The organism is Algoriphagus aestuariicola (assembly GCF_017254835.1).
Classification (GTDB): Bacteria; Bacteroidota; Bacteroidia; order Cytophagales; family Cyclobacteriaceae; genus Algoriphagus; species Algoriphagus aestuariicola.
Genome location: NZ_JAFKCW010000001.1, coordinates 864,675 through 920,807 on the forward strand (window position 1 = coordinate 864,675; position 56,133 = coordinate 920,807).

Sequence of the window (56,133 nt, forward strand, 5' to 3'; positions counted from 1 at the left end):
CTACCTTATACCGAAGAACTTACCCTTGATGGGATCAAACATTATCTGATTTCCTTCAATGACAAAGTAGCAAATCCGGTGTCGTTCGGACTTTCTTCGGCAAATACTGACCGACTTAGCAGGGAAGAAATCCTAACGATAATTAATAATCCTCCCATTGAGGAAAAATAATCTCTCATGGGCACAATCCAGCACGCACTCATTATGGCCGCCGGCCGCGGAACAAGAATGTTTCCGCTGACCCAGGTAATCCCCAAACCAATGGCCCCACTTTGGGGATCCACACTCATTGCCCATGGAATCGAAAAATTGTTGCCGCATATTCCTAATCTTCATATCACAGTAGGATACAAAGGGGCCGAACTCGCCAAGCACGTAATCGAACTTGGAGTGCATTCCGTCTTCAACACCGAGGGAAAAGGTAACGCTTGGTGGATTTTCAATACCTTGATGAACAGACTGGATGAACCCGTACTCGTTTTGACTTCAGACAATGTCACAGACCTGAATATTGACATGATATTTGCCGAATATGTGCGACTAGGATCACCAGCCTGCATGGTTGTGCCGGTGGAGCCGATTGAAGGATTGGTTGGCGATTTCATCCATCAGCACCACAATATGGTCGAAAAATTGGATCGCAATGATCCAGCGCCCACCTACTGTTCTGGAATACAGGTGATCAATCCCTCCAAAGTAAACCAGATTGTTGATGCAGTTGAAGATTTTGGGGACCTTTGGTTTCAGTTGATTGGCCAAAAACAACTGTTTAGTTCCTCTGTTCTGCCTGACAAGTGGTTTACCGTCGACACGCTAGAGCAACTTTCGAAGATGAACGATTCGAAAGTTTAGTTACACCAAACTTTGTCGCTTCTAAAAAGAAAAGGCCTCCGGAATCCGGAGGCCTTTTGGTTTTTGGCTCTCGCCTGATTTAAAACTTAACACTAGTCAAAGTTGGGTGAAAAAAAGTGGCAAAAAAATACCCTGTACAGGGTATTTTTTAGTGTTTTCCCTGAATAAGGGACGGTTTTTTTGAAATTTTTGTGAAAAAAATCCGTTTCGGAGCAGGACTTCTGCAAAAAAATCAATTTTGAATACTGTCCGTATCAGCAGTTCGCAGCCATCCTAAATTCGTTGCAAAGACAATAGTGTAAACGGACTTCCACAAAATGTGTCCGCACTAGTCAAATGGTCTCGGGCCCGCTACTTGTTGGAAATTTCGCCAATGGCCATTTTTGCGGCTTTTTTGTTCAATCTGGACGGTAAATGCGACTTCTTTTTGGGATTATTAACCTGCTCAAAAAATAACGCTTCCGTTTAGGAATAGCGTTTGCTTTAAAGTGCATAGTTTTTATTTACTTTGCACGCAAATTAAATCGCCCCAATTCGGCAATCTTTAGTCCAATTCTTAAAAAACTAATTTATTAAAAAGATGAAACAATCCTTGTTCGCTTTTTCACTCAGAAAAACCCTGTTCCTGGCACTGCTTGCCATGTTGGCAATGGGTGCTTGTAAAAGCAAAAAGAAAGCCGTACAGCCCACTCCAACACCAGCTCCGGTAGAGGAAGTAGTACAGCCTGCCCCTGCACCAGCCCCTTCAAGATCTGCCGAAGAAGTGGCTGCCGAAAAGCTTGAAAATTACTTCAATGCAGTAGCTGCTGCGGGAAACACCAATTCAGCAAACCAGTCTATTCAGGAAACGCTGGCGATGTTCTCCAACCAGGAGACTCCGGTCCTTATCGTAATCCACGAGGAAAACGGTATCAAAGACTACGATGAGCCGACTACCATCAAGAAATATCTTGATTACCTGAAGGATACCAAGAAAAACCTCAATTATATCTCCGACATCAGAATGGACGCCAGCGGCAAAGTATCTGAATTGGAGCTGAGAAGAAAGTAAAAAACCACCCGAAAATCTGATTTGACATGAAAAATAAATTTATTCTCTTCTTGGGCTTGTTCCTTTCCGCTTCAGTAGCGGTCATGGCTCAGGACAATATCAGCCCAGCTAGAAAGCAGGCAATTGACTCCTTGGCTTTGGAAAAAGTGAAGGATCTCTCCAAGTATATCTCCATCATCGGAAGCAAGGAGACACAATTCTCGGAAGCCAACCGCGTTATGGATAGGGCTGAGGAGCTTTTCGCGCCAGGAGCTGAGATGGGTGTATCATCCATCAATACCCAGGAAATCGCATATTACAAGGTAAGAAGATACTTTGAGCGACTGATGGCTCTCAACTACGACCGCGTCAACATCACTTGGTACGATATCCAATACATTTCCGATCTGGAAAGACAGCCTGATGGCCGCTATGTTGGTGTGATCACCGTCTATCAGAGATTTGAAGGTACTTCCATCGAAACCGGCATGAACTATAAAGACACTACCAAAAAAGATATCACGATCTACGTAGAGAAAAAACAAACTCAAATAGCTGGTCGTACCATCGAATTTTGGGACGTCATGCTTGGTGACGTGAGAGTGACTGAAACCTCCGCATGAGAAAAATCTTTCTGATTATTGCATTTATTACTGCAATCATATCCAATGTTCCGGGGCAAGGCATAGGCAGCCCCGGAACTATTAAAGACGATGGCAGATTTACAGCTTCCACGAAGCAACTCAACCAATTTTTTAGACGATTCAACGGCGAGGAATCTGTGGACGGAACGGTCCGCTATTACCCGGGAGATTCCCTCTACAGAAATATCCCCCTACGCAAGGGCTTTCTGAACATCCTGTTTGACAACCAGACTTCTTCTTTATCCCCTGATCTGAAGAATCAGTTCATCCAAACCACGCTCTCAGAAGTATATCCCCACTACCTGAATTTCCACAGAGAGGGCTGGTACGCAGAGGTAGAGACTATTTTTGTTTTCAAAGGGAAAAGGGAAAAGGCCACTTTGATCATGAAGATCCAATCCGAGGGATTGGGATACGAGTGGGTAATAGACCAGGTCATCTTTGAACCGTTCAAAAACCTCTTTAATAAACCCGTGGGGGAACAAAAGGATTTTCTCCATCCCCTAAGTCATGAACTCGGATTCATGAACCTCAGGCGTGCGTTTCAAGATTCCAATTTGCCCGAATCTTTTACCGCCAATTCCTACAAGCCGGATTATCTGGCAATCTTCTTGTATGAGATGAAGCAAAATAATCTTCGATTTGAAACCGTCTCGGGATTGAAGTTTCACTTCTTCCAGATTCAAGGCTGGTATTTCGAGGTCAATCAATTTAACCGTCCCGGCTTCAATACCGGTTGGCTTATCTCCAATTTGGTAAGACTCGGCCCGGGAGACAAGGAGACCATTCTCAAGTACATTTATGATCAGGAGTAGACATTTACTTTTCTCAGCACTTTACTTTCTGCTTCACCTTTCGCTCAGCGCCCAGACCATCAAGGGCTATAGTAAGGAGCAGGTGGAAGAATTTTCGGCTAAGGTGGAAGACCAAGTGAGGTTTTTGGAATACCTGCTCAATACGGTCGGCAGTGCTGAAACCTCCGCAAGGGATAAAGACATCATCATTCGCGAGAGCTACCTCAAGATCTTCCGTGATGAAAAGGTGCAGGTGGAGGATGACCTTTTGCTTGACCGCAAAGTGGTGACCAACAAAGACGTTACCGCCTACATCAAGGACATCGAGTTCTTCTATAAAAACGTCGAGTTCAAGTTTAAGATCCGGGACGTAAAAGCATCCCAGAAGGAAAATGGTGAAGTTTACTTTTTGGCATCATTGGATAGAACTATCACAGCAACTTCGGTTTCAGGCGAGAAAATCACGAATACAAAGCCGAGGTTCGTAGAAGTCAATCTACAGGACAAGTCCCAAGAACTGAAAATAGTCAGTGTCTATACCACCAAAGTGAGTAGGGATGAGGAACTGACGGCATGGTGGGAGGGACTTGATTCCCCATGGAAAAATTATTTCCGAGGCAGGTTTGAACTGGCACCGGAGGATTCTATTTCCTTGGACTGGCTATATCGCTTTGTGAGCGTCGACTCTCTGAACATATCGGGGCGACGGGAAATATTCGGCCTCCAGGCCCTCTCCGAACTCCGTGACCTAAAGGTGGTAGACATCTCCAACACTGCGATCACAGATTTGGGGCCGATTTCCAACGTGACTTTCCTCGAAAGCCTTAATCTGACCAATACCCCTACTTCGGACATCCAATTTATCAAATACTCCGACCGGCTGAAGCACCTGGATATCTCAAATACCGGAATTGAGGACATTTCCCAGCTTCTCAATCTCAAAAGTCTAGTTTCGTTGAAGGCTGAGAATACCCCAATCATGAGCTTTGCCGTTCTCAACGAGTTTAAGAATTTGATCGTGCTTGATCTGGGAAGCTCGGGTTTCAATAATCTGGAAAATATCAAAGATCTCAACATGCTGGAAAGTCTAGACTTGAGTGACAACTACATGATCAACTTTTCGGCGCTTTCAGGACTTGTTTCCCTGAAGAGTTTAGATCTTTCCAATACAAATGTTCAGGATGTAAGCTCGTTGGAGGGGCTTAGCAATTTGGAATCGCTGGATATCTCAGGCAGTCAGGTGGCAGATATTTCCCCACTCGAATCCCTTCCAAACCTGAAGAAAATTTCAGCCGATGAAACCCAGCTCACAGCTGAGGCTGCGGATAGTTTTGTTAGGAAAAAGCCCAGCGTGCTGCTTATACACCATGTCAAGGATTTGGAAAGCTGGTGGGCGGCGCTTTCCCCAGAGTGGAAAGCAGCGTTGAAAAAGAACAATCCCAGAATCACAAGTGATGACCCTGGCATCGAGACTTTGACGCAGACGGTGACTATGCCAGAGCTGAATCTGGACGGTGACAGCATTTCAGATCTAGTTCCGATAACGAGATTTGTAAATCTTGCCAGTCTCGACTTCTCAAACAATCCAGTGGCAGATCTCTTTCCTTTGAGTGAGGTCAAAACCCTTACTAAGCTTACTGGAAAAAACACCCAAGTGGCGGACCTCTCGGCACTCCGGGAGAACAAAGTTCTCGAGTACATCGATCTTGAAAATAGCCCTGTAGCAAGCATCACGGATATCGTTGCGTTGCCGAAGCTAGTCTATCTGAATGTCAACGGAGGCGACGTTTCCGTAGAGGAAGTACCTGGGATATTGGCCCAGATGCCAGACCTCAACCTTGTGTATCGTACCGATGAGCTCAGCGCTTGGTGGGATGGACTAGATCCGATTTGGAAAGATGTGTTCCGCGAAAAGTTTTCCTTGGGAGAAAGCCCAGAAACTGAACAACTTCATCGTTTGGCCAGCCAACCGGAACTGAAGTTTGAGCGATTGAGTATTCCTGATCTGAAAGCGCTTAGCGTATTTGACAATTTGAGGAGCCTAGAGGTCTTTGATACGCCAATCTCTTCAGTGGCACCGCTGAGCGGATTGAATTTATTGACCAAGCTTAGGCTTTCCCAAGTCGCCGTAACCGATTTTCTGCCTATATCAGGACTGTCTTTGCTTCAGGAGCTGGACCTTTCCAATACCGGGATAGAAGATTTGTCGCCAATTAGCAACCTTCGTGAACTGAAAAAGCTGAATATCTCCGGTACAAACCTGAAAACATTAAAAGGACTTGAGCCGCTTATAGCACTAGAAGAGCTGGATGTAGCCAGCACAAACCTGAGGTCTCTAAAGCCTCTGGATGGCATTACCAGTCTTAGAAAGCTTTCCTGTTTCAATACCAACCTCAGTTCAAGGGCAGTGGATTCCTTCAAATCTTCACATCCCGATTGCGAGGTACGCTACTATTGAGGACGCAACCACTAGTTAGCTCGTAAAATCAAAAAAAACTTGTTTACAAACGGGCCACGTGTCTCAACTATACGGGGTGCTAAAGAAAAAAAGTGTTACCCGGCTAGGCTGGGTAACACTTTTCGTACTAACCGGATCTTATCCGGTACATGCGGCTAGGCTTTATCAAAAAACAGGAAACCACCTGCACGCCTTCAAAAAATCACCACTACCATTTGTGGCCTGACAAAATAAAAGGGGAAAAAAAGTGCTGAAAAAAATCCCTTTGCTATTTTCCATAAAAAATGATGAGAAAAGTTGCTTAATCACCCTGATCAAAAATACATCCTCTGCTTTTTTTATAAATACCCTGTATTGGGTATTTTTTGTTTTTTGCCCCTTAAGTTTTCCACAGATTAGTACATTTTCAATACGGGTTTTGATTTATCTAATTTGACTTTCGCTAGTAATACCTGTTAGTTTAGTAACTTTCTCGTCATTCTTGATGGTATTCCTTCTTTGTTTTATCGGAGCGACCTATCAGGGCAATTTTCGTTTGCGAGACAAACTTTTAGAGCAGAATCTCCTTAATTTCGGGCATGGTCAAACTCCTTGTAGGCTCTTCTTTGGTGGGTATTCTACTGGTTTTATTGGGAGTAAATAGAGGCTTTGACCTCTCAGACGAGGGATTGTACGTGCTGCTCGCTGACCCTGTCCAGGACAATGTTGCCGGTGTTTTTAATTACGACCTGTTTTTTAAGCTCTTTTATAAAATATTTGGTCACGCATTTTCCCTTTTCGAACTCAGGCTAATACGTTTGCTCAGCTATTTCGCGGGTGCTTGGGCATTGGCGGAATTTTGGAAGTATCTCAAGGCTGAGTCGCGGCTCCGTCCTGAGATTTTCTTTTTGGCTTTACTGGGCTTGCTGGCCGGATATGCGTTTCTGCCTCCTACACTTTCCTACAATTCCCTAACGGTAGTCCTTGTATGCTTCTGGCTTAGGTCGGTCTCCCAACGTGTGCAGGGTTACGATACCAATCTCTGTTTGGGGTTGATTGTTGCGCTGTTCATTTACGTTAAAGTTTCCTTTGCGCTGCTGATAGGTCCAATGACGTTTGTGTTTGTGTGGAAAAAAGGGACCTTTCGAGATATGCTGATAGCGTTTGTGCCATTGGTTCTGACGGAGTTGATTTTTCTTGCCGTTTTGGGAGAAAATGCCTCTTTGCGTCTGACTGAGGGAATCCCCCAAAATAGTTTGAGGCCGGGTTATCAATTTGGCCAAATGCTGAAAAGTATCGCAGTCGGGGCCTTGTGGATGCTGATTTCGGCAGTCCTATTTTACTTTGTAGGATATTTGAAGAAGGCTGAAAGAGATCACAATAAGATGCTCTCGGTTCTTGCAGTTTTGACCATTTCGGGGATAGTTTATATTACCCATATCACGGAGGAGTGGAATCATACCTTGATGGTTTTCACGGCCGGGTTTCTTGGTTTTTGTTTTGGGGCATCCAAACGTCCACCAGAAATCAACATCAGTTGGATTTTACTCTTGCTTATTTTGCCTTTCATTATTCATTTCGGAAGCAATGTATATTGGCTCAGAATAGGCATCCATTATTGGATTTTTTGGGTTTTGGCGTTTTTACTTTGCTTTGAAAACTTGAAAAGAGAAACCTCAATTTTAGTCTCAGGGCTCTCGCTGTTATTGGTCTTTAATGGACTTTGGTGGCATCCTTTTGGACAGGAAAGGCCTTTGTGGACTGCAAAATATCCATGGAGTCTGAAGGGTAAGGGGACCGTACAACTTGACGGCGAGCTGATAGAATCACTCAGCAAGCTGGAACAGGCTCTAGAGATGGACACTTCCAAATCCATTTTGGCAATCTATCGTAATCCGGGAATCGTGTGGCTGATCGGGAGGCAAGTTCCCCGATCTCCTGGGATTTGGGATAAGCGGCAGTTGGAAGATGGAGTCATGGACAAGCCTGAAAAGATAATCTTTAACGATGTTCAAACCCTGCCCGCTGCCTGGAAATTTCGATACAGAATGGATCTGGGAGTTTTTCAAGGGGACAGCCTTAGCTTATTATGGGATTGATCCAAGAAAAGTTTTTTGTACAATTTTGGGGGCTTTTGGGAGGATTGGCAGCTTTGCTGATCTGGTATTTGCCATGGAGATTTCAGGTCAATGACGATGAGGTGATGATGTGGTTGGTTTCAGGCGCATATACCGGCTCCCCTGAATCCTATGCTGTGTTCCTTCACCCGCTGCTAAGCTGGGGCTTTTCCTTGCTATACAAATTTGCTCCGGGTGTTCTTTGGTATCCACTAGTTTGGTTCACTCTCACCTATTTAAGTTTTTTGGTTTCTGTGACTCAGGTTAAAAAAAAACTGGGAGCGACCCTGTCTGCGCAAATTTGGGCACTCTTTCTATTTGCGTTATACGCGCACTTCCTTTTTTTTCTCCAATTTTCAATAGTTTCTGGCTTTGCGGTTTTCTCAGGTTTGATTGCCCGATTTGGAAATCCAGCGGAACAAAATGATCGGTATTCAAGACTCCATCGAACCGATCTGCTAATATTGTTTGGTTTTCTCGTCCGTCCAGAGGTACTTTTCCTTTTTCTGGCGGGGGCAACATGTATCAATGTGCTGGTGTTCAAACACACCTTCTTGTACAAAAGAAGTGCCGTGCCACTACTTCTTGGCTGCATAGGTTACGGCATATCCATTCTGTGGATTGCTAACGCGGATCTGTCGAACTTCGAGCAACTTAACCGACAGAGATCCGGAGTATTTGATCATCCAACCTTACAGTTGAATAAGGAAGCTTTTAGGGCCAGGAATCCCGAGCTCTATTTCTTCTCACATGGCATGATTGATTTTGGGAGTGACGCGAAGCTTGTCGAAAAGCTACCCATTTGGAAAAAGGAACTGGACAACATGAGATGGGATTGGATAAGCCCCGACGCTGTGGTAAAAAGCTTTTGGACCTACGTCCAGCACGAGCATTTTCTATTGGCACTCATGGCGGTTTTTTTTGCATTTTCTCTCCTAGTCGATTGGAGTAAATCCGTTCGGATCGCTGCTGTGCTGGCTTTTGGGATGTTGGCGCTGAGCCCCTTTTTCCTGATTAAAGTTCAGATTTATGCCTTGGTGTTTTGATCTTTATGATGATAGTGTTTTGTTTTTTTTCAAATCGATTTCACCGACTCGGTGCCGATTTTTTGTTCATTTCGGTTCTTGTCGTTGGAATCGCATTTCACTTTTATGCTTTTTTTCACAGTGCGGGAAATTGGGTTCCCGTGGAGAACTTAAAGTCTATGCTGGACAGACTCAGACAGGATGGGTACGATGAAGTGTTCGTCGTCGGTCCAAGCAATCTGTATTCGGACTTGTTGTTTGAGCCTGCCCCTGGTTTTAAGGTGCTGGGTTGGCCGACACTTTTGGAAAAGTGTAAGGGGGTGCCACCTAGTTTAGGCAGGGCTTACCTGGTTGACTCGGCTACCTATAACTACAACAAAGCTTACTTTAATAATGAAGAATTGTTAGGGTATCAGTCTGGGCTTTACCTTTTGGTGTCGAAGCAATGAGGGGAAAGTTTTTGCAATCTTGGACGCTAGCCTACGATCTGGTAGTCGTCTGCTTGTATTTTTTCACATTGGCTTACATGATCAAGTACTTTGATGTCCAATCCTTTGATATCAAGGTTCATAATTTTTTGCTTCAGGACTATTTGAAGGAGGGGGCGTTTCCGGCACCTCCTGGATACTATGCCATCCTTTATGTTGTGGATCTGATATTCAGATACAAGTATCCCTTTGTGTTCAGCGCATTATTGGTATTGACCTTTTTCTTTTGGCTCAAATTCAGCATCACCTTTCGATGGCTGTCGAAGCAATTGCATATTAGTACTTTTCAGGTCGGGCTTCTTTCGGCCAGTCTGCTGTTTATCAGTCCAATTTTTATCCCCGCTATAGACGGTTCATTTTGGTACTTGGGGAAATTCACCCCGACCATTTGGCACAATTCCACTTTGATTGCAGTGTTTCCTTTTTGCCTTCTGCTTTTTTTTGAAACGCTCAGGTGGCAAATAGGTGGCTTCAATAAGGCGCTCTATAGCATTTTTTTTCTCGGACTGGTGATTATTCTGATCAAGCCCAGTTTTATGTTTTGCTACATTCCAGCGCTTCCGCTGTACTCATGGAGCCAAAGCCTCCGATTTGACAGGCGATTTTGGACTTCTTGTGGCTTCTCCATGTCCTTTTTGGCAATGCTTTTTTTGGAAAAGGCCTGGATCTACGATTTGGATCCGATGATCAAGATCATGTACACACCCGAGGAAAGATCGACTGTAGTTTTGGATCCGTTGGTGGTTCATCTGCATTTTTCCAAAGAACCCATTTTTGATTTGTTGTGCAGCTTTCCGAGTACTTTGGTCTTTATGCTCTTCTGGGGGCGGGTCGGACTTAAGGACAAGCCCTTCGTCTTTTCATTCTTGCTTTTGGTTTTTTCCCTGATGGTCTATCTGCTTCTTGCTGAGACTGGCTTCAGGAAATTCCACGGGAATTTCTATTGGCAAATCCCCATAGCGATGTTTTTGCATTACCTGTGTATGGTTGTTGTGGTAGTTAACCAATTTGTTAAGGAAAAAAAAGTCGGCATCCGACCCTTCTTGGTTTTTTCGCTTGTCTACCTCATACAAGTCGCCATGGGAATCGCCTACTGGCATAGAATATTTGATGGACATGCCCTTAATTGACCCGGAGAGATTAGACGGTGGCTGGGGGATTCGATATTGAGCTCGTAGTAGGGGAGGATATACCGAATAGACTTGCCTTTTTCATTTTGCACCGGTAGTTCATAGAGTGCCAGCTTATCCAGTGTTTCGTGGTCAATATAGACGAGCGCGGCGTTGGTTTTCAACAATTCTTGCCTAAGATCGACCGGGACAGAGGCTACATTTGGTTGGTTTCTGAGCCTGATATGGGTTTTTACGACCGGAAAAATCAGGATAAATGCAAGTATATTCAGAAATGCGAGGCCGTAGGAAAACTTCCGGAATTTTTCCTCATGAAGCATACTCAGCATGAGAAATAAGGCCATTGGGGTAAGGATCCTTAACTCCACCCAGCCATAATTTTTATATAGTATGAGATTAAAGCCGAGCAAAACAACAGAGACGGTGACCCCATATCTTACCAGAGGACTGCTCCTGAAATAAGACAGTGCAAAAAGAAGAAGTATTGCAAATAGCGCTTTTTGAATAGAATAATACCATCCTTCCGAGTAGTACAGTGAAAAGTAAACATTACGCTTTAGGTTAAAAAACAAGTGCTCCATTGCTGTCCCTGCAGCGCCGTCTTTTGCCAAGCGAAGAGCTTCGGAAAAGGCATTGCTAACCTGCTCGTGAAGGAAATGCTGGTGGAAAAAGGCAAGGAGTATCGCAGAGACCACAAACAACAACTTTAGGTAGCCGTTCAATGGACCGGGTATAACCAACATGCCAAACATGGCCAAAAACCAAGTACTTCTCAGGAAACCCAAAATTAAAATGGAGGTCAGCAGAAGTAGGTAATCCGGCTTTGAAAGGGTATCAAGGTATTTTTTGGTACAAGTATAGAGCAGTATCCCCCCCGCCAGGTGGATTAATTCCGGCATAAAGGTGAATGAATAAAATAGGGTCACCGGGCTTCCTAGAACAAATATCAACTGAAGATTGACCGTTGATTTCGCTTTCTTTTCCGATAAGAACATTACCAGAATTGCAAGCGAAAACACCAGACCGTTGATCAAGGGAATTATTGGTCTATGCCAGCCGACCAATTTGGCGGGCAGTCCGTAGAGTAGGGGATATGCTGGGCCATGGGCATCTGCGCCGAGTAACTTTGCCCCCGCACCTGTATAGGTAAAACTCGCATTTAGACTGCTGTTCTCTGCAAAACTCTTTGAGTTCTGAAAGTAAAAAAATTCGTCTCCGTAGTAGGGAGAAAAGCCGCGATCCGCCAGTAAAAAACAATAAATATATATCCCAACAATAACCACCAGATTTGTGGCCACTATCCAGCCTAGTACTTTTGCGCCATTCGTTTTTTCCACTTTTTGCTTATTGTTTGGCCGGCTTTTGCGTGTTCAGACTGCTGTAAAGATTAAGAATAAAATTACGCATTCCTAAAGTCAATGCGCTTCCCTATTGGGTCAAGCCAATTTGCCTTCGCTAATGTACATCGTCAAAAAAAAGCACCTATGCCCCCGTCTGACAAGACTATCGATAATTCGTCCATATTTTGGAGAAAAAGTCAATTCCCTTATTTTTGATTTACCGAGTAATTTTTTTACTCATTTGCCTAGGTTCCATCTGTAACTGAAAGGGCGAAGCTGTTTTTAGGCTGAACTACCGATCAAGAATTAATGATGTAACGTAGGCCCGACCATTCCCTATTTGTTCCTATTCTGCTAGACTCCCTCGTCACATCCAAGACCCGCGTTAAGCTGCTTTTAAAGTTTTTCGCCCATGCCAATTCAGGTTATCTGCGCTCACTCGCCAAGGAATTTGACGAGTCGACCAATTCTGTCAGGGTAGAACTTAATCGCTTGACTGATGCCGGTTTGTTGTTGGCTGAAGATGAGGGGAAAACTAAGGTTTACCGAGCGAATAATTCCCATCCCTTCTTTTCGGAAATCAAAGGCATGGTGACCAAATTCCTCGGCTTGGACGAATTGATGGAGAAAATCGTGAAGCGAATGGGGAATGTGGAGAAGGCTATTATTGTGGGGGACTATGCGCATGGAGTGGACTCAGGGACTATTGATCTCATTTTAGTGGGGCGGGACTTGGACTTGGTGTACCTTGACTTTATTGTAAACAAGACTTTTGAAAAAATAAACCGGAAAATCCGGGTTCGGGTGCTGGAAGAAAGTCCTGAAAATTTAGCCGGTATCTTGGTATACGGAAAGTAAATTTTGTTTCTCTCCCAGATACCTGGCCGTATGGCTTGACTTCCAGATACTCAATTGCTGACATTTGAATTCTAAAGATTGTTGAACACGGACCAACCAACCCATTACAAAGTCATTGAAGCCAGCTCTGGATGGAAGATGGTGGACTTCAAGGAGATTTGGAAATACAAGGATCTACTTTATTTCTTGACTCTCAGAGGGATCAAAGCAAGGTATGCCCAGTCTGTATTGGGAGTAGCCTGGGCGATCATACAGCCACTTTTCACGACGTTGGTTTTTACCTTAGTTTTTGGGGGCTTGGCCAAGGTAGATTCTGATGGAATGCCGTATATTCTGTTTTCCTATTTGGCACTGTGGCCTTGGAACTACTTTTCCGGTACACTCACAGAGTCCGCAAACTCCCTTATCCAGAATGCCAACATGATCACCAAAGTGTACTTTCCCAGGATGGTACTCCCGCTCTCAGCCATCCTGTCGAAGCTTCTGGATTTCACGATCGCCTTTGTCGTTGTATTGGGAATGCTATTATACTTCAAGCAAATTCCCGGCTGGGGAGTAGTCTTTTTGCCTCTTTTGATTATCCAGCTTTTGCTATGCAGTCTTGGGATAGGCATGTTTCTATCTGCACTGGCAGTGAAATACAGGGATGTCAAACATGCACTATCCTTTGTCGTGCAGTTATTGCTTTATTCAGCTCCCGTGGTTTACAGTACAAGTGCGGTTCCCGAACAGTACCAGAAATTCTACATAATTAATCCCATGGTTGGAGTGATTGAAGGTTTTCGGGCGGCCTTTCTTGATCGTCCGATGCCTTGGGACTGGATTTGGCCGGGAAGTATCGCGGCAACGATCTTCTTTGTCTTCGGTATGTTCTACTTTCGCAGAATGGAGCGAATTTTCGCAGATGTCGCATAGCCGGGGATAACATATGCCAGCAATCTGAAATAATTGACAAGCAAGCTTCAATGCGCTTCTGTATGTATCCGCTGATAGCGCAAAATTCAAACAACCTACCTATTATTTGTAAATGACGCTTTCCATCGTATCTCCAGTATATCGGGCCGAAAATATCCTCGACGAATTGGTAGGCCGAATTAAGGCGTCCGTCTCCGCCGTTGACTACGAGATTATCTTGATCGATGACTATAGTCCGGATAAATCCTGGGAGAAAATAGAAAAGCTGTCAGCACAGCATCCCGAGATTAAAGGAATTAAGCTTTCCCGCAACTTTGGTCAACATTATGCAATTACCGCGGGGCTGGATGCAGCGATGGGCGATTGGGTGGTGGTGATGGACTGCGATCTGCAGGATAGGCCGGAGGAGATTCCAGCCTTGCTTGCCAAAGCGCGTGAGGGTTTTGATGTGGTGCTTGCCAGAAGAGCTGATAGACAAGACGGTTTCGTTAAAAGGCTTTCTTCCAAACTGTTCTATCGTACTTTGGCGTGGCTTACTGGCTCTCACCAGGATGAGAGCATCGCCAATTTCGGGGTATATAGCAAAGCCGTGATCAAAGAAATATCCGGCATGCGCGAGAGCATTCGATACTTCCCAACTATGGTTCGTTGGGTGGGATTTCGACAAACCGCCATTGACGTTATTCATGCTGCAAATGATGGGAGACAAAGCAGCTACAACTTCAAAAGATTGTTCAATCTGGCATTGGATATTATGTTGGCCTACAGCGATAAGCCAATCCGCCTCACCATCAAACTGGGTTTGGGTGTAGCCCTTTTTGGATTTCTTTTTGCCGCATACACTCTATTTCGATACTTGCAGGGTGATATCATTGTGGCAGGATACGCTTCCCTGATCATTTCACTCTGGGTTCTCACCGGCTTTTTGCTGGTTACCTTGGGGATGGTCGGACTCTATGTCGGCAAGACCTTCGAAGGGGTAAAAAAACGACCGATCTATATCGTGGAGAAAAGAGTGGGAGGTGAAGAATAGATCGTGCTTCAGCGCACAGTCAATAAAATCCGGCGTGAAAGGATATTCCAAATTCCTTGGCATAGATGACACTCCGTCTTGCATTTATTCAATACTGTAGTCAGAAAATTTAAGGCTCCTAGGTCGCAGGAGGTCTTGTATTTACTATGAAAACTATTTTTAATCTGCCTTGATACATCCACTTAACTTCGACTCCTTGCTTTTCGGTTACCCTGTGGGAAAGATTAATGTTGACCAATCTTGGGACGAACAGGGTTTTTTAGAGGAGGCCAAGACCTTTCAGTTGGTTTATATCTTTTCCCAATCCGAGCTGAAATACAGTTCCGAAACTGTCCGTCTGGTTGATATTAAGGCAACCTTCTTCAAGCGGCTAGACCAGTCGGCGGATGGATGTTCTAGTCTGGAAAGACCCAATGGTGAATTGGACCAAAGACTTGTGAAACTCGCATTCGAAAGTGGGGCTTATTCGAGGTTCAAAGTAGATGAGCGCTTGGACAATGAAGAGTTCGAAAAGCTCTATCGCCTTTGGATACAAAAAGCTTGGGAAAATCGTGAAATTCTGTCTCTTCCAGAAAAGGAGGGTATGGTGACAGTGTCGATTGATGGGGATTCAGGAAAAATTGGGCTGCTAGCTGTACATCCCGATAGTCGAGGCAAAGGCTGGGGTAAAAAGCTTGTCAAAGCAGCCGAAATGCAGGCTAAAAGGGAAGGTGCCCAAGGGCTCTACATTCCCACTCAACTAGACAATCTTCCAGCCTGCCATCTTTACCAATCCACTGGATACACCCTTTCTCAAAAGGAATATATTTACCATTATTGGAGGAATTGAGTTTTTGGGATATGCCTATATCTGTTGCCAATAGGTTGTCTGAGCTTTCGTTAATCACTACTACGATTATAATTTTTACATATCCCAAACTACTCTTTTAGCGATGATTATAGCTGGCGCAGGCGGACATGCCAAGGAAGTCTTGGATATCTTGGTCTCGACAAGTCCTGGCATCACTATGTCTTTTTTGGATGAGAACAAGAGTGAAAGGTTCTTTTGCCAAAACTATCCGATCATTCAAAATGAAGAGGAAATTCTGGCAGCCCTTCAAGAAGACCCTCGCTTTGTCCTGGGTACCGGCAAGCCCGAGACTCGAAAAGCATTTTATGACAAACTGACCCGCCTAGGAGGAGAGCTTTTTAGCCTTAGGGGAATGGGGCTTGTCCTCAGCCCCAGCTCCGATTGTCTGGAAGCCGACATTTTCAGCCTCTGTTTTGTCGGACCCAACACCCATATCGGTAGAGGCTGTTTGGTCAATACTGGAGCCCAAATCCACCACGAGGTAGAGATTGGTGACTTTGCCGAAATCAGTCCAGCCGCCGTGATACTCGGTAAGGCTAAGATAGGGTTCTCTTGTATCATAGGATCCAATGCCACTATCCTTCCCAAAGTCAATATTGGAAGCCGCGCAATCATTGGGGCAGGGGCTGTTGTCACCAAGGACATTCCCGAGGGAGCCACTGTCGTAGGAGTACCAGGCAGAGTGATTAAGTTGGCGAATAGGTGATTGCCATATCCGTCCCATCCCCGTTCCGTCTTTTTCGAAAGTGGCCATGGCCTCAAAGATTAATTAAATATTTAGTTTTTAGGTAAGTTTTTTTGACTCCTGCTTATTTTTTCCTGCCTAAAATTCTTCGATAATCTAAGTAGCAGGTAGTAGCCCCTTTGGACAATCAAACTCCTTCGCCAAACAGGCGTTTGCCTGAACGTACCTCTCCCCAAACAATAGTGTTTCATTTCCTGTGGAGCTGATTTTAGCCTCCTTTACAGAAATCTCGTTTTTCTGTTTTGAGTTATCTTGTACTGGAAAGTATCCGTTTGTCGATTTTTAGTGATTTTTTCTCCTACCGAGAAGAGATCACCTTTCAAAAATGCAGTCCAATAAATACCTTTTCTGGACAGTGGCCTATTTTTTTCTAAGACTCTTGAAATCTACAAATGATCAGTGTAGCCTTGGACGATTAAAACATAGGAGTTTTTAGCAGCAATTGTGAATAGATGCGCTATCGTAAAGTTGCAATGCCATTTTTTTGTGAAAATAGTCTTCCTACTCCGAAAACCCGTTTTCAAGAGTTAATTTGGAATATGAGGCCAGTAGCTTGACTGCGTAAACATAAATAGGATGAAACTATTGATAAAAGATCTCTTTGCATATAACCATCAGGTCAACCAAACACTTGAGGAAAGATTTAGGTCCTATGACTACAAGCTAGACTTGGAGACTATGCGACTAGCTAGCCATATGTTGAACGCGCACCAGATTTGGGTAGACAGGGTCGAGGGCAGAAGTTCATTGAAAAGTCCCTGGGAGGATTTCCCCCTAGATGCCTTCGGTTCGAGAAACCACGAACTCCATGTTTTGACGGAGAACTTGCTTGAATCCAAGGATCTGCAGGGTACTGTCCGGTTCAAGACCTTCGCAGGAGTGGAATTTGAAAAGAAGATTGCGGACATCCTCGTTCACGTCGTCAACCATTCCACCTATCATCGAGGACAGATTGCCTTTCTGATGCGCAAAGGCGGTCTCGAGCCTGTTTCGACTGATTATATCAATTGGGCCAAATGAGCAAAACCTGCCCTGAGCATGATGTTGAAGACGTGTGCAACTTTGGAACTTTCTGAAAAACATGAACTCCGAGATACCTAGACAAACATTAGGGCCAAGTATTAGACTGACCGGATTAGCCAACACTTATCGGAGTTAATTGAACTCTAGATCGCCAATTTTTTTCAGGTGTTCGTTTGCTGCCAAGCCGTTGGGATTGCAGCCAGGCTGCCCTTCAGGAACGTCCATTCCTAGGTTTTTATAGTACGAGGCCCAAAAGGAGTCCGTTTGGCCTGTTTTGGGATCTTTGAAAGTCATCGGCTCCAAGCTAAACAGGGCAGCATCCCGAAATGCCCGCTCTACAAAATCCGAGCAGTATAGCGAGGAGTCATTAAGCACATAGCTCCAGTTATAAGGTTTGCCCAGCATCGTTTCGGCCCGGTCGATTGCGGTGGGAATTGAAGCCTGGGCGTCGTCAGAAAGCCTATAGACAACCATCCGCTTGTTTTTTTCTCCTGCTCGGCTAAGCACGCTATCAAGTACCTCGCGTATAGATCCGTCTGCAGGACTGGCGTGGAGGATATAGATAGTGGAGTCGGAAATCTCGAGGAGGCCAACGTGGTCAAAGGAGACCTCCTCCTGCCGTTGGGTTACCCGGTTAATAGCTCCCGAAAGCTGGTCAGTTTTGGCGCCGAAAAATAGCAGATCGCCCGTCTGCAGTTCCAGCTGTCTATAGAATGCCCTTTCCTGTGCATTTGTCGATAGAGAAAAGAAAAAGGCCAGAATGAATAGAATGGCGGCGTTGGATAACAGATTCTTCATTAGGCCAAAGATACTAAGGGAACGCAAGTGTTTTTTGAAGCGATACTCTCGTTGGGGTTGAAGGGCGTTGGATTGCTTAATAAAGAACCTTTTCATTAGTCTGAGAAGAGTATCTTATCCTGTACGCGTATGTCAGCCAAGCTGAAGGCGAATCGGGAAAAGAGAGGCAAGTTCTTCATATTGATCACCATCTTCTTTTGACAATCCTGCAAAATAAACTCGACAAAAGCTGTGGTGAGGTCACCTTTTAAACTTTGGCTTTAGCCCTGGACTCCTATCCCATGTTAAGAAAAAGCATTGCCTCAGTCCATGTTCTTCTTTTCCACTACCCAGCCAGCTGATTTCGCAAGTGCTGGGGGATTGCCTGTAAAAAGCTTTCCAGCTTCCTCATCTCCCTTGAGTTGCCACATGTACCAGTTGAGTGCTACCCTTGCAAATTCGCCTCCATGTGGCTGTCCATAGGTGCCACCGTGACCCACGTCCAGGTTACCGACAAATACGGGGACATGATTGATACGCCTAAAATCGTCCATCCCATTTCCATAGGCGATGTCGGATTCTCCACCCAGCAGGTAGAGGGTCGGGACTTTGATTTTTTGCAGATGTTCCTTGCTTACTTGGGGCATTCCGGGCATACCAGCTCCGGGATTTCCCAAGACCCCACTGTTGAATACCCCAACCGTTGTGATCCTGGGGTCTCCCGCGACTTCGATGGTCTGCAGTCCCCCGCAGGACATGCCGCTCACGGCAATGTGTTTGGTGTCTATTTTTTGGTAATAGGGGCTGTTTGGATCTGCATTTTGAGCAATAGCCCAGTCTATGGCGTCCAGCAGCTTTTGGGACTTCGAGCGAACGTCGGTTTGTTTGGGCATGGTGCCAATGGCAACGACGAGAAATCCATGGGAAGCTATTTCATTCAGGAAGTTAACATGCTCCCAGGGAGAGTCGAAGCAGGCTCCATTGCCCCAGGCAATTACTGGTAGCTTATTTTCTCCGCCAAAAGGATCAAGGTCTTGAGGTTTAAATATCGTGTGAGTCGGAAGACTGCTCTCTGAGCTCATCACAGCTGGGTATTTGCCCATACCGCCATTTTCTATGATTTCCGAAATGGGGCTTTCCTGAAAGGCAAGATGCTCCGAAAAGAAAGGCAGCGCTTTGGTTTCTATGCGTTCCGCGATGCGGTTGAGATGGTCGCCCTCGTAGCTTTCGTAGAGATGTGCAATCTGGTAGGAGTCCAAAACTTCATGCAGCTTTTTGGTAGCCTCGCTGATGCCCCGATCCTGGGTGCCCGCATCCATACCAATCGCCTTGAGTCTTTTTATATTGGGGATGTATTGATCTATGGTAGTTAGTGTTCGGTTGGCGATGATCTTGTTGATGGCTTCCTGTCTCGGACTACCGTCCTTCGCGGGCAGATCCAGATAAAAAGGCGGATTTTGGGGGTTTGGCGCAAAAGCTGCGGAAGTGGCGAGCGCAGCAATCTCGAAAAAAGAAGCCCCCTGCAACTGTTCCGGGGTGAAAGCCTCAAGTTTGGAGACCATCTCGGGATTGGTAGCCGCTCCTCCTTCCATGCAGCAAGGGCTCAGGGCATAGATGGCCGCATAGACATCAGGATATTTCATGCCCAGGCGAAGTGTGCCATAGCCGCCCATGGAGTGCCCGGCCAACCCCCGGCTTGCCTTGTTAGGTAGGGTACGGTAGTTGGAGTCGATGTGGCGAATCAGCTCTTGGGTGATGAAGGTCTCCCAGTCACCTATGGTAGCCGAGCTTGCGTACATGCTTCCCTTAAACCTGTTGAAAGCATTGGGCATTACCACGATCATTTCTTTGGAAAGGCCCGCGGCGAGAGATTGCTCGATCACCGTCTGGAGGTTGATCCAGTGGTCTTCCCAGCCAAACCACTGGGAATCCGAGTCTGTAAAGCCGTGGAGTATGTAGAGCACAGGGTAGTGCCGCTCAGGGTTGGATTGGTAGGAGGGAGGCAGATAGACGGTTACGTCGCGGTCGGCTGGGTCCCCGCTGAGATTGCCCTCTAATGCTTTGCTGTGTACTTTGATCCGCTCTTTGCTTCCTGTTTGTGCATATGCCAGAGTCAATCCAAAACAGATTAGTAAGGTGAGTAGAAAAATTCTTTTCATAGGTCAATGGGTTTAGGTCATTTCTAAAAATAGTCCTTATCCAGAAGCCATCCAATCGTCTCTTCTTTCTTTTTACCCACTAAACTTTTTATTTTGTGTTCCCAGGGTTGAGGAAAAGGTGTGAAGTCATTTGAGCCAAGATTTCGGTCAAGCAGGAAGAACTCCGCAATGACTCCCGACCAGATCTAGACCCATACCGGTAACCAATACTCGTTTCGTTTAGCTCTTTTTAGGTTCTGTCTTGAACAAATTGGAGTGCCCCTTCGCAATCAGCCTTGTCTGGCTTGCATTCCAGATTTCGCATTCTGCGTTGACAAACTGCCTTCCTTTTTTCAAAATCCTGGTCTTGGCAACTATGGTTTCTCCTAGGGTAGCCGTGGAAAAATAGTCTATCACGTTATTGATCGTGGCGTAGAAGTAGGGTTCGTCATAGGTGAAAAGCGTGGCCCCTAACACGTCGTCTATTATCGCCGCCGTGACTCCTCCATGCAGATTCCCAACGGGATTTAGCCATTCCTCGCGGATTTGGTATTCAAATTCCAAGGAGCCCCTCTCTGCTCTTTTTACCGAAGGTTTCAGCCAGTGCATAAAAGGCGAGGGCGATGCAGAGAATTCCTTCCCTATCTGGGCTTTTATCGATTCTAATGCACTCATTTTTTCGGTATTAGAAGATGGACCAGTTTTTCTACTACCGGGGAGATCAGCAGGATTGCGGGAATCACAATAATGTAGGCGACGGCCCAAGATTGCAACCAGGCGTCGATGTAGCTGAGGGGCCATCCTAGGTTAAGGGAGACCAAGACGAAGGAGATAATCCCCGTCGTGACGATGCCCATCAGCAGGGCAAAGGCGATTTTCTGTTTCATTGCATTCTGGTTTTCGTATAGGTTTGAAAGGTGGCTTCAGGTTCTGACACCTTGCATCAGTTGGAGCGCTTCTTTAGGCGAGGACAAATAGAGACGATACAGGTCTTCGGTATTTCCTACCCGGATTTCATAGTCGTCATTTGCCAAGGCATTCACAAATTGCTCGGCGACCACCGTCGGAGAGATTCCGTTTTTTCCCCCTATCGGTGCGGACAATTCCGTATCCACGAGCGGTGGCATCAGTTCGAAGACCTTCACCCGGCTATCCTGTTCCAAGGCCATGCGTAGAGACTGGGTGTAGGAGTGAAGCGCAGCTTTGCTTGCCGAATAGGTGGCCAATTTTCCCGGCACAAAAGCCACGATGGAAGAAACGTTTACAATTGCGGCGCTTTCCTGTTTTTTGAGCAGAGGCAAAAGTCTCTCGTTCAATCGGATCACCGACAGGTAATTGGTCAACATTTCTTTCCGGGCGATTTCTGACGCATTGGTGTTTTCCTCAGTCAGGTCGTGGAGAAAGGCTCGGCCCGCGTTGTTGACGACTAGGTTGAGCGTGGGGAATTCCACCATGATTTCCGCTACCAAGAGGTCCATGTCATCCGGGTCAGCTATATCCGAAACGATCGGATGGACGTTTTTCAGCTTTGCGGAAGCCTGCAGGAGCCGTTCTTGGTTTCTCCCGGTGATGATGACGGTGTTTCCCTTTTCGGACAGCAATTTCGCCAGCGCAAAGCCTATTCCTGCACTTCCTCCTGTAATCAAGACGGTGTTGTTTGTAGTGTTCATATGTTAGTTGTTTGAGTATTAAAATACCGATCGGTATATTATGGATTAAAATTTTTTCTACTTGGTCAATTCTTCGTCGATAATTTTCAGCACCCTGTCCAAAGCCTGGTTGAGATGTGCTGGATTTTCGAATGTTTTGGACAAAAGGATCCCGCCTTCGATCAGCATGATAAAAAGGGAGGCATAGGTTGCGCCGTTTGCGTTTTCCCTGAATTCCCCTTCCGTTTTGCCTTGCTCGATGAGGCGTTCGACTCGGTCGCTAAGTCTGGTAAATGAATGCCGTACCGTCGACTTCATAAAGGGCAGCGCATCATCCATTTCTGTCGCGGTGTTGAGCAGGGGACAACCACCTCTTTCAAGCATCGAGGCCCAGTTATTCCGATAAAACTCCGTGAATGCGGTCAATTTGCCGTAGAAGCTGCTTTCCAGGCTCATCGCGGTTTCCATTTTTTTGGCCAACAGGCCGGAATTGTGTTTGAAAACTTCGATGGCTACCTCTTCTTTGTTTTTGAAGTTCCCGTAGATGCTGCCTTTGGTCAGACCCGTAGCCTTGGTCATATCCGATAGGGAGGTACCAGAGTAGCCATTCTTGTTAAACAGCGTTGCCGTGCTTTCTATGATAAACTGCCGCGTCTGGTCTGCCTTGGACATTTTCTTTAAGATTTGGTATGGGAGGATGGTCGCAAAGATAGAACTTTTATACCAAACGGTATATTATTGTTTGGGTTTCAGTTTGTGATAAAAAAATGGCGTTGTAGTGTTTTTACGATCGATGGTTTGGTCGCAAGTCTCGCTGCGTTTATTCGGAGGCTGGAAGAATGCCCACAGAAAATCACCCACGCAAGTACTTTTTTTATCCCAACTGATTTTCCTTTCTTGGGAGACGCTTGGAAAAGCTGCCCGGCTCAGCCTGATGCAGCATGTGCACTGAAATCAAATCGAATATCATATCAAATGGGACTGTTTAACAAAATACTGGGAAACGCGAGCGAGGTATCCGTCGAGAAGTTGAGGGAAAAGTATGGTAGATTGCTCTGCGAAGGAGAACAGATCGAACTCGGATTTCAGCTGATTCGGGACACTTTTATGTTTACCGACAAGCGGCTGATCCTGATCGATGTACAAGGGATCACGGGTAGCAAAGCCGAGTACAAGTCCATGCCTTATAAAAGCATCTCCAGGTTTTCTCTGGAAACGGCGGGAACTTTTGACCTGGATGCTGAACTGAAAATCTGGATTTCTAGTGAAAGTCTTCCCTCCATCAGCAAGAAATTCAACAAAAGCATAGATGTGTATGAGGTCCAGCGATACCTAGCAGGCAAGGTGCTTTGAATTTAAAACAAGGGATTCCCACGCTGGAGACCCGGCACCAATACAAATCTGGTTTTCCAGAGGAAGGCTGAAACAATCCAAATTTATCTCGGGAAAAAAAATCTCGCCTCTGCAGGTGGAGAACTCCCGGAAGAGAAAAATCAATGCAGCATAAATTCTATTCAAAATCCCAAAAACAACAAAGCCGTATTCAATTGTTGATTGGGTTGGCAGCGTTTTTAGTCGTTCTATTTCTTTTTATGCTTTCTTGGCTCACCGGCTACTATTTCTTGGTGGTTCTGGTGCTTCCAATCGTCTTGTCCCTTATAGCTCCCTTTTTCGACACACCATCCCTTGTCAAAAGCGGAAGCCTCAGCTATCACTCTCTGCTTTTTCTATCCGAGAAACCCACAGATAATACAATAAAAATACATGGAGGCACACTGCTTGACTATGTATTCGTCATCAATCGTAAGCTGAATGGCAGGCAGCGAAGGGATTTCATCGTCCAGCAATACTTGGAAGGCCTTTTGAACCTGATGGAAGAAAATGAAAACAAATGGCCTAAAGGCGTCAAAATTAAGGGAACCAGCTACATCATCAACGAGAGAACTGCCCAAAGAATTGGTTTCAGGCCAGTCAAAACTGACTATCTCCAAAAACTGCTTTTGACGCTTAATTATTTCAATGTCTTGACAAGCTATTCGATAGCAAACGCCAAGCTGTCATTTCCAAAACTGGGTGGCACGAGATCCTTTGAAGCAAATTTGGAAGAGCTTCTGGAGCGGAGAGAACTTATCAAAGACTTAAATGGAAAGTTAAAAGGCAGGATTGAGAAGAGCCAAGTGGCAGCATTGGTGAATTAAGAACTGAGCGTTAATAGGGTATTGCCAAACGACATGTAAACCAGCGCAAAGGCTGCTGATTAGAAAAAATATAAGCGCTTGTTGCTCACGGACGACCCGTGCATTCCCTTGAGCAATCAAGATCATTCTTGAACGGATTGGGAATTGCTGGAGAAATAATCCCAACCAAAGGACCTACGGAGGATGGGATTGCCATCTTTTTGGACAGTGGTGAAGCGTTCGTAGGAGATTTGCTCCAAGAGCATGAAGCGAGTGAACTGGATGACGAAAAAGCAAAAGACGACTGGGAAAACCTGAGAAGAATGGGCGTAAGCAAAGTTTTTCCCAGCCACTTTAGTCCCAACGAACTGGAAAGAAAGAAGACATACCCAAAGTCTATTTGAAAAGGATATCAATAACTTCCTACTCAAATTTGCAACCTTTCAATATTTCGGTATTCCAATTCTTATAAATCCCCGATCCTTTCTCCTATCTTAAGCCCATGGATTTGGGAAATATCATTTACATCGTCGCGGTAGTGGCCTACTTCATCTATCAGGCGACAAAAAAAAAGCGGGATCAAGAGCTGCCTGATTCCGCGGGGCCTAAACCCGAGACTCCCAAAAAGGGCATGTCGTTCGAGGAACTGCTCAAGGAAATCAGAGACGCGCAAAATCCCATTCCCAGCCCAAAAAGTCCAAAACCCACCAGTGCTTCTCCTATTCCCGTGCCAGTGGAAATTCCCAGGGCAAAGCCTATCGTGCGAAAGCCGACAAGATTGGAGGAAGACGACGAGGAAGCTAGATACTATGAGGGAGCCTACCGATCGAGCCAAGCCAATCCCTATCAGTCTTTTCGTGAGACTACCCCTGCTGAAACAGCCCCCGCTGTGAAATTCGACTATGCTAGCCTAGAGACGAAAAAGATAAATCCTTACGCTGAACTCCTCAAAAATCCCAAAACGCTGAAACAGGCGGTAGTCGTAAGCGAGATTTTGAAGCCCAAGTATTTTTAGCCAAGAGATTTTTCCGTGATATCATCCAAGAGCGAGAGATAATTCGTTTATGTCTTAAAGAACGAAAAAACATCGCTATGGAAAACTCTACTCAGATTGTCAGTGGACGGCTATCCAAATCCCGTAGGGATTTTTTGGAAGAGGCTGGCTTGGGATTGGTCTACGGAACATTGGGACTGACTTTTTTCACTTCCTGCTCCAGCACTGAAGATGCGGATCCCGTCCCTAAAACTCCCAGTGGCAATACCGGAAACGCTGGTGCAGGTACGGGAATCACCATTTCCGGAAATACTGTGACCATAGATTTGACGATTCAAACAGGTCTGGCTGCCTCAGGGGGCTGGTTACTGATCGTCAATGCAAAGGTCTTGGTCGCTAATGTAGGCGGAAGCTATACCGCCCTCACTTCGGTGTGCACCCATCAGGGATGCAGCGACAGCTGGACTTTCTCTAGTGGTCGATATACCTGCAACTGCCATGGCTCGGTATTCAATTCCTCCGGTGCGGTCCTGAGCGGTCCGGCAACCCAGAATCTTGACCAATACAGCGCGAGCGTCTCCGGCAATACTCTTACCATAGTCCGATGAAGCCTAAGTTTTTGATCTGCTTCGGACTTTTGCTGTGCCTTTGCGCCGGCAAGTCCCAGGCGCAGGAGGAAGTCGAAAAGGAGGCAACCTCGGCTGAGACGGTAACGATTTTCCATGCGCCCCGCCATATCAATCTGCTGACTGTGGAGCCCTTACTCAAAAAGACCATGCACTTTGCGCTCATGCATACCTTCGGCACCTTGGATGGAGGAATAGAAAACCTCTTCGGCCTCGACAACGGTGCCAACATCCTTATCGGTTTCGAATATGGTTTGGGTGATCGCGTCTCCATTGGACTCACACGGACAAGCCAGGATAAGGTCTATCAACTCTTTGGCCGTTATCATTTGCTCCAACAAAAATCAGATGAAAGCATTCCGCTTTCCCTCAGCTTCGCCGGTGGTGCAGGTGTGATCTCGGGCGACTATTCCTATTTGCCTACTGAGGAGCAACCGGAGTTTTCGGATCGAATGGTGTATTCCGGACAGGTGATGATCGCCAGGAAGTTTGGTGAGAAGATCAGTCTCGCACTTACCCCCATGTTTTCTTATTTCACCAATCCGCTTGAGATCTATCAGATAGAAGGCACGCAAAACTTCTATCTTGCCCTTGGCATGAGCGGTGCTTGGCACGTAACAGAAAGCTCCTCCCTGACCCTTCAGTGGATTCCTAATCTCAACTCAGATATCAAAAACAACTTTGGGATTGGATGGGACATCAAAGCTGGACAGCACGTGTTTCAGATGTACTTTGTGACTTCTTCTTCACTCAATGAACCCTATCTCTTGGCGGGCTTCAATGGCGTTCCTGGAGAGGAGTTCCGCTTGGGATTCAATGTGAATCGCCTCTTCTTCTTGGGCAAGGACTGGTGAAGCTTTGGGGCACCCAACTTACTTCATCCGAAAAGACCGAATCCAAACCCTTTGCTGTTGCGATTCTTCCTGCATTTTGCAATTTTCTTTGAGGAAAAGTTCCAGTCTATCCACGTCCTCCTGCTCTTTGGGATAGGCGTGCAGATAATAATCATAGAGCAACACTCGGAAGCGGCCAGGTAGATGGGGCTTCAAGGAGTCCAACTTCTCGATCGGAAGCAGGAGATTCTGCGCCTTGTAACCAATTGGCAAGAGTACCTCCCGGCTGAAATGGACAAAGTTGTTGGTGAGGATAGGGCTTTGGTCATCTGGATTTTCAGCTTCGCTTTTTAGCGTTTCCAAAAACTCGGAATAGCCCTTGAGCTGATGCTGGTAATAAACCGAAAACAAGGCCGGGACAAGTAGTATTATGGCAACAGCCCATTCTTTCATCTTTAGTTTTTTCCATTCTACAACTGGGATAAACAAAGCTTGAAATCCAGCCATCTTCCAATCCTGCTGGAACAAACTGATCAGCACTCCTAAAGTAATGAGGGCAACCATCGTTTTTCTAACGCGGGAATTTTCCTCCCATTCCCCCCATCCCTCACTTATCAAAAGTGATAAGATTGGCACCAGTACGATCAAATGCCGTGGATTGAGGTAGAGGGGATTGTAAAACTGGGAATTGGTGCTCATCAGCCAAAAGCAGGTCACTAGACCCAGTGCGGCCAAGCCAAATTCTAGGCTGGGAGAACTGGGATTTTTGCGAAGTTTGGCGAAGGCAGGAAGGGCAAAAACTAGCCAAAGCCAATAGGAACGCTCTACAAAAGTGATGATGGGAGAGATGGTCAGACGCTTGAGCATCACCCAAACAGTCTTGTCTGCGTAGGTGTATTCGGAGACATAGTGCCCGCCCTGTATGGAATGAAAGCGGTAGAGCGGGTCGCCAAACTTCGCCCAAAAGTAAGTCAGATAGGCTGTTCCGAAGAGGAAACCGATTTGAAGCAGGAATATGTAGAAGCGACGCGCGGTTTTCCGCTTTTTCCAATCCCAGAGAAAAAGCAGGATGGGGAGTGGCGCCAAAAAGACAATGGTCTCCTTGGTGAGAAAGCCAAAGAACAATCCCACCATTACCCCCAAGGCGGATAGGCGGGGGCTCTTGTGCCGATATACCGCGGAAAAGATGACTAGGCTTGACCAGAAAACAAGCAGGGAATCAGGATAAACCTTGGTCAAAAAATGGATAAAATAAACCTGCGTGCAGGACCAGGTAACCAATATCCAGGGATTGGCTTTTTGGGGCAAAACCTTCAGCAACATCGCCAAAGTCCCGAGATAGCTCAAGAGGGAAACGAGTGAAATCCTATGCGGTTCAAAACCCAAAAGCGCCCCCATCAATCCACTGGGCACATAGGCTCCCCATCGGCTGGAAAAGTGGTAGGAGCCTGTCTCCATTGAGCCTTCCCAAAACTTTTTCCCAGCAAGTAGGTAATACACATCGTCAGAAAAGGTGATGCCGTCGAAGGAGAAAAGCCAATAGCAAGAAAGGAACAACAGGCTAATAAGAAATGGGGTTTTTCTGGATTGGCATTGGGCTAATTCGATCATGGGCATGATGTAAAAATAGATGATTCTGCGCCATGGCAAGCGCATGTTTTCTGACAATATGCGTCATCGGGTGGGTGGTGAGAGAATCTTATCCCTATTTTTGGACGGGAATCGTCACATCGCCATGAGCAAGTCAGGACAAATCGAACAGCAAAAAATCCTTCGCGTCTTCAAATTGATCAACCTCCTGCAGGGCAATATCGGGAAGCCCGTGCACCGTCTTGCGGAATTGCTGGAGACGGACGAGCGTACCATCTATCGCTATTTCAAACTGCTGGAGGCTTTGGGTTTTGAAGTGGTCAAGGAGTTTAGCAAATACAAGATCAAGCAGCGCCCGGGACAGGATAGCGCTTTGTCCTACAGTACCTTTTCTCCGGAGGAGAGCAACTGGCTAAAGTCCCTGATCGAAAGCCAAGGCAAAGCCAACCTTTTGAGAGATGCCGTACTCCAGAAACTCCAGCTTCGATCAGAGGTCAAGCAGGGTACTGAGCAGTTGTTTAAGGCGCATTTGGGAAGGTTGGTGGATCAGATCGGGCAGGGGATTTCAGAAAAAAAGCAAATCTGGCTGAAGGACTACTACTCGCTCAGCAGCGAGACGGTGTCGGATCGATTAGTCGAGCCGGTGGGATTCTCAAGTGACTACGAAAACATCCATGCTTTTGAACTCGAGAGCAAAAGCATGAAAGTCTTCAAAGTGGAGCGGATAGGAGAGGTAGTCCCTGCTATGGAAGCTTGGAAACATGAAACCAAACACGAACTTCCAGGTGAAGCTATCTTTGGATTTACGGGGAAAAACAGATTCTCCGTAAAGCTGAAACTCAGCAAGCGAGCTTATCAATTGATGCTGGAAGAACACCCAAATGCTTTGCCCTTCATGTTTATCAAAAACCGCAACCAATATTATTTCCAGGGGGAAATTCCCCAGCTTCCCGGCTTGGCAAGATTTATTCTCGGATTGCCGGGAGAGATCAAAGTGGAAGAAGGCGAGGAACTGAAGGCCTATTTGAAAGAACAGCTTGCGAAGGGAATGTTTTGAGAGACGAAAGGCTGGATCCAAGTAAATTGAACAGAGCCAAGCATGGAGAACGTTCACATCTCCATACTTGGCTCTTCTGTCTAGCGACTAAAATCGCTATTGATGCTCGTCTCGCAATAGATCGTTGACGGTTTTCACGGGATTGAAAGTGATCAATGGCACCTCTACAAACAAGGTGTTCCAGCCCGCCATCGCACCGTTCCACAGGCCCGGCAGCTCAAGGGCTTTGAGATCACGCCCGCTCTTGGACTTTTCTGTGATGAAACCCGTCTGCATATCCCGGTACTTCATCAGGTCAAAGGAGTTCCCCGTATAGTCCTTGGTACCGCATACCAAGTCCACCGGGTTGAAGTGCGTGGAGCCTTGAAAGTGCTTTTTTGACTCAGGGTCACCAAGGTCGATTTGGGCTGTTTCCAAAATTTGCAGGGATTGGGATCCATCAGCTTCCTGTATCCAAAAAGGCCCGCCTCCTGGTTCTCCGGTGTTTTTCACCATTCCGCAAACCCGAATAGGGCGGTTGAGTTTGGCTTTCAGGAAATTGGCCTTTTCGTTGGATGAATAAGTCTGAAAGTCGGCGGGGAGTTTCCCTCCCAAATCACCCGTAAAAACTCTTTCGGCCATTTCCGCATACGCGTCTCTATATTCGCTTTCCATCCCCCTCAGGGCCTGAAATACCTTTTCCTGCACTTCCAAGAGGAGCCCGGCTATGGCCATTTTATAGACTTTAGTAGTGCCCTTGATTCGGTCGGGCACCACATTGTCGATGTTTTTGATGAAGATCAGGTCCGCTTCGATGTCGTTGAGATTGTCCAAGAGCGCGCCGTGTCCAGCCGGTCTGAAGAGCAGACTGCCGTCCTCTTCCTCGAATGGCGTGTTGTCCATATTCACCGCAATGGTATCGGTGGATTTTTTCTGTTGGGAATAGGTGACTTCAAAATCAACCCCGCTAGCCGCTTTTAGCCCGGGCAATACTGAAGCGATTTCCGCCTTGAACTTTTCCTCGTGCTCTGGAGACACCGTGAAATGTATCCTCACCTTGTTGTTTTTGCCTACCGCGTATTGCAGTCCTTCCACCAAATGTTCCTGCGCTGGGGTCCGGTTTTCGGTGTCGTACCTGTGGAATCTGAGCAAGCCTTTCGGCAAGTTGCCGTAGCCCAATCCATCTTCGCCCAAAAGCGCTGAGACGATTTTTTTGGAATCCCCCTCATCTAAGCTTGCTTGAATACTGCTTCCTTGTGCTTTCAAAGCTGCGTCAAGGTCTGAGTAAAACGCAAACTTGTCGATGTTGGCGATGAATTTTTGGGTGAAAGCACTTTTTGAGAGATCGCCATCGCCATCCAAAAAGCTGAAGAGATCCTTGAACATCCGCGAGGCAGCTCCCGATGCCGGTACAAATTTTACCACATCAAGCTGGGCTGCTCTCTTGGGATAAGTTTGGGTGAAATGGGCCAATTCGTCTTCGGAAAGTACCCGTATGCCATCTCCCGGTGTGGCTGGAGCGGTAATTTTCAGAAATGGAAAGCCATTCTTAAAGTTCTCAATTTGTTGGGCGACAGTCCCAGGGGTCATTCCCTGGGACTGAATCTTTTCTTCTAGGCCTGCATCCATGGTCGTTCGGGTTATAAAAGTTGTTTTTGAAAGATAGCAGGTGATCGCCCTTTGCTCAAACCGCATTGAAGGTTTTTTGATAAAACGGCCGATTAATTTTATTCCTTAGGCTGCAATCTGACTCAGATTGCCTTATCGGACGTGCTCGAAAGCCGGAATCGAATCTGCTCGGCGGGTTTTTTTTGGGATATAGACCATTGGCTCTCCTCGTCAAGAAGCAAAATCCTCGGGTAGCCGCCAGTCACTTGGGCATCCCTGAGTAGCACAAGTAGCTTTCCTCCGGAAGTCAGTTGGACCATCCCCGGGAAAATGGGGTTGGTAGCAATCTCCGGGACTTGGTTTGGAAGTAATTCCAACAGCTGAATCCCCATCCGATTGCCGAAGTTGGAGACCGTAAACGACTCGCTTACGATTTTTTCCCGGGTTTGAAGGTCAAGCAGACAAAAATCGGGGCCAGGATAGGCCGTCAAAATCTCCTTGGCATACCAATCAGGCGACCATCTTGCTGCCGCATTGTGTCCAGTCACCGGAGTCGGATTGGGAATGTAGCTCAATTCTGCACCAGTAGATAGTTGAGAGATCTCAGTCAGGCCTTTGTAAAAACTTTTGGATCCTAGTACTGACTGCGATTGAAATCCCCTGCTGATGCCGAGATAGATTCTTGCCCCAAGGTGAAAAGTGCCGATTTCCAAGATGTCTCCCGATCGGATTGAGATTATACCGGTCCTTTGGATTTCTCGGCCTTTTAATTTCATGTGGGCTATTGCCCCGGCAAGGGCAATTTGGGTCGGGGAATTGAAACGGATGGCAAATCCGGGTTGGGAGATCTCCAAAACGGCATCGTTTTCGTCATTTTGTAGCAGGTGATTAACCCAGCGAAACGACCTTTGGTCCATTGCTCCAGAACTGGGGACTCCAAATTGTGCGAATCCCATCCTTCCCATGTCTTGAATGGAGCTTCCAGGTCCGGTTTTGAGCAAGATTGCCTTTGCGGATTGGCCATTCATAGGACTTTGGGAGGAATGGGGTTTTGCAATAATCTTTCCATTTCCTCCATTCCAATTGGCTCAAATCTGACTAGGTCACCGGGCTTTGCCCATACAGGTGGGCTCTTCATTGGATCGAATAGGGGCAGCGGACATCTTCCAATCAGGTGCCAGCCCCCTGGACTTTCTGTGGGATAGATTCCGGTCTGGGAACCGCCGATGGCCACCGATCCTTCCTCGACCTTTCGATCAGGTATTGCTTTGCGCGGAGTATGAAGTCGTTCGGATAGGCCATTGAGGTACATGAAGCCGGGGAGAAAACCGAAGAAATGCAGTCGATAAGTGGCCGAAGAATGAAGCTCGATCAGCTGGTTGGCGGTCATACGGTGAATGAGCGCCAAAGAGCCCAGATCTCGACCAAACGCCGGATCGTAGCAGACGGGCAGCATCCAAACGCTTGAGGGAAGCTCGTGTTTTTTTACCTGTAACCGGTGAATGCTATTTTGGAATTGTGTCTGATTTTCAGTGCTTTTCCAGTATATACTTAAAGCTGTAAATCCCTGTCTGATCTCCAAAAATTGCTCGGCAAATTCGACATTCAGTAGATCCATCCATGCCAATTGCTCAGCTAAGAGTGCATCTGTGGGGACTTTATCCCACTGCAACTCCCCGAGGTATGGACTAATAAGGGTATAGCTTGGCTTCATGTCCAGTATCGTTGTCGAACCTGTGGCAAGAAACCCAAAATTCCGGGATTGTCCCCGTGGAAACATATCGTATCGGCGTGAATTGGGAGTGTCTGGCCCGATACGGTTCTTAGTAGCCCATTTGAAAACACAGCATCCAAGTGCGATACCACTTGCTCTAAATGCGTTAAAAGCGAATTCTCAGCTTTTCGGCTGAGTAGCCTGTAGTCATCTTGGTATGCCCTATCACCAAAGATCTCAAGTCTGATCGGGTGATTTTTTGCAAGCGCAGCCTTTTCCAGTTGGGAAAAAGGAGGGACAAGCAGGGGGACATTAGCGTAGTTCCTTTCCAAGAATTCCAGCAGCAATTCCGCCAAGTCGGCGTTTTCCGCCGCATCATTGTACAAGGCTCCGTGAAACTTGATGTGGTCGACGGATAGATTTGCGGCTTGAGCCATGTCGCTAAACAATCCAATCTGGTCCGATAGGCTCGCCACCAAATCCTTTGGGGAGATGTCCAGGGATTTCCTTCCGAAATTTGCCCGGTCAGGATAGGAGGGATGAGCTCCCGCACTCTTCCCATGGGTCTGGATCAGGTCCAAGGTAGTTTGGATAGAACTTCGATCGCCGAAGTGCCCACCGCAGGCCACGCTGCCTAGATCAATCATTGGGATGATTAGCGCTTCATCCGGAATTCCTTCGCCCAGATCACAATTGATTTTATAGCGGCTTCTTTGACTCATCCTGAAAAAGTGCTCCGTGTGCGATAGATTTGTTACGTATTGTTAAAAATAGTCGACTGGGGCCAATTTTCCCCTTCTGGGGTTGACCTGATTTTAGGCGTTTTTTATTTTGGGGCATTGTTCACTTAAATCTGAAATATAATGGGAAAAGGAGACATCAAGTCCAAAAAAGGCAAGGTTCACCGAGGGACGTTTGGAGCTAACCGACCAAAGAAAAAGCAGAACAAGGCGGCAAGAAAAGAAAAGTTGAAGCTTCAAAAAACCTGACCAAATAGAAGAGGACCGAATTTCGGTCCTCTGTTCATTTATTGGCGTGGGAGTATTTCTACCACTGTGCCCGCTAGTGGATCGACTACCACCCGGATGTCTCCCAAAGACGCATCGGTACTTTGGAAGACCACCAAATAATATCCATCAACCCATGCTTCCACCTCGGCCTGTCTCCAATCGCTGATGACGGTTGCTTTTTCAGCACTGGAAAGGGCATTGTAGGCGATTTCGCGATAGACGTCCAAGGGATCTCCTTCTTCCGAATTCGAGCATGCGGCAGCCAAAAACAAAAGAGTCAAAAGAAGGAGGGTATGTATTTTTTGCATGGTTGTTTTGGTTTGAAAAGGTAACGTCTGTCGAAGGATTTTTGCTACCCAAAGGGACTTCAAATCTGGTAGTTTTTCATTTAATATCAAGTCTTTTCTCCCGTCTCCTTACGCATTGGCGTCAAAATTCATCGAAAATTTTATCCTCTAGAAGTTAAATACATGGAAAGTTATGCATGAGATGTTATTACATAAAAATCAGACATACAATATGTAATGGCTATAGATTGTTGTAGTGTTTAATCCAGATGTTCAATTGTTTGAAGTCCAACTTTCCTTTGGCCAACTTGAGGTGGTGTAGGATTGCCAGTGATTTTCTCATCCTGGAATCCGGGTTTTTGACCGTAGTCACGATGTAGATAAGGCTACGTTGTTTGCCGGGAGTCAGCTTTCGAAAGAAACCATTGCCTTCTTCGTCCTGATCGAGGAGTACCGCGAGCTCTTCGGGCACCTCATGGCCAAATTCGCTGTGGTCCCGCTCAATCCGAACAGCAAAGGATTTTTCATGGTCGAGATTGAGCTTTGTCCTCAATTCTTGGTTGACCAAAAGATACCAATAGTCTTTTGACTTCATCAAGGCCATGTGATAAGGTCCTGAGTTTTTGATCCAGACAAGCACACGCCGGTGTTTTTCGTCCATCATCTGGGAAGCATTCTCGTCGGATACAGGAATGTGATAGCTCCAGTGGTTGAAGTCAAACCTCTCTAGTCTACCCGGGAATTCGAGCTGATTCATCCGATCAAGATAGAGAAGCTGCTATTTTCAATCAAGACCAAGCACCAGCGCTTAAGTGCAGTTGGTCGGCTTTTCAAACAAAAACAGAGAAATGCCCTGGTAGACAGATCTCTCAGGCAACGCATTTTGAGTTTTGTTTTGGAAAGGGGCCTTTTTAATGTGGAAAGATTCCCCATTGTTGGCCAAAGAAGTCTCGGCAAGGTTATCCTGTATTTCGGACGGGAATGCCCAAAATTGGACATGTTGGGCCTTTTTTGACATTTTTGCGCGGTAGGCATGGCGATTGGGTAAAAGTTGTTGAATCGGTTTTTTTCGGTCTTTGGTGAATTTTCGGGTCATGTGTTTTAGGCGGAAGATTTATTGAAAATTCTAAAACCTAAAATCTTTTGATCCGTGGACAAGAAACAGGGTGAAGTTCAATTCTCCGCTTTTTCCGACTCCTCATCAGAATCGAAAAGCCGGTTCACCACATTTAAATTTATTGTTTAACCACTAAACACTAATACCATGAATACCTCGAAACAAACGATGACCTACTGGTTGGCAGGTTTGGCTTCTGGAGTCGTTGCCGGATACTTCCTCTATCAGAACAGAGAAAAGCTCGGGCCGCAAAAAGAGAAGCTTGTAAAGCTGCTTGGAGAACTACAGAAAGCTAGCGAAGACATCGGCAAAAAACTGAAAGCCGTGGGCATGGAAGGTTTGGAAAAGGGTAAGGCCCTTGCCAAAAATGCCGGAGAAAACGTGAACTAACCAGCTGGAAATAGACTACCCCTTTAGAGAGCCGCAAATTATTGCGGCTTTTTTCATGTCTTTTCTTTTCGAAAAAAGTGTTTTCTTGAATGTTGTTTTATGACCCAGACTAGCCATGGCAATAGGCTCCAAACTTCCCCATGTAGGTACTACGATCTTCACCGTGATGTCACGCATGGCCTCAGAGGAGGGGGCCATCAATCTTTCCCAGGGATTTCCAGGATTTGGAGCCGATCCTGTGCTTTTGGAATTGGTGGGAAAGTACACCCGGGATGGCTACAACCAGTACCCGCCTATGTCGGGTATTCCCCAGCTGCGTCGAAGACTTGCGGAGAAGACCGAGCTGACCCAGATTTATTTCCCGGATCCAGAGACTGAGGTTACGATTGTTTCTGGAGCCACTGAGGCTCTTTTCTCGGCAGTTACCGCCGTTGTGCGGCCAGGCGATGAGGTGGTTTTGTTGGAGCCCGCCTACGACAGCTATGAGCCCGCGGTCACACTCAATGGAGGTGTACCGGTATACGTCCCGCTCAATGCCGAAGACTTTTCGGTAGATTGGGAAAGGGTAGAAAAGGCTCTCAGTCCTAAAACCCGCCTGATCATGGTCAATTCACCCCATAATCCCAGTGGCTATGTCTGGACGGAGGAAGATATTGACAGCTTGGCGACCTTGGTTAGGGATAGGGATATCTATCTGGTAAGCGATGAGGTGTATGAACACATCACCTTTGACGGCCGAAAACACATTTCTCTGGGTTCGCATCCCGAATTGAGAAATAAGACCTTTGTCTGCGGCTCTTTCGGAAAGACATTCCATGTCACGGGTTGGAAGATAGGGTATTGTATCGCTCCTTCGGATATGACCGTGGAATTCAGAAAGATTCACCAATTCCTGACTTTTACCACGGTGACTCCCATTCAATATGCGCTTGCCGAGTACCTGGAAGAACCCAATCGCTACCTGTCCATTCCTGCCTTTTACCAAAGCAAGCGAGATTTGTTTGCGGGAGGTTTGACCCGGACGGGTTTGATTTTTACCCCAGCCAGGGGAAGCTTCTTCCAGCTTGCATCCTATGGACACCTATCCCAAATCGGCGATCGGGAACTTGCGGAACGAATGACGCGAAGGCTCAAAGTCGCCTGTATCCCCGTATCTGTATTCTACTCCGACCGGCGAGACGACAAGTTTATCCGTTTTTGTTTTGCTAAAGAGGAGGCTGAGCTGTTTGAAGCCTTGGAGCGACTACAGGGCCTGCCGGAAATACTTTGAGCCATCCTTAAAGACTTAATCCGCTGATATTTTGCCATGGGCTGGAGGTCCATATCGATGCTCAAAGCTAGCTCCGGCCAAGCCATTTTTAATTAAACCTATAAATCCTATTAAAATGATAGGATAAATAATTTTTGTTCTTAAGTTTGCAAAACCTACTCGGCAAACCTTGAGAATCTTTATGGAAAAACTGATCCTTCGCCTGCGGAACGAACCCTTCTGGTCGATGTTTTTTGCCTTTGCAGCCGTGATCTTCGCTCTTTTAGTCACGCAGACCCTTACAGAGTCGATCAAGAGCTGGGAGTTGGACATGGAAATGTTTCTCTGGTTCTTGTTAGTGGGTTTTGTAGCCCAGAGTATTGACGGTGCTTTGGGTATGGCCTATGGAGTGAGCTGCAATTCCATCCTTTTGGGAATAGGGATACCTCCCGCCTCGGCTTCAGCTTGGGTACATTTCGCGCAGGTGTTTACGAGTTTGGCTTCGGGGATTTCCCATTGGAAGATGGGTAATGTGGATTGGAAGCTCGCCAAAAGGCTTTTGATTCCCGGCGTGCTGGGATCGATTCTCGGCGCATTTTTGCTGTCCAATGTAAACGGGGAAATGGTCAAGCCGGTAATTGCACTTTACCTGTTTGTGATGGGAATCGTGATCTTGAGAAAAGTGAAAAAAAAGCACGCTTCGAAATTTAACCGGGACAGCAGAAGCCTGCCTGTATTGGCGACAAGTGGGGGCTTCGCGGACGCAGTCGGCGGAGGCGGCTGGGGTCCAATCGTAAACAGCACGCTGGTCAGCAAAGGGAAGATCGCAAGGTATGCGATCGGTACAGGGAATTTTGTCGAGTTTTTTGTCTCCCTTGCCAGTGCTTCCACTTTTTTGTTTTTCGTCAAGGAACTGAGCCTTGCGCCGGTGTTGGGGCTGATCCTCGGCGGTGTGGTAGCGGCTCCCTTCGCAGCCTACATTTGTAAACTCATCAAGCCAAAGCATCTGATGGTTGGCGTAGGCGTGTTGATTATCCTCTTGAGTATTCGCACCTTTTATCTGGCGATAGCGTAAGCGCAGTACAGGTTGGTTTTTGTTTGATTTTTTGTCCCCTTCACCAAACAGTCGGTCTCGCTATCGGGTTGTTTTTCTCTAACCTAATTTCTAAAGCGGCATGAAAGCACTCATTTTTGAACAGACTGGCCTCCCAAAGGACGTCATTCAGCTCCGTGAAGTTCCTACTCCCGATCCCGGGGAAAGTGAAGTGCTGATCCGAGTAAGCGCCCGAAACATCAATCCTGCCGATATCATGTTTGTGCGGGGGATGTATGGAATTACTCCAAATCTTCCCAGTAGTGCTGGCTTTGAGGCGTGCGGAGTTGTCGAAAAAGGCGATCGTGACGGGGCAGTAAAGCCTGGCACTCGCGTTATGTTCACGGCGCTGGGCACTTGGCAGGAATATCTTTGCCTGCCGGCTTCTGCCGTCATTCCCGTACCCAACGAAATGCCGGATGAGGTGGCTTGTCAGGCCTTTGTGAATCCGATGACTGCGTATGCGATGCTCGATAGAGCGAGTCTGAAATCCGGTGAATGGCTGCTGGTGACAGCCGGGGCTTCGGCTTTCGGGAAATTTACACTGCAGATGGCCAAAGCCAAGGGAATCAAGTTTGTCGCAACAGTTCGACATGATTCACAAAAAAGCCTGCTGGAAAGCTTGGGGGCAGATTTGGTCATTAACACGGAAACAGAAAAGCTGCAGAAAGTCATAGGTGAAAAGGTCGGTGGAGGAGTACACACTGTTTTTGATGCGGTTGGCGGGCTACTCGGCGCCAATGCGCTCGCCTGTCTCAGGCCAAACGGCAAGATGATGGTCTTTGGTGGCCTGGCTTTGGAAAACATGCCGATAAACAGCGGACAGCTCATCTTCAAGAATCTCACCATCGAAGGGTTTTGGTTGTCGAATTGGATGGCGCAGCTCAATGGGGAGGAGAAAAAAGCAGCCTTCAGCGAAATATTTGATTTTTTGACGAAGCAGGATTCCAAGATCGCAATCGACGGAAAATACAGATTGGAAGACTTTGCCCTAGCCTTGGAGGCCTACGAGAAACCCGGCCGAAATGGAAAAATCCTTCTGGTGGGTTAATTTCCATGAAATTTTTCGGTGAAAAAAGAAGTATTGGTCATCTTTGCACTTTCAACAAATCAACTAGTCAATGAATTGGGAACAGCTGGATCAGCAACTCACCGAAATCGTAAAAAAAAGGAACCAACTCGCAGCAATGGACTATAGCGATGCAAGCTATGACGATCTGGAAGAGGAGCTGCACGATTTGGAAGACGATTTTAACGAGGAATATGAGGGGATTCTTGAGCCCCAGCTTGAAAAGATCTATTCAAAACTTAAGTCTGATACGGATGTATTGCTTCCATCGGCTTACTTGGCAAACGCATACCGGGAAATGCTCGCCGACGCTAACGGAGTAGTTACCTACGAGGTGAGTGGAAAAGTGGGAGTTCCCATCGAATCGGACCAGTTTGACAAAATGGATGTACGAATCGTCCTGATCCCAAATCCCGCAAGATTTGTCCTGATAGTCAATGGAAAGCAGCTGAAAGATCTCTGGAAGAGCAGGTGATCTGGCCTCTTGGGCAATCTCGCCGTAGACTGAATCCTAGGGCGGGACAGGAAGATCTAAAAAAGGAAAGGCTAGTCCAATGTGGCTAGCCTTTCTTAGTTGTAAGGTTTGCATTCGGGCACATCAGATGGCCTCCTTTTCCTTCACCCAGGCTTTGATTTCGGCAAGTATTTGGTCAAGCTCACCACGCGAAAGGTATTTTCCATCTACGACAACTGCCTCAATGGACAGGGTGTTGGTGATGTTTTCCAAGGGGTTTTGGCTTAGCAGCAAAAGACTAGCCCGTTTGCCCGGTTCGATAGCGCCATACTCATTTTCCAAGCCAAAGTATGCAGGGCCGTTAATGATTGATGCTTGAAGTGCCTGCAAGGGACTCAGGCCGTATTTTACCATCAAGGCCAGCTCCCGGTGGATTGCCAGCCCGGGAAAGTCAAAGGTGTTCAGATATCCTGCATCGGTTCCCGCCATGATTTTCATTCCGGATTTCAAGGCTAGGGGAAGCAATCTGGCAGAGGCCTCAAATTGCATTTTTCGGGTACGTCGGCTCGCAGAATCCTCCTGGGCGTAGCGCTCTATCCTCCATTGGTAGCTTTCCTTCAGTTTTGGTCCTAGGTAGTCGATGATGGTGTCTTTCGAAAAATCCAGGGAATCCAGGTAGGCGATGTTGTAGCTGATCAATAGTGTGGGGACGATGCCAGTGCCCTGTTCCGCAAACTTTTTGAAGTTTAAGGAGGCAACGGAGTCATTTATCGTGCTGAATTGTAGCTTGTTGGCTTCACTTGCCGAAAGTGTGTTCGTAAACCTTCCATCTCGAATTCGATTCTCTTCTGCAGTAGCCGCGCGTAGCAGGTAGCCTTGGTGCTCGATTGTAGTCAAGCCCGCTTTGGAAATTTCATCCAAGGTTATTCCCGGGTGGACGTGTCCGGAAACTGACCATCCACGGGCACGAGCTTTCTTGGTTGCGGAAAGGAATAACTCGGCTGAAAGCGTATTGTCCGTGATTTTCACAAAGTCCACGTCAAGTTTCTCCAGTGAATCCAGGGCCCTGTCCAATTCCTCCTCGGTGCCTATCTCCAGATCTCCAGGCCAGACTGAATTGATGCCTTCGATCTTTGGACCGGAGGTGAAGATCCTGGGGCCCAAACGTACTCCGGAATTGATCTCGGATTTCCATTCCAGTACCTCAATGGGGATATCTCCGGCAGCATCGCGGACAGCGGTCACGCCATAGGCAAGGTAGAGCGGCAAAAGTTGTTCGTTTTCATCCACGTATTCCGCGCCGCCAAAATGCACGTGGTTATCCCAAAGACCAGGCAGTAGAAACCTGGATTCGGCATCGATCTCGATTCTTCCCTTGAACTCTCCAAGCAGGCTGTCGCCTCCCGTCAGATAGATCGAGTCGCCTTCAATCAGTACTACCCGGGAGGGTAGGAGCGCTCCGGACTTGAGGTCGATGACCGTTGCGTTTTTGATAAGCAGTCCAACTTCCGTTTTTGGCGTACAAGACAGTGCTAGGCAAATCGAAGCTAGGGGCAGTAAAATTTTCTTCATTAGGATTAGAAAAGACTGGTCTGGACGATTGCCGGTCTGCTTGCCTGAATAGTGCCTCTGAGCATATCCTGCATCAGCTTGGTGAAGCCGGGTTGCCAAGCTTCGGCGCTGATCTTCGCCTCTTTGCTCTCATATCCGACCGGTCCGCTTATTTTTTCAAACCCGATGATCATCGCCCACACGGTGTAAAAAGTAATTTCTGGCTGAAGCTCGGGTCTTATACTTCCGTCTTTGATCCCTTGGGAAACCATCTGTATTCCCAGCTTGATTGGTTCGTGATGGATCTCCAACAGTTTATGAAAATGGACGGAGTCCAGAATTAACGGGTCTATTTCCTTTCTCAGCGCTGGTTGGTTGTATTTTTTCAACACCTCGAGAAAGTTCAGCACCGCTTGGTAGTAGACGGGCTGTTCCTTGGCAAAATTGACAAGCTTCGCCAAAAGATCACAAAGCATCTCCATGCCGTTTTTTCCCTTTGAGCGGAGTACTTCCCTGAATTCTTCCTTAAACTGGTCGAAGGCCTTTTTGCTCAATGCCATGAACAGATCCTCTTTGTTCTTGTAGTAAAAATAGGTGAGGCCCTTGCTGATACCCGCTTTTTTGGCCACATCCTCCATTCGGGTCGCCTGATAGCCCTTGCTGGTGAACAGCGCCACAGCGGAATCCAGAATTAGTTTTTCCTTGTTTTTTTCTCCTGCCATACTGATTTGTCCATGGGTTAAAAGTCTCTCCCAAAGATATTAAATCAGGGTCAAACGCTCTCCTTGTTTTTTGGCCAAAGGGCACAAAAAAGGCCCCAATTCTGAAATCGAGGCCTTTTTTATCTGGATGTCAGGAGTTTATTTGACTTCCAGTATATAATAATTTTTCTTCCCTTTTTGGATAAGGAGATACTTGTCCTGCAGGAGCGTGAAATTCGGATTGGCATTGGGGTCTCCGAGTTTTTCCTTGTTGATGCTCACACCTCCTCCTTGGATCATCTTTCTAGCCTCGCCCTTGGATGGAAATATTTGAGCTTGCGTTTTTTCACCGAAGAGGTCCAACACTGATTCCATGCCTGCAAACTCTTCTTTGCTGATCTGCACCTGCGGCACGCCTTCAAATACTGCCAAGAAGGTCCTTTCGTCTAAGGAAGCTAGATCTTCTGTCGAGGATTTGCCAAAAAGAATCTCCGAGGCCTTGAGGGCCATTTCGTAATCTTCCTGGCTGTGCACCATCACCGTGACCTGTTTGGCGATTTCTTTTTGCAGAAGTCTCAAATGAGGCGCGGCAGCGTGGTCGGATTCGAGGTTTTCTATCGTTTGCTGGTCAAGCACGGTGAAAATCCGAATGTACTTGCTGGCATCCTCATCGGACACATTTAGCCAAAACTGGTAGAAGGCATACGGCGAGGTCTTCTCTGGATCAAGCCATACGGAGCCGCCTTCCGTCTTGCCAAACTTGGTGCCGTCTGCCTTGGTGATCAGCGGAACGGTCAGGGCATAGGCACTGCCACCACCCATTCGTCGGATCAGCTCAGTGCCTGTGACAATGTTACCCCATTGGTCGGAGCCGCCGAGCTGGATCGAGCAGTTGTTGTTTTTCCAAAGATGGTAGAAGTCATAACCTTGAATCAGCTGGTAACTGAATTCGGTAAAGGACAAGCCATTTCCATCCTCCAAACGACGTTTAACACTGTCTTTGGACATCATGTAGTTTACGGTGATGTGCTTTCCTACGTCTCGGATAAACTCCAGGAATGAGAATTGCGAAATCCAGTCAAAATTGTTGACGAGCTCTGCCTTGTTGGTCGTGGCACCGGAAAAATCGAGAAACTTGGAGAGCTGTTTTTGGATGCAGGCGACGTTGTGGTCGAGCGTGGCCTTATCGAGGAGATTACGCTCGGCTGACTTGAAAGAGGGATCGCCGATCATGCCGGTTGCACCTCCTACTAACGCAAAGGGTTTGTGGCCGGCACGCTGAAAATGCAGCAATGTCATTACACCCACCAAGTGGCCGATGTGGAGAGAATCCGCAGTAGGGTCAAAACCCAAGTAGGCGGAGGCCATTCCTTTGTTCAGGTGTTCTTCGATCTCCGGTGTCATGTCCTGGAGCATTCCTCTCCATCTCAGCTCTTGTATAAATGAATTCATTGGGAAGGGTCTTTTTTATCAGGGGGCAAATATAAGCCTTCGCAAGGGAGTATCGAAGCGGCTGACAGTCTTTCCTGAAGAAAGCTGGTCCGTTGATCCCATCCACGATATGAGGGATAAATCCCCAACGCATGTACATATCGCCTAAAAAAGAAAAACCCGGTCAATTTGACCGGGCTTCTTTACTCTTTTCGATGATGATTTTTTACTGATACTGTTTGGTGTTCAGCGATTCATCATTTTTGAAAAACTGACTCATTTTCGCAAATGAACTGTCGAAATATCCCTCAAGCATTCGTTTGATGATAAATGTCCTGTATTCATCCTTGGACACAATCGGGAAATATTCGTGGCTTTTACCGTAGGATTTGTGGCTTACAAATCCCTTTCTTTCAAGGATTCTTACGATCGTTGAAACGGTGTTGTATGCAGGCTTGGGTTCTGTCATTGGAGTTAGGATATCTTTCACGAATCCGCGCTCGATATCCCAAAGGATCTGCATAATCTCCTCTTCCGCTCTTGTTAATGGTTTCATAAGGTGTTAAGTTTTAAATCAATAGAAAATTATTCGTTTAGTTCCTTAAATCCAAAAGAATTAAGATAATATTTATACTATTTAGTTGGTGTTTTTCACTAAAATACTGACAGTAAACTATATAGACTTTTTCCGCGGTATCCTTAATTACAGACTGTTTTTCTGATAAAAGAGAAAGGTATACCCAGGGAGTCAGCAAAAATCTTGAAACACTACTAGCCAATAAGGTGCCAAGGAAGTTTAAAAGTCTGTCTCTCCTAGTTAAAATGATGCTAAAAGCGGAAAAAAATCTGTAAAAATCCCATTTATTATAAAAAAAAAGACCGCTCGGAAGCGGTCCTGGTAGCTTGGTCAGACGGACTAGGCAGTCCTTAGTCGTATTATCCCCGTGGCGTGAAGCAACTTCACAATTGGGTAGGTAGGATCAAACTCATACCATTTGACCGCAAAGTTGGGTCGGTTCGGCAGCTTGTGGTGATTGTTTTGGAAAAGCTCGCCCAGCATCAGCACATCGAGCAGCAGGGAGTTTTTTGATTTGTCGTTGTTGTCAAAGTTTGCATAGCCATACTTGTGGCCGCTCCAGTTGACAATTGCTCCGTGTACAGGCCCCATCAGAAAGTGGATAGGGAGCAAAAAGTACATCCACCAGTGTGTGCCCGGCAGTTCAAATACGGAAATGCAAAGGACATAAATTAAAACGTAAATCAGAATCCAACCCACTCGGATCGTCATATTGTCGGCAAATTTGTCAAAAGCGTTCCAGTTGGGGATATCCTTCGAGAAGCGCTCCTCGGGCTTGAGCTTGAAGCTGAAATAGTCGTTGTAGATATTTTTCGTCTTCCACATCATCGTGAACAGGTTTTCGGTATGATGGGGACTGTGTGGGTCTTTAGGTGTGTCGGAGTAGGCGTGGTGCATGCGATGCAGAATCGCATAGGCCCTTGGCGATAGGTAAGAACTGCCCTGCCATATCCAGGTGAAGAAATAGAAGAACTTTTCCCAAAATTTGCTCATGACGAACATCTGGTGGGCAGCGTATCTGTGAAGGAAGAAACTCTGGCAAAACAGGGAGAAATACCAGTGAAGCAGGAAGAAGACGATTATAATCACTCAGGTAATTTTTATATTCAGGCTACAAATATAAGGCTTGATCGGGTTAGATTCTTAATTGGCAGAAGAATACGGCCAAATTGGTCGATGATTTATGTCAGGTTTGGCCCTTTTTGAGTCGGATCTTAATTAGAAATACTATGGGGGAAAAAAACGCCGGCACTTCCGTCTTGACCAAGATCGTTCTAGGGGGCATTTCCGTGCTGATCGCGGATTACCTGATGAGGGGAGTGAGTATCGACACTTGGACCACGGGATTTATTTTGGCGGCGGTGATCATCCTGATCAATTTTACGCTAAAGCCGATTATGATTGTGCTCACTTTTCCCATTACGCTCATCACCTTGGGACTTTTCCTATTGGTCATCAACGCCGCTGTCATCCTGATCGCCGCTTACGTTATTCCAGGATTCACGGTAGACGGCTTCTGGTGGGCCTTGGGTTTTTCGCTCGTGCTGAGTCTAATCAACGGTGTTTTTGGAATCAGTCTGGGGTCTGACCGCTAGGGTTTGGTCCGCAACCCGTATGTATGTTTTGTGGTCCCCGTTTTTTCCCCTGCAAACAATCTTAGGCCCTTGGCTTCTTTTTACCTCAACCACCAGGATTGACCTTTCAATGTCTTCGGATTTATCAGGGTTTTTTTCATCATAAAACTTGATTTCCTCAACGGTCAGGGAGACTCTTGGGAAGCAAAATTCCTCATTGGCCGACTCTACCATGTAGCGCTCTTCTTCCGGATCTATGCCGACGACTTTTCTTCCATCAGAAATGCCGACCAGAATAATACCACCCTCAGTATTGGCCAAACCCGCCAATGTTTTTGCGATTTTTTCCCTTGAAGTTATTTTCTGTTTGAAATCCAATTTTTCGCCCTCTTTTTGTTTTATTAGGCCTTTGACAAATTCCTCATCAAATTTTGCTGATTTCATTTTATTCGTTTAATTTCTTATCTGAATGTAAACTGAGATTTGGTCTGTTTCGTTATCCTCCAAGTCAACATTCTCAACCAACCAGTAAATTTTCAATATGACTTTTTCCAATCCAGGCTTTGATCCACAAAACGTCGATACTCTAAAGGCCGAACTCAAGCAGTCCGGAAAAAACTTCAAGATTATCCCAGACGACGAAAACTCGGATGAGTTTGTCAATTTTTATTTTGTCGGAATGTTTGAGGGCAAAGAAGCGATCTACGACGCGGCGCTTTACACGTTGAGGCTTCATCATGCCAGCGAAGTATATGAATTGGCCGAACATGAGGCGGCCAAGAAGTTTCCCAACTTCAAGGGAATCAACTACGAAGAGGATGAAAATGGCAACATGAAGCCGCTGAGCAGCGAAGAAGAGGAAATCGGCTGGTTTATTACCGAGATCATCATGGAGTTGGAGGAAGAAGAAGCGGTGAAAGTCCAGGAGTTTGTGGACATAGATACCAATCACGACTATGGCGTAGGATTGGATGCGGCGCTCAATGTCGACGAAATCACGGAAAAAGTGATCTCAAAGTTTGTGGCGGAATTCAACGACGACACGCTGGTGCTGGACGATACGCTCTACGCCTTCCAGACCGAAGAGGACGAAATCTAGATTTCTTTTTCCCAAAAAAACTGCCTAGACACAACCATTTAAAATATCCCAAATTCCGCACTGGCATTTGCCAGTGCTTTTTTTATGCTCAAAGTTGCTTGGTCAGAATCCTATGCACATCCCTTGCCTGAGGGGCACCGGTTTCCGATGGAAAAGTACAGCCTCTTGCCGGAGCAGCTGCTTTATGAGGGGACTTTGTCGCCGTCCAATTTCTTCTCCCCGGAGTTGATCAACGAAAAATGGATGCTCAATACACACACCTGTGGTTATTTTGCCAGGCTCTCGGCACTCCAGCTAAGCAGGGCCGAGGTAAGGGCGATAGGTTTTCCGCTTTCCAAAGGGCTGGTAGAAAGGGAGAAGTCTATCATGAGTGGATCGGTGCAGGCTGCGGTCCATGCACTAAGCCATGGAATAGGAATGAACATAGCAGGGGGGACACACCATGCCTTTTCAGATAGGGGAGAGGGCTTTTGTCTGCTCAATGACCTCGCGATCACAGCTAACTACCTGCTGGAAAACCAGCTGGCAAAGCGGGTCTTAATCGTGGATTTGGATGTGCATCAAGGGAACGGGACCGCAGAGATTTTTCGGAATAGAAGGGATGTTTTTACGCTCAGCATCCACGGGGAGAAAAATTATCCCTATCGGAAGGAAAAGTCCCATCTGGATATTGGCGTGCCAGATGGAACCGTCGACCTGGAATACCTCATGATTCTGAGACAGAGCTTGCCAATGGTAGTGGATGCGTTTGAACCTGACTTTATGATCTATCAAAGCGGCGTGGATGTTTTGGCATCGGATAAGCTGGGGCGACTGAGTCTAAGTCAAAGCGGATTGAAGGAAAGGGACAAAACCGTGCTGGCCCTGGCAAAAAACAACGGGATTCCGGTGATGTGCTGCATGGGCGGAGGCTATTCACGGCAGATAAGGGATATCGTCGAGGGCCATGCCCAGGTTTTCAGGCTTGCCCAAGAGCTTTATTTTTAGAGGCTTAACCGAATTTAACTGACAGATTTCCCTCTAATTCTTGCAGAATCAATACTTTCTATATATTTGCGGCCAGTCAACCTTAACGTATTAAAAGTGAAAAAAGGATTAAAATTCTTAGGAGTACTTGCATTTGCCTCTGTGCTTTTCTATTCATGTGACCAAAAAACCGCTACGACTACCGAATCAGCTTCTTCCGGTGAAGGAATGGCTGCAGAGGATATGAAAGTGGCTTTCGTATATACAGATTCTGTGATCAATAAGTATGATTACTTCAAGAAGATGTCCGAAGAGATCACGTCCAAGGGAAAGAGATTTGATTCTGATCTCCAGTCCAGAGCAAGAGGATTTGAGCAGGAAGTGGCCACATTCCAGCAAACTGGCGGAAACATGACGCCAAACCAGGCCAGAGCCAAGCAGGATGAACTGATGCAGAAGGAACAAAACCTCATGACCTACAGAAACAACCTGATGCAGGAATTGTCTGCGGACGAGGCGAAACTGATGAATGACGTATACGAACAGGTTCAGGTGTATATTAAGGACTACGCCAAAGAAAACAATATCGATATCATCCTTAGCTACACTCGCGGTGGTGCCATGTGGTATGCTACGGAGGCCATCGACGTGACTGCGTCTGTCGTTGATGGTTTGAACAAGAAATATGCTGCAAATCCAGCCGGAGCTGCTCCAGCTGCTGCGGATTCTACCGCAAAAAAATAACGTCGACCTGCAGTCGATACCTGAAACCCGGATTTAGTCCGGGTTTTTTTGTGGGTAAAAATTGGGTATTTTTGCGGCACTATCGAAAACCCGAACGAAATGAAAATCACGGAATTTTTAAAACACAACTACCGACACTTCAATGCCGCCGCCTTGATTGACGCCGCTGAAGGGTACAAGACTCACCTGGACCAAGGAGGAAAGATGATGGTAACCCTCGCTGGGGCTATGTCTACCGCCGAACTGGGCATTTCCCTTGCAGAAATGATCCGCCAGGACAAAGTGCAGATCATATCCTGTACTGGCGCCAACTTGGAGGAAGATGTGTTTAATCTCGTGGCCCACGATTATTACGAACGAGTTCCCAATTACCGCGAGCTTACCCCGGCCCAAGAGCAAGAGCTCTTGGAACGTCATATGAACCGGGTCACCGACACCTGCATTCCAGAGATGGAGGCGATGCGCCGTATTGAAAACGTAATATTGGAGGAGTGGATGAAAGCCGACAAGGCAAATGAAGCCTATTTCCCCCACGAGTTCTTCTACAAAATCCTTTTGTCCGGCAAGCTCGAAGAGTCCTACCAAATCGATCCCAAAAACAGCTGGCTGCTGGAGGCGGCCAAGAAAAACTTGCCGATAATCGTTCCTGGATGGGAAGATTCCACCCTTGGTAATATGTTTGCCGGCCATGTGATCTCCGGAGACGTGAAGAAAGTGCACACCGTCCGTACCGGTATTGAGTACATGATGTTTTTGGCTGAGTGGTATACGGCAAATGCTTCCGAAGAAAGTACAGTCGGATTTTTCCAAATTGGCGGGGGAATTGCAGGAGATTTCCCAATCTGTGTGGTACCGATGTTGCACCAGGATCTGCAGCGCACCAATGTGCCTCTTTGGGGCTACTTCTGCCAAATCTCCGATTCTACAACTTCTTATGGTTCGTATTCAGGAGCAGTTCCCAATGAAAAAATCACTTGGGGCAAGCTTGGCCAAGATACACCAAAGTATATTGTCGAATCTGATGCAACCATCGTGGCGCCACTGATTTTCGCCATTGTGTTGGATCAATAAGCATGAAAAATTCAAACCCACATATTCTGAAAGCAAGCGGCTTAGTACTGCTTGCTTTTTGTTTTTTCCTCACGTCCAAAGCTCAGGAGCTCCGCTCGCTTTCCGGCGCCAACAGCCCAAACGATGACACCAACCCAGTTTGGATTGGAAACAACACACTGCTGTTTACGCGGGCCTTCCATCCCTTGAACCTTGGCGGCGCGACTGACCCAGGAGATATCTGGGAAACACGCAAAAGTGAATCAGGCGAATGGGGGCAAGCGACCCATCGCGCGGACTTGAGCTCCGTAGGCTACGATCTCGCATTGGGCTTGGAGGATGTATTGACGCTCTTGGTTTTGAGAAAAGAAGGGAGCGAATTTTCCATCCACCAGTTTTCTAAATTTGGGCAGGAGTGGAATTACTTGCGAAAAGTAAATTTCCCGGATTTGAATTTATTTGAGGGTCTTGTTACCGGAAGGGTGGCAGAAGGAGGCAAGCAAATCTTTCTCGCAGGCAAGCGAAAAGGAGGTCTTGGTAACGAGGATATTTATGTTTCGGAGAAAAAGGCGCCAGCCGATTGGACAGAACTGAAAAATCTTGGCCCGGCGATCAATGGCTTTGGTCAGGAGACAGGCCCATATTTTGATCCAAAGACAAATCAGCTGTACTTTTCCTCCAACTCCTATCCTGGGGCAAACGGCAAGGATGTCCTGATTGCGAAAAAGTTGGGGGAATCTTGGGGAAGCTGGAGCAAACCCGAAAAGTGGGAGCAGATCAGCTCCAATGGCTCAGAGGCGTCGATCACTTTTCTCAGTGCCGATGAGATTGTCTGGACCAGCACCCAAAACAGCGACGGGTTTGCCGACTTGATGACGTTCGCAACACCCGTGCCATTGGTGGTCCCTACGGAATTTGTGGCGCCGGTTATTTCGGATACTAAGCCAGAACGAGTAAGTACGCTTTCAAGGCAGATTTCGCAAGCCAAGGAGACAAATAAGCCTGAAACTCGAGCCATTCCGCTTTCGGATACCACTGAAGTTTATCTTCCCGTTTCTCCAATTACGCCTGTGGAAAAAGCCGCTGAGATAGTCGAGCAGCCCATTTCTTGGCTTGTTATAGACGGTAAAAACAAGTTGGAATTGCCTTATGTTCTTTCATTTATCAGAGGTTCGGAGATTGTTGATTATCGGGGTGATCAAATGGTTTCGGATTTGAGGAAGCAGGGCATCACTGTGGTAAAAGTTTCGTCACAAGGATATTTTCCAAAGCAGATTTTGGTGGAAAATCTTGGCTATCGAGACAAGACGGTAGTCTTGATGACCAAAGCCGAGCCGGGGAGTTCAGTCCTTTTGGAAAACGTGAACTTCAAACGGGGTACTGCGGAACTTGAGGGCGAAGACACCGAGGCAAGTCTTGATGATCTGGCGGATTTTCTCAGGGAAAATCCAAGGATAGTTATCAGAATCAACGGGCACACGGACAACGCCGGCGATCCCGGACTAAACAAGCAACTTTCGCTTGAGCGAGCCGGGAGTGTCAGAGACTTTTTGGTTAGTAAAGGGGTCAGTTTCGAAAATCTCAGGATATCAGGTTGGGGTGGTACACGCCCTATAGCATCCAATGCGACCGAGGCAGGCAGAGCAAAAAACAGGAGAGTCGAGTTGGCAGTGGAATAAACAGAAAGGGCTTTCGGAGATTCCGAAAGCCCTTTTTACTTTTTTGGTCTTTATCTAACAGTTAGAGCGAGTAGTCTCCTCGATAGTTGCGTTTTACAAATTGATTTGCCGGGTCGAAGTTGGTGATTTTCATGTTTGTGCCATCCCACAGTAGTTTGATGCCTCTCCCAGGGTAGTCAAATTGATTGTTTCCTCCCTCTCTTGGCACTCTATAATCGTAGCTTCTGATCGCCAGATTGCCCATCAACACAGACTCCGTCAGAGGGCCCGCCACCGAGAATGGTGAACTGAGTCTCTTATATTCTTCTGAGCCATAGCCTCCGATGCAAGCCTCTACCCAGTTGTTATAATGGCCACGGTCTCCACCCGGTACTCTGTACTCAGTTTGTGGCACGCTGACTTCGTCGGTTCTTTTGGTTGGCAGAAGTTTGGGATTTGCTCCATAAGTAGAACACATCATTTTGCCTTTGGTCCCCTCGATGATCACACCGTTTCCTCCGTCGCCCATCATTTCGTTGGGCTCGAGCTCTTCTGGGCGTGTCGGCTGTATTCCTCCATCCATCCAGTGAAACTCAAGGTCTGATTTTCCTGGTCGGTCAAATCGCAGGGTAATGTGAGAGGAAGGAGGGCAACTTTCTGGGAAATATCCTCTGCTAAACTCGCCCACGTACACCGATCCTACGGAGCATTCCGCTGATTTGGGATAGCCTAGGCCGAGCACCCGGAATGGTGGCTCCATGATGTGGCATGCCATATCCCCCAAAGCTCCCGTGCCGTAGTCCCACCAGCCCCTCCAGTTGAAGGGGACAAGATTTCCGACGTAGTCCTTGTACGGAGCCGTGCCCAGCCATAAATCCCAGTCAAGATCGGCCGGAGGTGCTATTGGCGTTTTTGGCCATTCGATCCCTTGGGGCCAGACGGGGCGGTTAGTCCAAGAATATACTTTGGTAGCTTCACCGATGACCCCTGCATTGTACCATTCCACCATTTGTCTTACGCCGTCGCCGGAAGAGCCCTGGTTACCCATCTGGGTGACAACTTTATATTTGTCGGCGGCCTCGGTAAGCATTCTAGCCTCATAGATGTCATGAGACATCGGTTTTTGGACGTAGACATGCTTTCCCATCTTCATAGCCATCATGGCTTGCACCGCGTGCATATGATCAGGGGTAGAAACCGAAACGGCATCAATGTTTTTCTCCTCTTTTTCGAGCATTACTCGGTAGTCCTTGTAGTAGGCAGCCTTGGGATGGGCATCGCGGCTTTGCTTGGCTCGTGTGTCATCCACGTCGCAGAGTGCGATCATATCGACTTTGCCGGAACTGAAAATGCCCCGTACATCACCACCGCCCATGCCGCCAACGCCAATGCTGGCCACCCTTAGTCGGTCACTTGGTGCTACATAGCCCGGACCACCCAGGACATGCCTTGGGACGATCGCAATACCAGCCAAAGCCAAAGCTGAGCCCTTGATGAAACTTCTTCTTGAGGATTGCTCTAGATTGGAATTTTTATTTTCCATGGTTATTTCAGGTTTTTAAACTAATCAGGTTGAAATTATCAAAAGGATGGAAATAATATACCCTCTAGTCCAAAAATTGATGGTTCAGCTTCACCTTCATCTCGCCGATATTGGACTTTGACCAAAGGATATTTAATCTCTGAATTTGATCGGGCCTAATATCAAAATTTATTTGATTTGTGGAAAATAGATTATTGAAAATTTCAATTAAGTTTATCGAAAATCACGTAAAATGAAAAAAACAATCTGGACCCTTTTGCTTGCAGGCACATTTGCGGCAAGTGCTTGCAAGGAATCACCCTCACTTTCTGACTCAGCGATCATCCCTCTCCCGCAGGAGATCAACAATGCATCAGGAAGCTTCAATCTGACTCCGGAGACAGGGATCAAAGTTGTTGGAGCTGGGGTCAATTTGACTGAAATAGGAGAATATCTCGCAGAAAAACTTCGTCCGGCTACATCCTTTGATGTGCCAGTGTCAAATGAGGCGGGCCAAATTGTTTTGGAACTTGCCGATGGTGACGCTTCAGAGGCCTATGAGATCCGAATTTCGGAGGAGGAAGTGAAGATCACTTCTTCGGGTGAAGCTGGCTTGTTTTACGGAGTCCAGACTTTTTTACAGCTTTTGCCAAGGGAAATTGCGCATGCATCTGCACAATCTGTCGATTGGGCGGTCCCTGCGGGAACGATCAAAGACAAACCGACTTTTGGGTATCGTGGATCGATGCTGGATGTCGCCCGGCATTTCATGCCCGTCGAAGACGTCAAGTACTACATAGATCAGATGGCAGTCTATAAACTGAACTACCTCCATCTTCACTTAACTGATGACCAAGGATGGAGAATCGAGATCAAGTCTTGGCCAAAATTGACCGAGATCGGCGGCAGTACTGAAGTCGGCGGAGGAGAGGGCGGTTATTACACCCAAGAAGAATACAAGGAAATCGTTGCCTACGCGGCCGAACAATTCATCACTATCGTCCCTGAGGTGGATATGCCGGGCCATACCAACGCTGTTTTGGCTTCCTATGGCGAGTTGAACCCCGGAGTAAATTTGCCGGACGGTGACCTTACTACCGTAACCAAGGCTCCCTTGGAATACGAGATGCAGCTCAAAGTTCCCCAAGCGTCCGAGCTTTACACGGGTATTGAGGTGGGTTGGAGTACATTTAACACAGATTTTGAACTGACCTATGCCTTTGTGGACAGCGTGGTAAGGGAGATTTCAGAAATTACTCCGGGCCCGTATTTCCACATCGGCGGAGATGAATCCCATGTGACCGAAAAGGACGATTACGTCTATTTTGTAGAGCGTGTCCAAGACATTGTTTCCAAATATGGAAAGACCAGCATAGGCTGGGATGAAGTGGCGACTGCCAAGCTGCTTCCCGGCAACGTAGCCCAATTCTGGGCAAAGGAGGAAAACGCCAAGCTCGCTAAAGACCAGGGCAACCAGATACTGATCTCGCCTGCAAAGAAAGCTTATCTGGATATGCAATATGACAGTACCAGCAGAATAGGCCTCCATTGGGCAGCATACATAGAGTTGGATTCAGCCTACATCTGGGAACCTACAGAATATACGTCAGGAATTACCAAGGAGAATATCCTAGGCGTGGAGGCTCCACTTTGGACCGAGACCGTGGCCAACCGAGTAGACCTTGACTATCTCGTGTTTCCCCGACTTACGGCAATCGCAGAAGTGGCTTGGACCAAAAAGGAAAGGAGAAGTTGGGAAAGCTACAGCAGGAGGGTTTCCGCGCATGGAAAAAGATGGGACATCCAAGGTGTCGGTTTTTATAGGTCGCCAAAAGTAAACTGGTAAAAATCAGTTGGAAAGACAGCCCGGAGCCCAATCAGGTTCCGGGATTTTTTTGCCCGATGACATTAATTTTTGATTTTGGGGAAATTGGGCCTATTATCGAATACTAATCAGAGAGCGATCTTTTCATAGGAATACATAAAAATCAATGGGAGACATCATCATAGAGTTTAGCAATTGGATCTGGGGACCGCCGATTTTGGTCTTGCTGTTGGGAGGTGGGCTTTACTTTTTGATCCATTCCGGTTTTGTCCCTTTTCTAAAAATGGGTCATGCGATCAAGCTTTTGACCGGGAAATACGACGATGATCTGGCTGAGGGTCAGATCTCCTCGGCCCAGGCGCTATCTTCGGCAATCGCTGCGACGGTGGGGTTGGGCAACATCTCCGGGGTCGCAATAGCGATCAATATGGGCGGCCCGGGAGCATTGTTTTGGATGTGGGTCGCTGCCTTTGTCGGAATGGCCACGAAATTCTACACCTGTACTTTAGCAATAATGTACCGTGGAAAAGACAGTGCAGGAGAGGTCCAGGGAGGTCCTATGTATTTCATCGAGGAAGGTATGGGTAAGAAGTGGAAGTTTCTTTCGGTCATCTTCTGTGTGGCTGGCGTCATTGGTCTGTTGGCTATTTTCCAGGCCAACCAATTGACTGCAGTGCTCCAGGCCGTATTGATCCAACCGGAAACTATGGAGGAGACCGTCCGAAACCGCTGGATAATCGGATTTGGAATGATGGGTTTGACGGCGGTAGTAATCCTGGGCGGTATCCAGAGAATCGCGTCGGTCGCTTCCAAGATGGTTCCCTTCATGGTCGGAGTGTATATGGTGACCGTATTGATCATCGTATTTCAATACATTGGCCAAGTTCCAGACATGTTCAAATTGATCTTTGTCGATGCATTTACAGGCAATGCCGCACTTGGTGGCGCGGTCGGTTCCGTGATCGTTATCGGGGCGCGGCGCGCGGCTTTTTCCAACGAGGCAGGAATCGGTACCGCACCCATGGTACATGGAGCTTCGAAGAACAGAGAACCGATCCGAGAGGGTTTGATTGCCATGCTCGGACCTTTTGTGGACACCATCGTGGTTTGCACACTGACAGCTTTGGTGATTTTGCTTACGGGTGTATGGCAAACCTCTGAAAATGATGGTGTTAGGCTGACGCTCGAAGCCTTTGAACTGGGTATTCCAGGATTTGGCAAATACCTTTTGATGCTCTCGGTGCTGGTATTTGCGCTGTCCACCATGTTTACCTATTCCTACTACGGGCACAAGTGTACCAATTACCTTTTTGGAGCCTCCAAGGCACACTACTACAACTACTTCTATTTGGCCACGATTGTCGTTGGAGCTGTTGTGAGCCTCGAAGTCGTGGTTAGTCTGGTAGATGGAATGTATGCTATAATGGCATTTCCAAATATGATTGCTGCTTTGTATTTGTCTCCGAAGGTCAGAGCTGCATCCAAGGACTATTTTGCCAGGATCAAAGCTGGAAAGTAATGCAATACCTGATTGCTCCGAATGCATTCAAAGGGACAATCCCGGCATGGGAAGCAGCAAGGCTCATCGCCTCGAAAATTAAAAATATCCCTGAGGCGGAATATCTGATCCAGCCGATTGCGGATGGGGGAGATGGGACTTGTGATTTACTGATAGAGTCCATGGGTTTGGAAAAAGTCCCGGTCAGAACGCTAAACGCGGTAGGACAATCTGTTTTGGGATATTTCGGTTGGGATCCAGACTCGAGGAAGGCATTTTTGGACATCTCGACGGCTTCAGGGATAGGTATCTTGGATAAATCCCAGCGCGATCCATTCCTTACCTCTACCTTTGGTACCGGCCTGGTGATACGAAAAGCCATCGAATATGGCGCTCAGGAAATAGTGCTTGGCTTGGGCGGAAGTGCGACCGTGGACATGGGCTTAGGTATACTAGCGGCGCTCGGAGTAATTTTTCTGGATCAAAACGGGCGCGAACTGCCAATGTTTTCACCTGGATATATTGGCAAAATACACCATATCCAACGCTCGCCCCAAATGCCAAAGGCCAGCTTTACTTTTCTTTGCGACGTCAGGAACACCTTCTTTGGACCAAATGGGGCGGTTTACGTTTTCGGTCCTCAAAAAGGTCTTTCACAAGATCAACTGCCTGTTTTCCAAGAAAGCTGCAGTCGGGTTTTCGAACTCCTATTGGATAAATCAAAAAGAGGTTGGATCGACCAGGCCGGCTATGGCGCGGCGGGGGGAGTCGCTATGGGCCTGCAGTTCTTTTTCCCGTCAGTGATAAAGTTTGGTGCGGGCCATTTTTTTGAGCTTGTAAATCTG

General features: G+C 46.8%; 59 protein-coding genes (2 of these 59 running past the window's edge). 38 read left to right on the forward strand and 21 right to left on the reverse strand.

The window, feature by feature from the left end:
* From J0A67_RS03620 to J0A67_RS03665, 10 genes are all read left to right on the forward strand, one after another.
* On the forward strand, positions 1-171 hold the 3' portion of the coding sequence (locus J0A67_RS03620; RefSeq protein ID WP_206567903.1) for a polysaccharide biosynthesis protein. 780 nt of this gene lie to the left of the window's left edge; the window shows 171 of its 951 coding nt (coding positions 781-951); the start codon falls outside the window, past its left edge; its stop codon occupies positions 169-171.
* A gap of 6 nt (positions 172-177) precedes the next feature.
* Positions 178-852 (forward strand): nucleotidyltransferase family protein, encoded by a 675-nt coding sequence (locus tag J0A67_RS03625; RefSeq protein ID WP_206567904.1) that lies wholly within the window; start codon positions 178-180, stop codon positions 850-852.
* Positions 853-1,432: 580 nt separating this feature from the next.
* Entirely contained in the window at positions 1,433-1,903 is a 471-nt protein-coding gene (locus J0A67_RS03630; RefSeq protein ID WP_206567905.1) for a nucleoid-structuring protein H-NS, read from the forward strand.
* A gap of 26 nt (positions 1,904-1,929) precedes the next feature.
* Positions 1,930-2,505 (forward strand): hypothetical protein, encoded by a 576-nt coding sequence (locus J0A67_RS03635; protein ID WP_206567906.1) that lies wholly within the window; start codon positions 1,930-1,932, stop codon positions 2,503-2,505.
* Positions 2,502-3,341 carry a hypothetical protein gene (locus J0A67_RS03640; protein ID WP_206567907.1) on the forward strand — a complete coding sequence of 280 codons (840 nt, stop codon included), beginning with the start codon at positions 2,502-2,504 and terminating at the stop codon, positions 3,339-3,341. The genes J0A67_RS03635 and J0A67_RS03640 overlap by 4 nt, the downstream gene beginning before the upstream one ends.
* The gene (locus J0A67_RS03645; RefSeq protein ID WP_206567908.1) at positions 3,328-5,778 is read left to right on the forward strand and encodes a leucine-rich repeat domain-containing protein; all 2,451 of its coding nucleotides are present in this window, start codon (positions 3,328-3,330) and stop codon (positions 5,776-5,778) included. Before J0A67_RS03640 ends, J0A67_RS03645 begins: the two co-directional genes overlap by 14 nt.
* Before the next feature lie 578 nt (positions 5,779-6,356).
* Positions 6,357-7,856: a hypothetical protein gene (locus tag J0A67_RS03650; RefSeq protein WP_206567909.1), complete on the forward strand. Its 1,500-nt coding sequence runs from the start codon at positions 6,357-6,359 to the stop codon at positions 7,854-7,856.
* The gene (locus tag J0A67_RS03655) at positions 7,847-8,920 is read left to right on the forward strand and encodes a hypothetical protein (protein ID WP_206567910.1); all 1,074 of its coding nucleotides are present in this window, start codon (positions 7,847-7,849) and stop codon (positions 8,918-8,920) included. Before J0A67_RS03650 ends, J0A67_RS03655 begins: the two co-directional genes overlap by 10 nt.
* A gap of 140 nt (positions 8,921-9,060) precedes the next feature.
* Positions 9,061-9,348 (forward strand): hypothetical protein, encoded by a 288-nt coding sequence (locus tag J0A67_RS03660; protein ID WP_206567911.1) that lies wholly within the window; start codon positions 9,061-9,063, stop codon positions 9,346-9,348.
* Entirely contained in the window at positions 9,345-10,517 is a 1,173-nt protein-coding gene (locus tag J0A67_RS03665) for a hypothetical protein (RefSeq protein ID WP_206567912.1), read from the forward strand. The genes J0A67_RS03660 and J0A67_RS03665 overlap by 4 nt, the downstream gene beginning before the upstream one ends.
* On the opposite strand, the gene J0A67_RS03670 is transcribed toward J0A67_RS03665, so the two are convergent.
* Positions 10,478-11,854 carry a hypothetical protein gene (locus tag J0A67_RS03670; protein ID WP_206567913.1) on the reverse strand — a complete coding sequence of 459 codons (1,377 nt, stop codon included), beginning with the start codon at positions 11,852-11,854 and terminating at the stop codon, positions 10,478-10,480. The two genes, J0A67_RS03665 and J0A67_RS03670, sit on opposite strands and share 40 nt — an antisense overlap.
* A 495-nt stretch (positions 11,855-12,349) precedes the next feature.
* On the opposite strand from J0A67_RS03670, the gene J0A67_RS03675 reads away from it, so the two are divergent.
* The 6 genes from J0A67_RS03675 to J0A67_RS03700 all read left to right on the forward strand — a co-directional run bounded on the left by J0A67_RS03675 (position 12,350) and on the right by J0A67_RS03700 (position 17,278).
* Positions 12,350-12,715, forward strand: a complete 366-nt coding sequence (locus J0A67_RS03675) for an ArsR family transcriptional regulator (RefSeq protein ID WP_317195042.1) — start codon at positions 12,350-12,352, stop codon at positions 12,713-12,715.
* A gap of 138 nt (positions 12,716-12,853) precedes the next feature.
* Entirely contained in the window at positions 12,854-13,630 is a 777-nt protein-coding gene (locus J0A67_RS03680; RefSeq protein WP_206568623.1) for an ABC transporter permease, read from the forward strand.
* A gap of 112 nt (positions 13,631-13,742) precedes the next feature.
* Complete coding sequence (locus J0A67_RS03685; protein WP_206567914.1) at positions 13,743-14,663, forward strand: glycosyltransferase family 2 protein; 921 nt, start codon at positions 13,743-13,745, stop codon at positions 14,661-14,663.
* Positions 14,664-14,832: 169 nt separating this feature from the next.
* Positions 14,833-15,492, forward strand: coding sequence for a GNAT family N-acetyltransferase (locus tag J0A67_RS03690; RefSeq protein WP_206567915.1), 660 nt, complete (start codon positions 14,833-14,835; stop codon positions 15,490-15,492).
* A gap of 103 nt (positions 15,493-15,595) precedes the next feature.
* Positions 15,596-16,219 (forward strand): NeuD/PglB/VioB family sugar acetyltransferase, encoded by a 624-nt coding sequence (locus J0A67_RS03695; protein ID WP_206567916.1) that lies wholly within the window; start codon positions 15,596-15,598, stop codon positions 16,217-16,219.
* Positions 16,220-16,834: 615 nt separating this feature from the next.
* Positions 16,835-17,278: a DinB family protein gene (locus J0A67_RS03700; protein WP_206567917.1), complete on the forward strand. Its 444-nt coding sequence runs from the start codon at positions 16,835-16,837 to the stop codon at positions 17,276-17,278.
* Between the two features lie 135 nt (positions 17,279-17,413).
* Here J0A67_RS03700 and J0A67_RS03705 read toward each other — a convergent pair whose 3' ends face one another.
* From J0A67_RS03705 to J0A67_RS03730, 6 genes are all read right to left on the reverse strand, one after another.
* Entirely contained in the window at positions 17,414-18,079 is a 666-nt protein-coding gene (locus J0A67_RS03705; protein ID WP_206567918.1) for a YiiX/YebB-like N1pC/P60 family cysteine hydrolase, read from the reverse strand.
* 302 nt (positions 18,080-18,381) lie between these two features.
* Positions 18,382-20,217, reverse strand: coding sequence for an alpha/beta hydrolase-fold protein (locus J0A67_RS03710; protein WP_206567919.1), 1,836 nt, complete (start codon positions 20,215-20,217; stop codon positions 18,382-18,384).
* A gap of 219 nt (positions 20,218-20,436) precedes the next feature.
* Positions 20,437-20,871, reverse strand: a complete 435-nt coding sequence (locus J0A67_RS03715) for a PaaI family thioesterase (RefSeq protein ID WP_206567920.1) — start codon at positions 20,869-20,871, stop codon at positions 20,437-20,439.
* A complete protein-coding gene (locus J0A67_RS03720; protein WP_206567921.1) occupies positions 20,868-21,083 on the reverse strand; it encodes a DUF2798 domain-containing protein in 216 nt (71 codons plus the stop codon). Before J0A67_RS03720 ends, J0A67_RS03715 begins: the two co-directional genes overlap by 4 nt.
* A 36-nt stretch (positions 21,084-21,119) precedes the next feature.
* Complete coding sequence (locus J0A67_RS03725; protein ID WP_206567922.1) at positions 21,120-21,866, reverse strand: SDR family oxidoreductase; 747 nt, start codon at positions 21,864-21,866, stop codon at positions 21,120-21,122.
* A gap of 57 nt (positions 21,867-21,923) precedes the next feature.
* Positions 21,924-22,517: a TetR/AcrR family transcriptional regulator gene (locus J0A67_RS03730; RefSeq protein ID WP_206567923.1), complete on the reverse strand. Its 594-nt coding sequence runs from the start codon at positions 22,515-22,517 to the stop codon at positions 21,924-21,926.
* Between the two features lie 303 nt (positions 22,518-22,820).
* Here J0A67_RS03730 and J0A67_RS03735 point away from each other — a divergent pair, with 303 nt between their 5' ends.
* The 6 genes from J0A67_RS03735 to J0A67_RS03760 all read left to right on the forward strand — a co-directional run bounded on the left by J0A67_RS03735 (position 22,821) and on the right by J0A67_RS03760 (position 26,496).
* Entirely contained in the window at positions 22,821-23,198 is a 378-nt protein-coding gene (locus J0A67_RS03735) for a PH domain-containing protein (RefSeq protein ID WP_206567924.1), read from the forward strand.
* 143 nt (positions 23,199-23,341) lie between these two features.
* Positions 23,342-24,043, forward strand: coding sequence for a hypothetical protein (locus tag J0A67_RS03740; protein ID WP_206567925.1), 702 nt, complete (start codon positions 23,342-23,344; stop codon positions 24,041-24,043).
* A 128-nt stretch (positions 24,044-24,171) separates the two neighbouring features.
* The gene (locus J0A67_RS03745) at positions 24,172-24,426 is read left to right on the forward strand and encodes a hypothetical protein (RefSeq protein WP_206567926.1); all 255 of its coding nucleotides are present in this window, start codon (positions 24,172-24,174) and stop codon (positions 24,424-24,426) included.
* A 98-nt stretch (positions 24,427-24,524) separates the two neighbouring features.
* On the forward strand, positions 24,525-25,037 hold the full coding sequence (locus tag J0A67_RS03750) for a hypothetical protein (RefSeq protein ID WP_206567927.1): 513 nt from the start codon (positions 24,525-24,527) through the stop codon (positions 25,035-25,037).
* 77 nt (positions 25,038-25,114) lie between these two features.
* Positions 25,115-25,624, forward strand: a complete 510-nt coding sequence (locus J0A67_RS03755; protein WP_206567928.1) for a QcrA and Rieske domain-containing protein — start codon at positions 25,115-25,117, stop codon at positions 25,622-25,624.
* Positions 25,621-26,496 (forward strand): DUF5777 family beta-barrel protein, encoded by an 876-nt coding sequence (locus J0A67_RS03760; protein ID WP_206567929.1) that lies wholly within the window; start codon positions 25,621-25,623, stop codon positions 26,494-26,496. Before J0A67_RS03755 ends, J0A67_RS03760 begins: the two co-directional genes overlap by 4 nt.
* A gap of 18 nt (positions 26,497-26,514) precedes the next feature.
* On the opposite strand, the gene J0A67_RS03765 is transcribed toward J0A67_RS03760, so the two are convergent.
* Entirely contained in the window at positions 26,515-28,131 is a 1,617-nt protein-coding gene (locus J0A67_RS03765) for an ArnT family glycosyltransferase (RefSeq protein ID WP_206567930.1), read from the reverse strand.
* On the opposite strand from J0A67_RS03765, the gene J0A67_RS03770 reads away from it, so the two are divergent.
* The gene (locus J0A67_RS03770) at positions 28,106-29,122 is read left to right on the forward strand and encodes a helix-turn-helix transcriptional regulator (RefSeq protein ID WP_317195043.1); all 1,017 of its coding nucleotides are present in this window, start codon (positions 28,106-28,108) and stop codon (positions 29,120-29,122) included. The two genes, J0A67_RS03765 and J0A67_RS03770, sit on opposite strands and share 26 nt — an antisense overlap.
* Positions 29,123-29,218: 96 nt before the next feature.
* Here J0A67_RS03770 and J0A67_RS03775 read toward each other — a convergent pair whose 3' ends face one another.
* The 4 genes from J0A67_RS03775 to J0A67_RS03790 all read right to left on the reverse strand — a co-directional run bounded on the left by J0A67_RS03775 (position 29,219) and on the right by J0A67_RS03790 (position 33,145).
* Positions 29,219-30,730 carry a DUF4301 family protein gene (locus tag J0A67_RS03775; protein ID WP_206567931.1) on the reverse strand — a complete coding sequence of 504 codons (1,512 nt, stop codon included), beginning with the start codon at positions 30,728-30,730 and terminating at the stop codon, positions 29,219-29,221.
* 122 nt (positions 30,731-30,852) lie between these two features.
* The gene (locus J0A67_RS03780) at positions 30,853-31,737 is read right to left on the reverse strand and encodes a 5-oxoprolinase subunit C family protein (protein WP_206567932.1); all 885 of its coding nucleotides are present in this window, start codon (positions 31,735-31,737) and stop codon (positions 30,853-30,855) included.
* Positions 31,734-32,423, reverse strand: coding sequence for a 5-oxoprolinase subunit PxpB (gene pxpB / locus J0A67_RS03785; protein ID WP_206567933.1), 690 nt, complete (start codon positions 32,421-32,423; stop codon positions 31,734-31,736). The genes J0A67_RS03780 and pxpB overlap by 4 nt, the downstream gene beginning before the upstream one ends.
* Positions 32,420-33,145 carry a LamB/YcsF family protein gene (locus J0A67_RS03790; RefSeq protein ID WP_206567934.1) on the reverse strand — a complete coding sequence of 242 codons (726 nt, stop codon included), beginning with the start codon at positions 33,143-33,145 and terminating at the stop codon, positions 32,420-32,422. Before J0A67_RS03790 ends, pxpB begins: the two co-directional genes overlap by 4 nt.
* Positions 33,146-33,286: 141 nt before the next feature.
* On the opposite strand from J0A67_RS03790, the gene J0A67_RS03795 reads away from it, so the two are divergent.
* The gene (locus J0A67_RS03795; protein ID WP_206567935.1) at positions 33,287-33,412 is read left to right on the forward strand and encodes a 30S ribosomal protein THX; all 126 of its coding nucleotides are present in this window, start codon (positions 33,287-33,289) and stop codon (positions 33,410-33,412) included.
* A 38-nt stretch (positions 33,413-33,450) separates the two neighbouring features.
* Here the strand turns inward: J0A67_RS03795 and J0A67_RS03800 are convergent, their stop codons facing one another.
* Both J0A67_RS03800 and J0A67_RS03805 read right to left on the reverse strand, forming a co-directional pair.
* On the reverse strand, positions 33,451-33,741 hold the full coding sequence (locus J0A67_RS03800; protein WP_206567936.1) for a hypothetical protein: 291 nt from the start codon (positions 33,739-33,741) through the stop codon (positions 33,451-33,453).
* Between the two features lie 220 nt (positions 33,742-33,961).
* A complete protein-coding gene (locus tag J0A67_RS03805; protein WP_206567937.1) occupies positions 33,962-34,477 on the reverse strand; it encodes a YdeI/OmpD-associated family protein in 516 nt (171 codons plus the stop codon).
* 507 nt (positions 34,478-34,984) lie between these two features.
* Here J0A67_RS03805 and J0A67_RS03810 point away from each other — a divergent pair.
* From J0A67_RS03810 to J0A67_RS03830, 5 genes are all read left to right on the forward strand, one after another.
* The gene (locus J0A67_RS03810) at positions 34,985-35,227 is read left to right on the forward strand and encodes a hypothetical protein (protein ID WP_206567938.1); all 243 of its coding nucleotides are present in this window, start codon (positions 34,985-34,987) and stop codon (positions 35,225-35,227) included.
* A 115-nt stretch (positions 35,228-35,342) separates the two neighbouring features.
* Entirely contained in the window at positions 35,343-36,497 is a 1,155-nt protein-coding gene (locus tag J0A67_RS03815) for a methionine aminotransferase (protein WP_206567939.1), read from the forward strand.
* Between the two features lie 181 nt (positions 36,498-36,678).
* Positions 36,679-37,551, forward strand: a complete 873-nt coding sequence (locus J0A67_RS03820) for a sulfite exporter TauE/SafE family protein (protein WP_206567940.1) — start codon at positions 36,679-36,681, stop codon at positions 37,549-37,551.
* Between the two features lie 100 nt (positions 37,552-37,651).
* A complete protein-coding gene (locus tag J0A67_RS03825; protein WP_206567941.1) occupies positions 37,652-38,620 on the forward strand; it encodes a zinc-dependent alcohol dehydrogenase family protein in 969 nt (322 codons plus the stop codon).
* 70 nt (positions 38,621-38,690) lie between these two features.
* Positions 38,691-39,113 carry a hypothetical protein gene (locus J0A67_RS03830; RefSeq protein ID WP_206567942.1) on the forward strand — a complete coding sequence of 141 codons (423 nt, stop codon included), beginning with the start codon at positions 38,691-38,693 and terminating at the stop codon, positions 39,111-39,113.
* A gap of 123 nt (positions 39,114-39,236) precedes the next feature.
* On the opposite strand, the gene J0A67_RS03835 is transcribed toward J0A67_RS03830, so the two are convergent.
* The 5 genes from J0A67_RS03835 to J0A67_RS03855 all read right to left on the reverse strand — a co-directional run bounded on the left by J0A67_RS03835 (position 39,237) and on the right by J0A67_RS03855 (position 44,441).
* Positions 39,237-40,664, reverse strand: a complete 1,428-nt coding sequence (locus tag J0A67_RS03835; RefSeq protein WP_206567943.1) for an amidohydrolase family protein — start codon at positions 40,662-40,664, stop codon at positions 39,237-39,239.
* Positions 40,665-40,669: 5 nt separating this feature from the next.
* Positions 40,670-41,365 carry a TetR/AcrR family transcriptional regulator gene (locus tag J0A67_RS03840; protein ID WP_206567944.1) on the reverse strand — a complete coding sequence of 232 codons (696 nt, stop codon included), beginning with the start codon at positions 41,363-41,365 and terminating at the stop codon, positions 40,670-40,672.
* Between the two features lie 138 nt (positions 41,366-41,503).
* Complete coding sequence (gene tyrS / locus J0A67_RS03845) at positions 41,504-42,796, reverse strand: tyrosine--tRNA ligase (RefSeq protein WP_206567945.1); 1,293 nt, start codon at positions 42,794-42,796, stop codon at positions 41,504-41,506.
* Positions 42,797-43,001: 205 nt separating this feature from the next.
* Positions 43,002-43,331 (reverse strand): BlaI/MecI/CopY family transcriptional regulator, encoded by a 330-nt coding sequence (locus J0A67_RS03850; protein WP_206567946.1) that lies wholly within the window; start codon positions 43,329-43,331, stop codon positions 43,002-43,004.
* 360 nt (positions 43,332-43,691) lie between these two features.
* The gene (locus tag J0A67_RS03855) at positions 43,692-44,441 is read right to left on the reverse strand and encodes an acyl-CoA desaturase (protein WP_206567947.1); all 750 of its coding nucleotides are present in this window, start codon (positions 44,439-44,441) and stop codon (positions 43,692-43,694) included.
* Positions 44,442-44,581: 140 nt separating this feature from the next.
* On the opposite strand from J0A67_RS03855, the gene J0A67_RS03860 reads away from it, so the two are divergent.
* Positions 44,582-44,947: a phage holin family protein gene (locus J0A67_RS03860; protein ID WP_206567948.1), complete on the forward strand. Its 366-nt coding sequence runs from the start codon at positions 44,582-44,584 to the stop codon at positions 44,945-44,947.
* On the opposite strand, the gene J0A67_RS03865 is transcribed toward J0A67_RS03860, so the two are convergent.
* On the reverse strand, positions 44,903-45,370 hold the full coding sequence (locus J0A67_RS03865) for an AlbA family DNA-binding domain-containing protein (RefSeq protein WP_206567949.1): 468 nt from the start codon (positions 45,368-45,370) through the stop codon (positions 44,903-44,905). The two genes, J0A67_RS03860 and J0A67_RS03865, sit on opposite strands and share 45 nt — an antisense overlap.
* 97 nt (positions 45,371-45,467) lie before the next feature.
* Between J0A67_RS03865 and J0A67_RS03870 the strand changes: the two genes are divergently transcribed.
* The 5 genes from J0A67_RS03870 to J0A67_RS03890 all read left to right on the forward strand — a co-directional run bounded on the left by J0A67_RS03870 (position 45,468) and on the right by J0A67_RS03890 (position 50,464).
* Entirely contained in the window at positions 45,468-46,025 is a 558-nt protein-coding gene (locus J0A67_RS03870) for a hypothetical protein (protein WP_206567950.1), read from the forward strand.
* Between the two features lie 84 nt (positions 46,026-46,109).
* On the forward strand, positions 46,110-47,012 hold the full coding sequence (locus J0A67_RS03875) for a histone deacetylase family protein (protein ID WP_206567951.1): 903 nt from the start codon (positions 46,110-46,112) through the stop codon (positions 47,010-47,012).
* Between the two features lie 96 nt (positions 47,013-47,108).
* Positions 47,109-47,735, forward strand: coding sequence for an OmpH/Skp family outer membrane protein (locus tag J0A67_RS03880; RefSeq protein ID WP_206567952.1), 627 nt, complete (start codon positions 47,109-47,111; stop codon positions 47,733-47,735).
* 99 nt (positions 47,736-47,834) lie between these two features.
* Positions 47,835-48,806: a deoxyhypusine synthase family protein gene (locus J0A67_RS03885; RefSeq protein WP_206567953.1), complete on the forward strand. Its 972-nt coding sequence runs from the start codon at positions 47,835-47,837 to the stop codon at positions 48,804-48,806.
* Between the two features lie 2 nt (positions 48,807-48,808).
* Complete coding sequence (locus J0A67_RS03890) at positions 48,809-50,464, forward strand: OmpA family protein (protein ID WP_206567954.1); 1,656 nt, start codon at positions 48,809-48,811, stop codon at positions 50,462-50,464.
* A gap of 61 nt (positions 50,465-50,525) precedes the next feature.
* Here J0A67_RS03890 and J0A67_RS03895 read toward each other — a convergent pair whose 3' ends face one another.
* Positions 50,526-51,986 carry a Gfo/Idh/MocA family protein gene (locus tag J0A67_RS03895; RefSeq protein ID WP_206567955.1) on the reverse strand — a complete coding sequence of 487 codons (1,461 nt, stop codon included), beginning with the start codon at positions 51,984-51,986 and terminating at the stop codon, positions 50,526-50,528.
* A gap of 232 nt (positions 51,987-52,218) precedes the next feature.
* On the opposite strand from J0A67_RS03895, the gene J0A67_RS03900 reads away from it, so the two are divergent.
* The 3 genes from J0A67_RS03900 to J0A67_RS03910 form a co-directional block, all read left to right on the forward strand.
* Entirely contained in the window at positions 52,219-53,811 is a 1,593-nt protein-coding gene (locus tag J0A67_RS03900; protein ID WP_206567956.1) for a beta-N-acetylhexosaminidase, read from the forward strand.
* A 145-nt stretch (positions 53,812-53,956) separates the two neighbouring features.
* Positions 53,957-55,309, forward strand: coding sequence for an alanine/glycine:cation symporter family protein (locus tag J0A67_RS03905; RefSeq protein ID WP_206567957.1), 1,353 nt, complete (start codon positions 53,957-53,959; stop codon positions 55,307-55,309).
* A protein-coding gene (locus J0A67_RS03910) for a glycerate kinase family protein (protein WP_206567958.1) crosses the window boundary here: on the forward strand, positions 55,309-56,133 show its 5' portion. The gene runs 282 nt beyond the window's last position; 825 of the gene's 1,107 nt are visible here — the first part of the coding sequence; its start codon is at positions 55,309-55,311; its stop codon lies beyond the right edge, outside the window. Before J0A67_RS03905 ends, J0A67_RS03910 begins: the two co-directional genes overlap by 1 nt.

What these genes read in the sequence shown, in the direction of transcription:
- J0A67_RS03895 (WP_206567955.1), bottom strand. Translation starts at nt 51,986, where the DNA reads ATGGAAAATAAAAATTCCAATCTAGAGCAATCCTCAAGAAGAAGTTTC.
- J0A67_RS03710 (WP_206567919.1), bottom strand. Translation starts at nt 20,217, where the DNA reads ATGAAAAGAATTTTTCTACTCACCTTACTAATCTGTTTTGGATTGACT.
- J0A67_RS03870 (WP_206567950.1), top strand. Translation starts at nt 45,468, where the DNA reads ATGACTTTTTCCAATCCAGGCTTTGATCCACAAAACGTCGATACTCTA.
- J0A67_RS03800 (WP_206567936.1), bottom strand. Translation starts at nt 33,741, where the DNA reads ATGCAAAAAATACATACCCTCCTTCTTTTGACTCTTTTGTTTTTGGCT.
- J0A67_RS03840 (WP_206567944.1), bottom strand. Translation starts at nt 41,365, where the DNA reads ATGGCAGGAGAAAAAAACAAGGAAAAACTAATTCTGGATTCCGCTGTG.
- J0A67_RS03655 (WP_206567910.1), top strand. Translation starts at nt 7,847, where the DNA reads ATGGGATTGATCCAAGAAAAGTTTTTTGTACAATTTTGGGGGCTTTTG.
- J0A67_RS03740 (WP_206567925.1), top strand. Translation starts at nt 23,342, where the DNA reads ATGCAGCATAAATTCTATTCAAAATCCCAAAAACAACAAAGCCGTATT.
- J0A67_RS03630 (WP_206567905.1), top strand. Translation starts at nt 1,433, where the DNA reads ATGAAACAATCCTTGTTCGCTTTTTCACTCAGAAAAACCCTGTTCCTG.
- J0A67_RS03815 (WP_206567939.1), top strand. Translation starts at nt 35,343, where the DNA reads ATGGCAATAGGCTCCAAACTTCCCCATGTAGGTACTACGATCTTCACC.
- J0A67_RS03860 (WP_206567948.1), top strand. Translation starts at nt 44,582, where the DNA reads ATGGGGGAAAAAAACGCCGGCACTTCCGTCTTGACCAAGATCGTTCTA.
- J0A67_RS03685 (WP_206567914.1), top strand. Translation starts at nt 13,743, where the DNA reads ATGACGCTTTCCATCGTATCTCCAGTATATCGGGCCGAAAATATCCTC.
- J0A67_RS03755 (WP_206567928.1), top strand. Translation starts at nt 25,115, where the DNA reads ATGGAAAACTCTACTCAGATTGTCAGTGGACGGCTATCCAAATCCCGT.
- J0A67_RS03805 (WP_206567937.1), bottom strand. Translation starts at nt 34,477, where the DNA reads ATGAATCAGCTCGAATTCCCGGGTAGACTAGAGAGGTTTGACTTCAAC.
- J0A67_RS03680 (WP_206568623.1), top strand. Translation starts at nt 12,854, where the DNA reads ATGGTGGACTTCAAGGAGATTTGGAAATACAAGGATCTACTTTATTTC.
- J0A67_RS03750 (WP_206567927.1), top strand. Translation starts at nt 24,525, where the DNA reads ATGGATTTGGGAAATATCATTTACATCGTCGCGGTAGTGGCCTACTTC.
- J0A67_RS03780 (WP_206567932.1), bottom strand. Translation starts at nt 31,737, where the DNA reads ATGAATGGCCAATCCGCAAAGGCAATCTTGCTCAAAACCGGACCTGGA.
- J0A67_RS03650 (WP_206567909.1), top strand. Translation starts at nt 6,357, where the DNA reads ATGGTCAAACTCCTTGTAGGCTCTTCTTTGGTGGGTATTCTACTGGTT.
- J0A67_RS03775 (WP_206567931.1), bottom strand. Translation starts at nt 30,730, where the DNA reads ATGGATGCAGGCCTAGAAGAAAAGATTCAGTCCCAGGGAATGACCCCT.
- J0A67_RS03635 (WP_206567906.1), top strand. Translation starts at nt 1,930, where the DNA reads ATGAAAAATAAATTTATTCTCTTCTTGGGCTTGTTCCTTTCCGCTTCA.
- J0A67_RS03835 (WP_206567943.1), bottom strand. Translation starts at nt 40,664, where the DNA reads ATGAAGAAAATTTTACTGCCCCTAGCTTCGATTTGCCTAGCACTGTCT.
- J0A67_RS03790 (WP_206567934.1), bottom strand. Translation starts at nt 33,145, where the DNA reads ATGAGTCAAAGAAGCCGCTATAAAATCAATTGTGATCTGGGCGAAGGA.
- J0A67_RS03735 (WP_206567924.1), top strand. Translation starts at nt 22,821, where the DNA reads ATGGGACTGTTTAACAAAATACTGGGAAACGCGAGCGAGGTATCCGTC.
- tyrS (WP_206567945.1), bottom strand. Translation starts at nt 42,796, where the DNA reads ATGAATTCATTTATACAAGAGCTGAGATGGAGAGGAATGCTCCAGGAC.
- J0A67_RS03645 (WP_206567908.1), top strand. Translation starts at nt 3,328, where the DNA reads ATGATCAGGAGTAGACATTTACTTTTCTCAGCACTTTACTTTCTGCTT.
- J0A67_RS03770 (WP_317195043.1), top strand. Translation starts at nt 28,106, where the DNA reads ATGATTCTGCGCCATGGCAAGCGCATGTTTTCTGACAATATGCGTCAT.
- J0A67_RS03875 (WP_206567951.1), top strand. Translation starts at nt 46,110, where the DNA reads ATGCTCAAAGTTGCTTGGTCAGAATCCTATGCACATCCCTTGCCTGAG.
- J0A67_RS03850 (WP_206567946.1), bottom strand. Translation starts at nt 43,331, where the DNA reads ATGAAACCATTAACAAGAGCGGAAGAGGAGATTATGCAGATCCTTTGG.
- pxpB (WP_206567933.1), bottom strand. Translation starts at nt 32,423, where the DNA reads ATGAAGCCAAGCTATACCCTTATTAGTCCATACCTCGGGGAGTTGCAG.
- J0A67_RS03720 (WP_206567921.1), bottom strand. Translation starts at nt 21,083, where the DNA reads ATGAAACAGAAAATCGCCTTTGCCCTGCTGATGGGCATCGTCACGACG.
- J0A67_RS03890 (WP_206567954.1), top strand. Translation starts at nt 48,809, where the DNA reads ATGAAAAATTCAAACCCACATATTCTGAAAGCAAGCGGCTTAGTACTG.
- J0A67_RS03795 (WP_206567935.1), top strand. Translation starts at nt 33,287, where the DNA reads ATGGGAAAAGGAGACATCAAGTCCAAAAAAGGCAAGGTTCACCGAGGG.
- J0A67_RS03760 (WP_206567929.1), top strand. Translation starts at nt 25,621, where the DNA reads ATGAAGCCTAAGTTTTTGATCTGCTTCGGACTTTTGCTGTGCCTTTGC.
- J0A67_RS03865 (WP_206567949.1), bottom strand. Translation starts at nt 45,370, where the DNA reads ATGAAATCAGCAAAATTTGATGAGGAATTTGTCAAAGGCCTAATAAAA.
- J0A67_RS03825 (WP_206567941.1), top strand. Translation starts at nt 37,652, where the DNA reads ATGAAAGCACTCATTTTTGAACAGACTGGCCTCCCAAAGGACGTCATT.
- J0A67_RS03715 (WP_206567920.1), bottom strand. Translation starts at nt 20,871, where the DNA reads ATGAGTGCATTAGAATCGATAAAAGCCCAGATAGGGAAGGAATTCTCT.
- J0A67_RS03905 (WP_206567957.1), top strand. Translation starts at nt 53,957, where the DNA reads ATGGGAGACATCATCATAGAGTTTAGCAATTGGATCTGGGGACCGCCG.
- J0A67_RS03625 (WP_206567904.1), top strand. Translation starts at nt 178, where the DNA reads ATGGGCACAATCCAGCACGCACTCATTATGGCCGCCGGCCGCGGAACA.
- J0A67_RS03820 (WP_206567940.1), top strand. Translation starts at nt 36,679, where the DNA reads ATGGAAAAACTGATCCTTCGCCTGCGGAACGAACCCTTCTGGTCGATG.
- J0A67_RS03725 (WP_206567922.1), bottom strand. Translation starts at nt 21,866, where the DNA reads ATGAACACTACAAACAACACCGTCTTGATTACAGGAGGAAGTGCAGGA.
- J0A67_RS03700 (WP_206567917.1), top strand. Translation starts at nt 16,835, where the DNA reads ATGAAACTATTGATAAAAGATCTCTTTGCATATAACCATCAGGTCAAC.
- J0A67_RS03695 (WP_206567916.1), top strand. Translation starts at nt 15,596, where the DNA reads ATGATTATAGCTGGCGCAGGCGGACATGCCAAGGAAGTCTTGGATATC.
- J0A67_RS03640 (WP_206567907.1), top strand. Translation starts at nt 2,502, where the DNA reads ATGAGAAAAATCTTTCTGATTATTGCATTTATTACTGCAATCATATCC.
- J0A67_RS03665 (WP_206567912.1), top strand. Translation starts at nt 9,345, where the DNA reads ATGAGGGGAAAGTTTTTGCAATCTTGGACGCTAGCCTACGATCTGGTA.
- J0A67_RS03730 (WP_206567923.1), bottom strand. Translation starts at nt 22,517, where the DNA reads ATGTCCAAGGCAGACCAGACGCGGCAGTTTATCATAGAAAGCACGGCA.
- J0A67_RS03830 (WP_206567942.1), top strand. Translation starts at nt 38,691, where the DNA reads ATGAATTGGGAACAGCTGGATCAGCAACTCACCGAAATCGTAAAAAAA.
- J0A67_RS03810 (WP_206567938.1), top strand. Translation starts at nt 34,985, where the DNA reads ATGAATACCTCGAAACAAACGATGACCTACTGGTTGGCAGGTTTGGCT.
- J0A67_RS03885 (WP_206567953.1), top strand. Translation starts at nt 47,835, where the DNA reads ATGAAAATCACGGAATTTTTAAAACACAACTACCGACACTTCAATGCC.
- J0A67_RS03900 (WP_206567956.1), top strand. Translation starts at nt 52,219, where the DNA reads ATGAAAAAAACAATCTGGACCCTTTTGCTTGCAGGCACATTTGCGGCA.
- J0A67_RS03765 (WP_206567930.1), bottom strand. Translation starts at nt 28,131, where the DNA reads ATGCGCTTGCCATGGCGCAGAATCATCTATTTTTACATCATGCCCATG.
- J0A67_RS03705 (WP_206567918.1), bottom strand. Translation starts at nt 18,079, where the DNA reads ATGAAGAATCTGTTATCCAACGCCGCCATTCTATTCATTCTGGCCTTT.